37 protein-coding genes and 1 tRNA gene are annotated in these 50,549 nt (G+C 68.8%); 16 read left to right on the top strand and 22 right to left on the bottom strand.

All coding sequences use genetic code 11. The annotated features are described in order from the left end of the window. The coding region (locus A5705_RS26400) for a PirG (RefSeq protein ID WP_197521335.1) at positions 1-690 on the bottom strand (690 nt) is incomplete at its 3' end. Positions 691-956: 266 nt separating this feature from the next. Between A5705_RS26400 and glf the strand changes: the two genes are divergently transcribed. The 11 genes from glf to A5705_RS26345 all read left to right on the top strand — a co-directional run bounded on the left by glf (position 957) and on the right by A5705_RS26345 (position 20,002). Beyond that, positions 957-2,153 carry a UDP-galactopyranose mutase gene (gene glf / locus A5705_RS26395; RefSeq protein ID WP_068281100.1) on the top strand — a complete coding sequence of 399 codons (1,197 nt, stop codon included), beginning with the start codon at positions 957-959 and terminating at the stop codon, positions 2,151-2,153. Beyond that, positions 2,150-4,042 (top strand): glycosyltransferase, encoded by a 1,893-nt coding sequence (locus A5705_RS26390; RefSeq protein WP_067879517.1) that lies wholly within the window; start codon positions 2,150-2,152, stop codon positions 4,040-4,042. The genes glf and A5705_RS26390 overlap by 4 nt, the downstream gene beginning before the upstream one ends. Further along, positions 4,035-4,568 (top strand): phosphatase PAP2 family protein, encoded by a 534-nt coding sequence (locus A5705_RS26385; protein ID WP_067879520.1) that lies wholly within the window; start codon positions 4,035-4,037, stop codon positions 4,566-4,568. Before A5705_RS26390 ends, A5705_RS26385 begins: the two co-directional genes overlap by 8 nt. Continuing rightward, on the top strand, positions 4,565-5,473 hold the full coding sequence (locus A5705_RS26380) for a decaprenyl-phosphate phosphoribosyltransferase (protein WP_068281098.1): 909 nt from the start codon (positions 4,565-4,567) through the stop codon (positions 5,471-5,473). Before A5705_RS26385 ends, A5705_RS26380 begins: the two co-directional genes overlap by 4 nt. Beyond that, entirely contained in the window at positions 5,448-7,409 is a 1,962-nt protein-coding gene (gene aftB, locus A5705_RS26375) for a terminal beta-(1->2)-arabinofuranosyltransferase (protein ID WP_067879527.1), read from the top strand. Before A5705_RS26380 ends, aftB begins: the two co-directional genes overlap by 26 nt. 344 nt (positions 7,410-7,753) lie before the next feature. Beyond that, positions 7,754-8,800, top strand: coding sequence for an esterase family protein (locus A5705_RS26370; protein ID WP_068281096.1), 1,047 nt, complete (start codon positions 7,754-7,756; stop codon positions 8,798-8,800). Positions 8,801-8,961: 161 nt separating this feature from the next. After that, on the top strand, positions 8,962-9,840 hold the full coding sequence (locus A5705_RS26365) for an alpha/beta hydrolase-fold protein (RefSeq protein WP_156738384.1): 879 nt from the start codon (positions 8,962-8,964) through the stop codon (positions 9,838-9,840). A 108-nt stretch (positions 9,841-9,948) separates the two neighbouring features. Beyond that, positions 9,949-10,959 (top strand): cutinase family protein, encoded by a 1,011-nt coding sequence (locus tag A5705_RS26360; RefSeq protein ID WP_068281094.1) that lies wholly within the window; start codon positions 9,949-9,951, stop codon positions 10,957-10,959. A 248-nt stretch (positions 10,960-11,207) separates the two neighbouring features. Then, positions 11,208-13,106 carry a long-chain-fatty-acid--AMP ligase FadD32 gene (gene fadD32, locus A5705_RS26355; protein ID WP_067879541.1) on the top strand — a complete coding sequence of 633 codons (1,899 nt, stop codon included), beginning with the start codon at positions 11,208-11,210 and terminating at the stop codon, positions 13,104-13,106. A 10-nt stretch (positions 13,107-13,116) separates the two neighbouring features. Beyond that, positions 13,117-18,420, top strand: a complete 5,304-nt coding sequence (gene pks13, locus A5705_RS26350) for a polyketide synthase Pks13 (RefSeq protein ID WP_068281093.1) — start codon at positions 13,117-13,119, stop codon at positions 18,418-18,420. Between the two features lie 7 nt (positions 18,421-18,427). Beyond that, a complete protein-coding gene (locus A5705_RS26345) occupies positions 18,428-20,002 on the top strand; it encodes an acyl-CoA carboxylase subunit beta (protein ID WP_067879548.1) in 1,575 nt (524 codons plus the stop codon). 58 nt (positions 20,003-20,060) lie between these two features. Here the strand turns inward: A5705_RS26345 and A5705_RS26340 are convergent, their stop codons facing one another. The 4 genes from A5705_RS26340 to A5705_RS26325 are packed head-to-tail and all read right to left on the bottom strand — an operon-like array spanning position 20,061 to position 23,583. Further along, the gene (locus tag A5705_RS26340) at positions 20,061-21,851 is read right to left on the bottom strand and encodes an acyl-CoA dehydrogenase family protein (protein WP_068281092.1); all 1,791 of its coding nucleotides are present in this window, start codon (positions 21,849-21,851) and stop codon (positions 20,061-20,063) included. Between the two features lie 54 nt (positions 21,852-21,905). Next, a complete protein-coding gene (locus A5705_RS26335; protein ID WP_068281104.1) occupies positions 21,906-22,631 on the bottom strand; it encodes a Crp/Fnr family transcriptional regulator in 726 nt (241 codons plus the stop codon). A gap of 41 nt (positions 22,632-22,672) precedes the next feature. Next, the gene (locus tag A5705_RS26330; RefSeq protein WP_369803340.1) at positions 22,673-23,107 is read right to left on the bottom strand and encodes an FHA domain-containing protein; all 435 of its coding nucleotides are present in this window, start codon (positions 23,105-23,107) and stop codon (positions 22,673-22,675) included. An 8-nt stretch (positions 23,108-23,115) separates the two neighbouring features. Continuing rightward, complete coding sequence (locus A5705_RS26325) at positions 23,116-23,583, bottom strand: hypothetical protein (RefSeq protein ID WP_068281090.1); 468 nt, start codon at positions 23,581-23,583, stop codon at positions 23,116-23,118. A gap of 195 nt (positions 23,584-23,778) precedes the next feature. Between A5705_RS26325 and A5705_RS26320 the strand changes: the two genes are divergently transcribed. Continuing rightward, positions 23,779-24,012, top strand: coding sequence for a DUF1918 domain-containing protein (locus tag A5705_RS26320; protein WP_067879628.1), 234 nt, complete (start codon positions 23,779-23,781; stop codon positions 24,010-24,012). A 16-nt stretch (positions 24,013-24,028) separates the two neighbouring features. Here the strand turns inward: A5705_RS26320 and A5705_RS26315 are convergent, their stop codons facing one another. The 3 genes from A5705_RS26315 to A5705_RS26305 all read right to left on the bottom strand — a co-directional run bounded on the left by A5705_RS26315 (position 24,029) and on the right by A5705_RS26305 (position 31,249). Beyond that, positions 24,029-24,535: a hypothetical protein gene (locus A5705_RS26315; protein ID WP_067879557.1), complete on the bottom strand. Its 507-nt coding sequence runs from the start codon at positions 24,533-24,535 to the stop codon at positions 24,029-24,031. A 184-nt stretch (positions 24,536-24,719) separates the two neighbouring features. Further along, on the bottom strand, positions 24,720-27,947 hold the full coding sequence (locus A5705_RS26310) for an arabinosyltransferase domain-containing protein (protein WP_068281088.1): 3,228 nt from the start codon (positions 27,945-27,947) through the stop codon (positions 24,720-24,722). Next, positions 27,944-31,249 (bottom strand): arabinosyltransferase domain-containing protein, encoded by a 3,306-nt coding sequence (locus A5705_RS26305; RefSeq protein ID WP_068281086.1) that lies wholly within the window; start codon positions 31,247-31,249, stop codon positions 27,944-27,946. Before A5705_RS26305 ends, A5705_RS26310 begins: the two co-directional genes overlap by 4 nt. A 141-nt stretch (positions 31,250-31,390) precedes the next feature. Between A5705_RS26305 and A5705_RS26300 the strand changes: the two genes are divergently transcribed. Continuing rightward, complete coding sequence (locus A5705_RS26300; protein ID WP_067879565.1) at positions 31,391-32,530, top strand: BTAD domain-containing putative transcriptional regulator; 1,140 nt, start codon at positions 31,391-31,393, stop codon at positions 32,528-32,530. Between the two features lie 2 nt (positions 32,531-32,532). Here the strand turns inward: A5705_RS26300 and A5705_RS26295 are convergent, their stop codons facing one another. From A5705_RS26295 to A5705_RS26260, 8 genes are all read right to left on the bottom strand, one after another. Then, complete coding sequence (locus A5705_RS26295) at positions 32,533-33,150, bottom strand: maleylpyruvate isomerase family mycothiol-dependent enzyme (protein ID WP_067879568.1); 618 nt, start codon at positions 33,148-33,150, stop codon at positions 32,533-32,535. Between the two features lie 41 nt (positions 33,151-33,191). Continuing rightward, positions 33,192-36,458 (bottom strand): arabinosyltransferase domain-containing protein, encoded by a 3,267-nt coding sequence (locus A5705_RS26290; RefSeq protein ID WP_067879571.1) that lies wholly within the window; start codon positions 36,456-36,458, stop codon positions 33,192-33,194. A 6-nt stretch (positions 36,459-36,464) separates the two neighbouring features. Next, on the bottom strand, positions 36,465-38,300 hold the full coding sequence (locus tag A5705_RS26285) for a galactan 5-O-arabinofuranosyltransferase (RefSeq protein ID WP_156738386.1): 1,836 nt from the start codon (positions 38,298-38,300) through the stop codon (positions 36,465-36,467). A gap of 32 nt (positions 38,301-38,332) precedes the next feature. Then, complete coding sequence (locus tag A5705_RS26280) at positions 38,333-39,097, bottom strand: decaprenylphospho-beta-D-erythro-pentofuranosid-2-ulose 2-reductase (RefSeq protein WP_068281084.1); 765 nt, start codon at positions 39,095-39,097, stop codon at positions 38,333-38,335. Further along, positions 39,098-40,462 (bottom strand): FAD-binding oxidoreductase, encoded by a 1,365-nt coding sequence (locus A5705_RS26275; RefSeq protein ID WP_068281082.1) that lies wholly within the window; start codon positions 40,460-40,462, stop codon positions 39,098-39,100. A 32-nt stretch (positions 40,463-40,494) separates the two neighbouring features. Then, positions 40,495-40,860 (bottom strand): GtrA family protein, encoded by a 366-nt coding sequence (locus A5705_RS26270; RefSeq protein ID WP_156738382.1) that lies wholly within the window; start codon positions 40,858-40,860, stop codon positions 40,495-40,497. 104 nt (positions 40,861-40,964) lie between these two features. Then, positions 40,965-41,444: a GreA/GreB family elongation factor gene (locus A5705_RS26265; RefSeq protein ID WP_067879586.1), complete on the bottom strand. Its 480-nt coding sequence runs from the start codon at positions 41,442-41,444 to the stop codon at positions 40,965-40,967. A gap of 153 nt (positions 41,445-41,597) precedes the next feature. Next, a complete protein-coding gene (locus A5705_RS26260; protein ID WP_082956707.1) occupies positions 41,598-42,137 on the bottom strand; it encodes a 6-carboxytetrahydropterin synthase in 540 nt (179 codons plus the stop codon). Between the two features lie 135 nt (positions 42,138-42,272). On the opposite strand from A5705_RS26260, the gene A5705_RS26255 reads away from it, so the two are divergent. Beyond that, complete coding sequence (locus tag A5705_RS26255; RefSeq protein WP_067879589.1) at positions 42,273-42,710, top strand: ester cyclase; 438 nt, start codon at positions 42,273-42,275, stop codon at positions 42,708-42,710. A 103-nt stretch (positions 42,711-42,813) separates the two neighbouring features. On the opposite strand, the gene A5705_RS26250 is transcribed toward A5705_RS26255, so the two are convergent. Genes A5705_RS26250 through A5705_RS26230 form a run of 5 tightly spaced genes read right to left on the bottom strand, consistent with a single transcriptional unit; the run spans position 42,814 to position 47,936 of the window. After that, a complete protein-coding gene (locus A5705_RS26250; protein ID WP_067879591.1) occupies positions 42,814-43,644 on the bottom strand; it encodes an ABC transporter permease in 831 nt (276 codons plus the stop codon). Next, positions 43,641-44,549: a glycosyltransferase gene (locus A5705_RS26245; RefSeq protein ID WP_067879594.1), complete on the bottom strand. Its 909-nt coding sequence runs from the start codon at positions 44,547-44,549 to the stop codon at positions 43,641-43,643. Before A5705_RS26245 ends, A5705_RS26250 begins: the two co-directional genes overlap by 4 nt. After that, positions 44,546-45,343, bottom strand: coding sequence for an ABC transporter ATP-binding protein (locus A5705_RS26240; protein ID WP_067879597.1), 798 nt, complete (start codon positions 45,341-45,343; stop codon positions 44,546-44,548). The genes A5705_RS26245 and A5705_RS26240 overlap by 4 nt, the downstream gene beginning before the upstream one ends. Positions 45,344-45,363: 20 nt before the next feature. Next, entirely contained in the window at positions 45,364-45,903 is a 540-nt protein-coding gene (locus tag A5705_RS26235; RefSeq protein WP_156738383.1) for a bacterial proteasome activator family protein, read from the bottom strand. A 14-nt stretch (positions 45,904-45,917) separates the two neighbouring features. Further along, positions 45,918-47,936: a DUF6541 family protein gene (locus A5705_RS26230; protein ID WP_068281080.1), complete on the bottom strand. Its 2,019-nt coding sequence runs from the start codon at positions 47,934-47,936 to the stop codon at positions 45,918-45,920. Positions 47,937-48,038: 102 nt separating this feature from the next. Between A5705_RS26230 and A5705_RS26225 the strand changes: the two genes are divergently transcribed. Beyond that, complete coding sequence (locus A5705_RS26225; RefSeq protein WP_067879604.1) at positions 48,039-49,235, top strand: cysteine desulfurase-like protein; 1,197 nt, start codon at positions 48,039-48,041, stop codon at positions 49,233-49,235. A 138-nt stretch (positions 49,236-49,373) separates the two neighbouring features. Here the strand turns inward: A5705_RS26225 and A5705_RS26220 are convergent, their stop codons facing one another. Continuing rightward, the gene (locus A5705_RS26220; protein WP_068281078.1) at positions 49,374-50,345 is read right to left on the bottom strand and encodes an NAD(P)H-quinone oxidoreductase; all 972 of its coding nucleotides are present in this window, start codon (positions 50,343-50,345) and stop codon (positions 49,374-49,376) included. Positions 50,346-50,382: 37 nt separating this feature from the next. On the opposite strand from A5705_RS26220, the gene A5705_RS26215 reads away from it, so the two are divergent. Beyond that, a tRNA-Ser gene (locus A5705_RS26215) sits at positions 50,383-50,472 on the top strand. Positions 50,473-50,549 lie beyond the last annotated feature (77 nt).

Raw genomic sequence — 50,549 nt, 5'->3', positions numbered from 1 at the left:
GGTGCCGCCGCCGCCCGACGCGATCGGCGAGGCACCGCCCAGCGTCGACGGGTCGCCGAGGATCGGGTAGGTGCCGCCGGCGCCCGGGTCCAATCCGGTCGTCGAGTCGATCGGCACCTCACTGGGCGACAGGGTAGGACTGCCGATGCCGGGCGCGACGCCGGCCGGGCTGGTCAGCCCCGGGTTCGACAGCGCCGGGTTGAGTCCGGCGGCCGGCGTCGTCGGCACCGCACCGGGCGTGGTGACCCCGGGCGTCGTGGGCGGCAGTCCCGGGTTCGACAGGGCCGGGCTCGTCAGGCCCGGGCTGGTCAGCGCCGGGCTGGTCAACCCCGGGCTGGTGAGACCGGGGCTGGTGAGACCCGGGCTCGTGAGACCCGGGCTGGTGAGACCCGAGGTGCCCAGGCCCGGAGTGGCCAGGCCCGGGGTGGCGGCCCCGGTGGCCCCGGTCCCGCCCAGGGCGGGCACGGGCGGCAGGTTGATCCCGAACTGCGACAGGCCCTGCGACAGCGCACCCATCAGTTCGCCGGGCAGGTCGGACATCACCGCGGCCTTCTTGAACTCGTGGTGCTCGGCCGGCTTGCTGTCGGCGGTCGATTCGTAGACAAGGAAGTATGCGCAAGGACTCGCCACTGCCACGGCGGCGACCGCGCTCATGGCTGTCGAAAGCTTGCGTCGGCGTCGGTTCGGCACGGAAGTCTCCTCAAATCTGGACAACTATTGCAACTGCGTTGTGTCGGCGTGCCCGGCCTGTCCTATCCGGCATGAAGCACACAGAGTCGATGGTACGAGTGGGATTGCTGTGACTAGAGTGCTGATATTGAATCGTGAGGTAATTGCGACTCCGACTGTGACCGGGGATTCGGGTCGTCCCAAAGCCGTTGTCATTTGCCTTAACCCGGACTTCCTGGCCTCGCCAAATGGGTTAGGCCGACGCCGTCGGATACCCTAAGCAACCGATGACCGCTCGCTTCGATCTTTTTGTCGTCGGCTCTGGATTCTTCGGCCTGACCATTGCCGAGCGCGTGGCTACCCAACTCGGGAAGCGCGTGCTCGTCGTGGAACGCCGCCCGCACATCGGGGGCAACGCCTATTCGGAGGCCGAGCCGCAGACGGGCATCGAGGTCCACAAATACGGCGCCCACTTGTTCCACACCTCCAACAAGCGGGTCTGGGACTACGTGCGGCAGTTCACCGACTTCACCGACTACCGGCACCGGGTGTTCGCCATGCACGACGGGCAGGCCTACCAGTTCCCGATGGGCCTGGGCCTGGTGTCGCAGTTCTTCGGCAGATACTTCACCCCCGACGAAGCGCGCCGGCTGATCGCCGAGCAGGCCGCCGAGATCAAGACCGAGGACGCGCAGAACTTCGAGGAAAAGGCGATCTCACTGGTCGGCCGGCCGCTCTACGAGGCGTTCCTCAAGAACTACACCGCCAAGCAGTGGCAGACCGACCCCAAGGAACTGCCCGCGTCCAACATCACCCGGCTGCCGGTGCGCTACACCTTCGACAACCGATACTTTTCCGACACCTACGAGGGCCTGCCGGTGCACGGCTACACCGCGTGGCTGCAGAACATGGCCGCCGACGACCGCATCGAGGTCCGGCTGGGCACCGACTGGTTCGACGTCCGCGACCAGTTGCGGGCCGAAAGCCCGGACGCGCCCGTCGTATACACCGGCCCGCTGGACCGCTACTTCGACTACGCCGAAGGCCGGCTCGGCTGGCGCACACTGGATTTCGAGGTCGACGTGCTGCCGATCGGTGATTTTCAGGGCACCCCGGTGATGAACTACAACGACCCCGATCCGCCCTACACACGCATCCACGAGTTCCGCCACTTCCACCCCGAGCGCGACTACCCGACCGACAAGACGGTGATCATGCGCGAGTACTCGCGGTTCGCCGACGAGGACGACGAGCCCTACTACCCGATCAACACCGAGGCCGACCGCGCGGTACTGGCCGCGTACCGGGCCAGGGCGAAGGCCGAGACCGCGTCGTCGAAGGTGCTGTTCGGCGGCCGCCTGGGCACCTACCAGTATCTGGACATGCACATGGCCATCGCCAGCGCACTGAACATGTACGACAACAGCCTGGCGCCGCATTTACGCGACGGCAAAGTTCTAGTGGAGGAAGGCGCGGGGGGATGACTGCTGTAAGCCTGCTTTCCAGGATCATCCTGCCGCGGCCGGGTGAGCCCCTGGACGTGCGCAAGCTCTACCTCGAGGAGTCGACGACCAACGCCCGGCGTGCGCACGCGACATCGCGGACCTCGCTGCAGATCGGCGCGGAGTCCGAGGTGTCGTTCGCCACGTACTTCAACGCGTTCCCCGCCAGCTACTGGCGCCGCTGGAGCATCTGCCAGTCGGTGGTGCTGCGCGTCGAGGTGACGGGCGCCGGCCGCGTCGACGTCTACCGGACCAAGGCCACCGGGGCGCGCATCTTCGTCGAGGGCCGCCAGTTCGCCGGCGCCGAGGACGAACCCGCCGTCGTCGAGATCGAGGTGGCGCTGAAGCCGTTCGAGGATGGCGGCTGGATCTGGTTCGACATCACCACCGACACCAAGGTCACCCTGCTCAACGGGGGCTGGTATGCGACCGAACCCGCCCCGGGCACGGCCAACATCGCCGTCGGGATTCCCACTTTCAACCGCCCGGCCGACTGCGCCAACGCGCTGAGCACGCTCACCTCGGATCCGTTGGTGGACGAGGTGATCGGGGCGGTGATCGTGCCCGACCAGGGCGTCCGCAAGGTGCGCGATCACCCCGACTTCCCCGCCGCGGCGGCGCGGCTGGGCAATCGGCTGTCCATCCACGACCAGCCCAACCTCGGCGGTTCCGGCGGCTACAGCCGGGTGATGTACGAGGCGCTGAAAAACACCGATTGCCAACAGATCCTGTTCATGGACGACGACATCCGCATCGAGCCGGACTCGATTCTGCGGGTGTTGGCGATGCACCGCTTCGCCAAGAGCCCCATGCTCGTCGGCGGCCAGATGCTGAACCTGCAGGAGCCGTCACACCTGCACATCATGGGCGAGATCGTGGACCGGACGAACTTCATGTGGACCTCCGCACCGCACGCCGAGTACGACCACGACTTCGCCGAATATCCGTTGAACGACAACAACGATCGCAGCAAGCTGCTGCACCGCCGCATCGACGTCGACTACAACGGCTGGTGGACGTGCATGATCCCGCGGCAGGTCGCCGAGGAACTGGGGCAGCCGCTGCCGCTGTTCATCAAATGGGACGACGCCGACTACGGGCTGCGGGCCGCCGAGCGCGGGTACCCGACCGTCACCCTGCCCGGCGCGGCGATCTGGCACATGGCCTGGAGCGACAAGGACGACGCCATCGACTGGCAGGCCTACTTCCATCTGCGCAACCGGCTGGTGGTCGCCGCGATGCACTGGGACGGTGACGTGACCGGGTTGGTCCGCAGCCACCTCAAGGCGACGCTGAAACACCTTGCCTGCCTTGAGTATTCGACGGTGGCGATCCAGAACAAGGCGATCGACGACTTCCTGGCCGGCCCCGAGCACATCTTTTCCATCCTTGAGAGCGCGCTGCCGGAAGTGCACCGGATGCGCAAGGAGTACCCGGATGCGGTCGTGCTCCCGGCGGCCAGCGAACTGCCGCAGCCGGTGCACCGCAGCAAGGCGATGAAGCCGCCGGTGAACCCCGTTTCCATCGGTTACCGCCTGTCGCGCGGGATATTGCACAACATGACCAAGGCCGATCCGGCGGCCCACCGGCGGCCGGAGTACAACGTGGCGACGCAGGACGCGCGCTGGTTCCGGCTGTGCACCGTCGACGGCGTGACCGTGACGACCGCCGATGGCTGCGGGGTGGTCTACCGGCAGCGTGACCGCGCCAAGATGATCTCGCTGCTGCTCAAGTCGCTGCGGCGCCAGCGCCTCCTGCTGAGCCGGTTCGACGAGATGCGCCGGGTGTACCGGGGGGCGCTGCCCGTGCTGTCCAGCAAGCAGAAATGGGAGACGGCGTTGTTGCCGGCCGCAGAGTCGCGACATGGCTGAATCGGCCGCTCCGCGCGGCGAAGTCGCCGCGCTGGTGGCCGTTCAGTCGGCGCTGGCGGACCGCCCCGGCGTCCTGGCCGTCGCGCGGGGACTTTCGCACTTCGGGGAGCACAGCATCGGCTGGCTGGCCGTGGCGTTGCTCGGTGCGCTGCTGATGCCGAGCCGCCGCCGCGATTGGCTGGTGGTCGGGGCCGGCGCGTTCGCCGCGCACGCCGCCGCCGTGTTGATCAAGCGGCTGGTGCGGCGCCAACGGCCGCACCACCCGTCCGTCGCCGTCAACGTCGGCACGCCCAGCCGGTTGAGCTTTCCGTCCGCGCACGCCACCTCAACCACGGCCGCGGCCATCCTGATGGGCCGGGCAACCGGGCTGCCGGGGGGACTGGTTGCCGCCGTCCTGGTCCCGCCGATGGCGCTGTCGCGGGTTCTGCTGGGGGTGCACTACCCGAGCGACGTGGCCTGCGGCATCGCCCTCGGCGCAGCCGTGGCGGGGATCGCCGGCCGAGCGCGAGAGGTGTGTGCCGAATGAGCGAGGACGTGGTGATCGGACCCCCGTCGAACCTGATCGTCGGGGTGATCAAGGCGATCCGCCCACGGCAATGGGTGAAGAACGTGCTGGTCCTGGCCGCGCCGCTGAGCGCGGCCGGTCGCGGTCACCGCTACGAGTACGGCCAACTGGGCATGCAGGTGGGGGTCGCCTTCGTCGTGTTCAGCCTGGCCGCCTCCGCGGTGTACCTGGTCAACGACGTCCGCGACGTCGAGGCCGACCGCGAACACCCGACCAAACGCTTCCGCCCGATCGCCGCAGGTGTGGTGCCCGAATGGCTGGCCTACACCCTGGCCGTCCTGCTCGGGGTGGTGTCACTGGGCCTGGCCTGGTGGCTGACGCCGAACCTGGCGCTGGTGATGGCGGTCTACATCGCCATGCAGCTGGGGTATTGCTTCGGCCTCAAGCACCAGGCGGTGATGGACATCTGCATCGTGTCGTCGGCGTATCTGCTGCGGGCCATCGCCGGGGGTGCGGCCACCGATACCCGGCTGTCGCAGTGGTTTTTGCTGATGGCCGCCTTCGCGTCGCTGTTCATGGTCGCCGGCAAGCGCTACGCCGAGCTGCAGCTGGCCGAGCGCACCGGCGCGGCGATCCGCAAGGCGCTGGAGAGCTACACCAGCACCTATCTGCGGTTCGTCTGGACGATGTCGGCCACCGCGGTGGTGCTGTGCTACGGGCTGTGGGCGTTCGAGCGCGAACACGGCGAGGCGGGCTGGTTCGTGGTGTCGATGGTCCCCTTCACCATCGCGATCCTGCGCTATGCGGTCGACGTCGACGGCGGGCTGGCCGGTGAGCCCGAGGACATTGCGCTGCGTGACCGGGTGCTGCAGCTGTTGGCGCTGGCCTGGATCGCGACAGTTGGGGCCGCCGTTGCCTTCGGCTAGCCGGCCGGTGCTCAGGCGGGCCGGGCGGCCGTTGCAGTGGTTCCCGTTCCCCTACGTCACCATGGTGCGGGTCAGCCTGTGGATCAGCGTGGCCGTGGTCGCCGCCCTGTTCGCGTGGGGCGCCTGGCAGCGCCGCTGGATCGCCGACGACGGGCTCATCGTGCTGCGCACCGTGCGCAATTTGCTGGCAGGCAACGGGCCGGTGTTCAACCAGGGCGAGCGGGTCGAGGCGAACACCTCCACGGCCTGGACCTACCTGATGTACGCGGGCAGCTGGGTCGGCGGGCCGATGCGCATGGAATACGTGGCGTTGGCGCTGGCCCTGACCCTTTCGGTGCTGGGCGTGGCGCTGTTGATGCTGGGCGCAGGCCGGCTGTACGCGCCCAGCCTGCGGGGCCGCAGGGCGATCATGCTGCCGGCCGGGGCGCTGGTATACATCGCGTTGCCGCCGGCGCGTGACTTTGCCACCTCCGGGTTGGAGAGCGGCCTGACGCTGGCCTACCTCGGGCTGCTGTGGTGGATGATGGTGTGCTGGGCGCAGCCCGTGCGCGGGCGCCCGGACGGCCCGGTTTTCCTCGGGGCGCTGGCCTTCGTCGCCGGGTTCAGCGTTCTGGTCCGGCCCGATCTGGCGTTGATGGGCGGGCTGGCGCTGATCATGATGCTGATCGCGGCGCGCACCTGGCGACGGCGGGTGCTGGTCGTGGTGGCCGGCGGATTCCTGCCGGTGACCTACGAAATCTTCCGGATGGGCTACTACGGCCTGTTGGTGCCGGGGACGGCCCTGGCGAAGGACGCGGCCGGCGACAAGTGGTCGCAGGGGATGATCTACCTCGCGAACTTCAACGCGCCATACGCGGTGTGGGTGCCGGTGGTGCTGCTGGTGGCGCTCGGCGCGCTTCTGGTGGTTGCGCGTCGCCGCCCGTCGTTCCTGCGCCCGGTGCTCGCGCCCGACTACGGGCGCGTGGCGCGGGCGGTGCAGAGCCCGCCGGCGGTGGTCGCCTTCGTCGTCGTCAGCGGCCTGCTGCAGGGCTTTTACTGGATTCGCCAGGGCGGCGATTTCATGCACGCGCGGGTGCTGCTGGCGCCCCTATTTTGTTTGCTGGCACCGGTGGCCGTCATTCCGGTGGCGATTCCCGACGGCGCGGATTATTCGCGGGAGACGGGCAATTGGGTGGCCGGTGCGCTCGCGGCGCTGTGGCTCGGAATCGCCGGCTGGTCACTGTGGGCAGCAAACTCGCCGGGGATGGGCGACGACGCCACCCACGTCACCTACTCGGGAATCGTCGACGAGCGCCGGTTCTACGCGCAGGCCACCGGGCACGCGCATCCGCTGACGGCCGCGGACTACCTGGACTACCCGCGGATGGCTGCCGTCCTGACGGCCCTCGACAACACCCCCGACGGGGCGTTGCTGCTACCGTCCGGCAACTACACCCAGTGGGACCTGGTGCCCCAGGCGCAGGCGGCGCCCGGCGACGACAAGGGGCCGCAGAAGGCGCAGCACGCGGTGTTTTTCACCAATCTCGGCATGGTCGGCATGAACGTCGGACTCGACGTCAGGGTGATCGACCAGATCGGCCTGGCAAACCCGCTGGCCCAGCACACCGAACGGTTGAAGCACGGCCGGATCGGGCACGACAAGAACCTCTTCCCGGACTGGGTGATCGCCGACGGCCCGTGGGTGAAGATATATCCCGGCGTTCCGGGCTACCTGGACGTCAACTGGGTCGCCCAGGCGGTGGCGGCGCTGAAATGTCCGGAGACCCAGGCGGTGCTCAGCTCGGTGCGAGCCCCAATGAGCTTGCACCGCTTCGTCTCCAACGTCCTGCACTCGTTCGCGTTCACCGCATACCGCATTGATCGCGTTCCGCTCTACGAGCTCGCCAGGTGCGGGCTGCCGGTTCCGGAGCCGATCCCGCCGCCTCCGCACGAATAAGGCGCCCAAACCGAAATTTTTTTCCGGGAGTACCGAAATCGGCTCCCGCCGGAGCTTTCGCGGACATTGCCAGCAATCTCACATCTGCGCTCTCACCAGTGCGCACTGAGGGCTAGGCACATGCGGAAACGCGATTCTCCATGTCGATGTTCGGCCCGAAAATCATTGAGTAGGAAGCCGAAATCGCCGTTTGCCCGACCCGCTCGATGAGAGGGGATGCCCGATGGTGTGGTTGACTACACGAGCACTGCTGCGCCGGACGCGCATGCAGTCGGACCCAATTCGGGGATGCGTCCAATCGGAGAAATGCGCCGAAAGGCCGAAAGAAGGATGAGGAAGCAAGGATGACGCTTGTCGACAGGTTGCGCGGCGCCGTGGCTCGGATGCCACGACGGCTCGTGGTGGGGGCCGTTGGCGTGGCCCTGCTCTCGGGTCTGATTGGCGCCGTGGGGGGCTCGGCGACCGCCGGGGCGTTCTCGCGCCCGGGTCTGCCGGTGGAGTACCTGCAGGTTCCCTCGGCCGCAATGGGCCGCGACATCAAGGTCCAGTTCCAGGGCGGTGGCGCCAACGCGCCCGCGCTCTACCTGCTCGACGGCATGCGCGCGCAGGACGACTACAACGGCTGGGACATCAACACCCCGGCGTTCGAGTGGTACAACCAGTCCGGCATCGCCACGGTCATGCCCGTCGGCGGTCAGTCCAGCTTCTACTCCGACTGGTACAAGCCCGCCTGCGGTAAGGCCGGCTGCACCACCTACAAGTGGGAGACCTTCCTGACCAGCGAGCTGCCGGCTTACCTGCAGGCCAACAAGCAGGTCAAGCCGACCGGCAGCGCCGCCGTCGGTCTGTCGATGGCCGGCTCGTCGGCGCTGATCCTGGCCGCCTACCACCCCAACCAGTTCATCTACGCCGGCTCGCTGTCGGCGCTGCTGGACCCGTCGCAGGGCATGGGGCCGTCGCTGATCGGCCTGGCCATGGGCGACGCGGGCGGCTACAAGAAGGACGACATGTGGGGGCCGTCGAGCGACCCGGCGTGGCAGCGCAACGACCCGTCGCTGCAGGTCGGCAAGCTGGTCGCCAACAACACCCGCATCTGGATCTACTGCGGTAACGGCAAGCCGTCCGACCTCGGTGGCGACAACCTTCCCGCCAAGTTCCTCGAGGGCTTCGTGCGGACTTCCAACCTGAAGTTCCAGGACGCCTACAACCAGGCCGGCGGCCACAACGCGGTGTTCAACTTCGACGCCAACGGCACGCACGACTGGCCGTACTGGGGCGCGCAGCTGCAGGCCATGAAGCCTGACCTGCAGTCCACGCTGGGCGCCACGCCGGGCGCCGGCCCGGCCACCGCCTCCGCGGCGGGGAACCAGGGCACCGGCACCGGTACCTAAACACAACAGCAACGCGACGAGCGGCGGGCACCTTCCGGGGTTCCCGCCGCTCGTCGTTGCGCGGCCTGTGTGATCTGTTTCACTACCCGGCGCTCGGGGGAACGACGGCGCTGGCTAATCTGCACACAGCGACTAGACGATGGAGGGTGGACATGAGGGTCGTGCGGGGTCTGTCAGCGTTGCTGTTGGGTGTGGTCCTGGCCGTGGGGACGACGGGCCCCATCGGGAAAGCCCGCGCGGCGGGCTATGAGAGCCTGATGGTCCCGTCGGCGGCCATGGGGCGCGACATCCCGGTGGCCTTCCTGGCCGGTGGTCCGCACATGGTCGTGCTGCTGGACGCGTTCGACGCCGCGCCGGACGTCAGCAACTGGGTCACCGCGGGCAACGCGATGAACACGCTGGCCGGCAAGGGCATTTCGGTCGCGGCGCCCGCGGGCGGCGCCTACAGCATGTACACCAACTGGGAGAACGACGGCAGCAAGCAGTGGGACACCTTCCTGTCCACCGAGCTGCCCAACTGGCTGGCCGCCAACAAGGGCCTGGCACCCGGCGGCCACGCCGCCGTCGGCGCCTCCCAGGGCGGCTACGCCGCGATGGCGCTGGCCGCCTTCCACCCCGACCGCTACGGCATGGCCGGCTCGCTGTCGGGTTTCCTGTACCCGTCGAACACCACCACCAACGGCTCGATCCTGGCCGGCCTGCAGCAATTCGGCGGCGTCGACGGCAACGGCATGTGGGGAGCCCCGCAGCTGGGCCGGTGGAAGTGGCACGACCCGTGGGTGCACGCCGCCCTGCTGGCGCAGAACAACACCCGCGTGTGGGTGTGGAGCCCGACCACCGACGCGGCCAGCGATCCCGCCGCGATGATCGGCCAGGCCGGCGAGGCGATGGGCAACAGCCGGATGTTCTACCAGCAGTACCGCAGCGTCGGCGGGCACAACGGCCACTTCGACTTCCCCGGCGGCGGCGACAACGGCTGGGGCTCGTGGTCGGGGCAGCTGGGAGCCATGTCCGGCGACATCGTGGGGGCGATCCGCTAGGTCAGTCGCCGCGCCGAACGCCGGTACCGTGTAGGGAGCGCAGCAGAGGCGGGACGGCCGCTTGCCCGGAACCGAGCTGCGATCGACCGACTCTGCCGGCAGGAGAACATGACCACGAGCGCGCGGCGTAAACGCCACCGAACCCTCGCCTGGATCGCCGCCCTGGCGGTCGCGGGCGTCGTGTTGCTGGTCATCGTGGCCGTGGTGATGCTGCTGCGCGGCCCCAAGACACCGCCCAGCGCGGTGCCGCCCGGCGTCCTGCCGCCGCCGTCGACCACCACCCACCCGCACAAGCCGCGCCCGGCCGCCCAGGACGCGTCGTGCCCCGACGTGCAGCTGGTCAACGTCCCGGGCACCTGGGAATCCGCCCCGCAGGACGATCCGCTCAACCCGTCCCAGTTCCCGAATGCGTTGCTGCACAAGGTGACCGCGGACATCTCCCAGCAGTTCCCGTCGTCGCGGGTGCAGACGTACACCACGCCCTATACGGCGCAGTTCCACAATCCGCTGAGCGGCGACACGCAGATGTCCTACAACGAAAGCCGGGCCGAGGGGACCCGCGCGACCGTCCAGGCGATGACCGACATGAACACCAAGTGCCCGCTGACCAGTTACGTGCTGATGGGGTTCTCGCAGGGCGCGGTGATCGTCGGTGACATCGCCAGCGACATCGGCAACGGCCGGGGACCCGTGGACGACGACCTGGTGCTCGGTGTGACGTTGATCGCCGACGGGCGCCGCCAGGACGGGGTCGGCAACGACATCGGCCCCAACCCGCCCGGCGAGGGCGCCGAGATCACCCTGCACGAGGTGCCCGTGTTGTCCGGGCTCGGGCTGACCATGACCGGCGCGCGCCCGGGCGGCTTCGGCGCGCTGAGCAGCAAGACGAACGAGATCTGCGCGCCCGGTGACCTCATCTGCGCCGCGCCGAACGAGGCGTTCAGCGTGGCCAAGCTGCCCGACACCCTGAACACGCTCGCCGGGGGCGCCGGCCAACCGGTCCACGCGCTGTACGCCACGACCCAGTTCTGGAACCTCGACGGCGCGCCGGCGACCGACTGGACGCTGAATTGGGCCCGCGGGCTGATCGAGAACGCCCCGCACCCCAGACACGGGTGACATGCCGCGACGTAGGCCGATGCGTGACGTGATCGGCGGTACCTTGTGATTTGGTCTGCCGCGAGGCGCCCCTTAACATTAAGAGAAAATTAAGAGCAATCAGAACTTCGTTGCGGCCGCGGCACGGACCGGCGCTCCCTGGCGCGGGCCGTTCAAAGCCGGCTCGTGTATAGAGGACCCGTCGGCGCAGCCGGCACCGGAGTGGTCGGCGTAGCCGACCGCCATAGGTTGTGACAGGAGAGGGCGGCATGGCGTACCACAACCCGTTCATCGTGAATGGAAAAATCAGGTTCCCGGACAACACGAACCTGGTTCGTCACGTTGAGAAGTGGGCGAAGGTGCGCGGCGACAAGCTGGCCTACCGCTTCGTCGACTTCTCCACCGAGCGGGACGGTGAATACCGCGACATCTCGTGGGCCGAGTTCAGCGCCCGCAACCGCGCCGTCGGCGCCCGCCTGCAGCAGGTCACCCAGCCCGGCGACCGCATCGCCATCCTGTGCCCGCAGAACCTCAACTACCTGATCGCCTTCTTCGGGGCGCTGTACTCCGGCAGGATCGCCGTGCCGCTGTTCGACCCCAGCGAGCCGGGCCACGTCGGCCGCCTGCACGCCGTGCTCGACGACTGCACCCCGTCGACGATCCTGACCACCACCGAGGCCGCCGAGGGTGTCCGCAAGTTCATCCGGGCCCGCGCGGCCAAGGAGCGGCCCCGGGTCATCGCCGTCGACGCGGTGCCCAACGAGGTCGCCTCCACCTGGCAGGAGCCCGAGGCCGACGAGAACACCATCGCCTACCTGCAGTACACCTCCGGCTCCACCCGCACCCCGACCGGCGTCGAGATCACCCACCTGAACCTGCCCACCAACGTGCTGCAGGTGCTCAACGGGCTCGAGGGCAAGGAGGGCGACCGCGGTCTGAGCTGGCTGCCGTTCTTCCACGACATGGGCCTGATCACCGCGCTGCTGTCGCCGGTGCTGGGCCACAACTTCACCTTCATGACCCCGGCCGCGTTCGTGCGCCGCCCCGGCCGCTGGATCCGGGAGATGGCCCGCAAGCCCGACGACGCCCCGGACTGCGAGGTCTTCACCGTCGCGCCGAACTTCGCCTTCGAGCACGCCGCGGTGCGCGGCGTGCCCAAGGAGGGCGAGCCACCGCTGGACCTGAGCAACGTGAAGGGCATCCTCAACGGCAGCGAGCCGGTGTCGCCGGCGTCGATGCGCAAGTTCTACGAGGCGTTCAAGCCCTACGGCCTGCGCGAGACGGCGATCAAGCCGTCCTACGGCCTGGCGGAGGCGACGCTGTTCGTCTCCACCACGCCGATGGACGAGGCCCCCCGCGTCATCTACGTCGACCGCGACGAGATGAACAACCAGCGCTTCGTCGAGGTGCCCCAGGACTCCCCCAAGGCCGTCGCGCAGGTGTCCGCGGGCGTCATCGGCGTCGACGAATGGGCGGTCATCGTCGACCCCGAGACGGCCAGCGAGCTGCCCGACGGCCAGGTCGGCGAGATCTGGCTGCACGGCAACAACCTCGGCATCGGCTACTGGGGCAAGGAGGAAGAGACCAACCAGACCTTCCGCAACATCCTGAAGTCCCGCATCAGCGAGTCACACGCCGAGGGAGCCCCCGACGCCGGGCTGTGGGTGCGCACCGGCGACTACGGCACCTATCACGACGGCCACCTCTATATCGTCGGCCGCATCAAGGACCTGGTCATCATCGACGGCCGCAACCACTACCCGCAGGACCTCGAGTACTCGGCGCAGGAAGCCAGCCGGGCGCTGCGGACGGGCTACGTGGCCGCCTTCTCGGTCCCGGCCAACCAGCTGCCCCAGGTCGTGTTCGACAACCCGCACGCCGGCCTCAAGTACGACCCGGAGGACAGCTCCGAGCAGCTGGTGATCGTCGCCGAGCGCGCCGCCGGCACGCACAAGCTGGACTACCAGCCCATCGCCGACGACATCCGGGCGGCGATCGCCGTGCGGCACGGTGTCACCGTGCGCGACCTGTTGCTGGTGCAGGCCGGCACCATTCCACGTACCTCCAGCGGCAAGATCGGGCGCCGCGCATGCCGCGCCGCCTACCTCGACGGAAGCCTGCGCAGCGGCATCGGTTCCCCGACTGCCTTCGCCGGCGCTAACGACTGAACCAGGAACCATGACTGATATAGACGAGCCCCAGGACCAGCAGGAGAATCTGCCCGCCGAGAAGACCAAAATGTCGGTCCCCGAGATGCGCGAGTGGCTGCGCAACTATGTAGGCAAGGCGACCGGGCAATCGCCCGATTCGATCGACGAGTCGGTGCCGATGGTCGAGCTGGGCCTGTCGTCGCGCGACGCCGTGGCGATGGCCGCCGACATCGAGGACATGACCGGCGTGACCCTGTCGGTCGCGGTGGCCTTCCAGCACCCGACCATCGAATCGCTGGCGACCCGGATCATCGAGGGCGAACCCGAACGGCCCGACGACGACGTCGACATCGTCGACTGGACGCGCAACGGGCCCGCGGAGCGCGTCGACATCGCGATCGTGGGCCTGGCCACCCGGCTGCCCGGCGACATGAACACCCCCGACGAAACCTGGCAGGCGCTGATCGAGGGGCGCGACGCCATCACCGACCTGCCCGAGGGGCGGTGGTCGGAATTCCTGGAAGAGCCGCGGCTGGCCGAACGGATCGCCAAGGCCCGCACCAAGGGTGGCTACCTGAAGGACATCAAGGGCTTCGACTCCGAGTTCTTCGCGATCGCCAAGACCGAGGCCGACAACATCGACCCGCAGCAGCGGATGGCGCTCGAGCTGACCTGGGAGGCGCTCGAGCACGCCCGCATCCCGGCGTCGAGCCTGCGCGGCGAGGCTGTCGGCGTGTACGTCGGCGTCTCCAACCATGACTACGGCTTCTTGGCCATCTCCGACCCGACCGCCGCGCACCCCTACGCGATCACCGGTAACTCGCCGTCGATCATCGCGAACCGGGTGTCGTACTTCTACGACTTCCGCGGGCCTTCCGTCGCCGTCGACACCGCGTGCTCGAGCTCGCTGGTGGCGATCCACCAGGCGGTGCAGGCATTGCGCAACGGCGAGGCCGACGTCGCCGTCGCCGGCGGCGTCAACGCGCTGATCACGCCCGCGGTGACGCTCGGTTTCGACGAGATCGGCGCGGTGCTGGCCCCCGACGGCCGGATCAAGTCGTTCTCGTCGGATGCCGACGGCTACACCCGCTCGGAGGGCGCCGGCATGCTGGTGCTCAAGCGGGTCGACGACGCCCGCCGCGACGGCGACCAGATCCTGGCCGTGATCGCCGGCACCGCAGTCAACCACGACGGCCGATCCAACGGCCTGATCGCGCCCAACCAGGACGCGCAGGCCGACGTGCTGCGCCGTGCCTACAAGGACGCCGGCATCGATCCGCGCAACGTCGACTACATCGAGGCGCACGGCACCGGCACCGTCCTGGGTGACCCGATCGAGGCCGAGGCGCTGGGACGCGTCGTCGGCCGGGGCCGCCCGGCCGACCGCCCGGCGCTGCTCGGCGCGGTGAAAACCAATGTGGGGCACATGGAGTCGGCCGCCGGCGCGGCCAGCATGGCCAAGGTGGTGCTGGCGCTGCAGCACGACAAGCTGCCGCCGTCGCTCAACTTCGCCGGGCCCAGCCCCTACATCGACTTCGACGCGATGCACCTGAAAGTGATTGACAAGGCGACCGATTGGCCCCGCTACGGCGGCTACGCGCTGGCCGGGGTGTCCAGCTTCGGCTTCGGTGGAGCCAACGCGCACGTGGTGGTGCGCGAGGTCCTGCCGCGCGACGTCGTCGAGAAAGAGCCCGAGCCCACGCCCGAGGCCAACGCGGTCACCGAGGCGGCCGTGGGGGCACCTCCCGCTGGCGGGGGAGCGCCCACGTTCGAGGCGCACTCGCTGCGGTTCGACGACTTCGGCAACATCATCCCCGACGGGCCGGCGGCCGAGGACGAAGAGCCCGACCTGCCGGACGTCACCGAAGAGGCGCTGGAGCTCAAAGCGGCCGCCCTGGAAGAGCTTGCGGCGCAAGAGGTTCCGACACCCCTTATCCCGCTGGTGGTGTCGGCCTTCCTGACATCCCGCAAGAAGACGGCGGCGGCGGAGCTCGCGGACTGGATGGAAAGCCCCGAGGGCCAGGCGTCGTCGCTGGAGTCGATCGGCCGGTCGCTCTCGCGTCGCAACCACGGCCGCTCGCGCGCGGTGGTGCTGGCGCACGACCACGAGGAGGCCATCAAGGGCCTGCGCGCGATCGCCGAGGGCAAGCAGCGGCCAAACGTGTTCAGCGTCGACGGCCCGGTGAGCAACGGACCGGTGTGGGTGCTGGCCGGTTTCGGCGCCCAGCACCGCAAGATGGGCAAGAACCTGTATTTGCGCAACGAGGTCTTCGCCGAGTGGATCGAGAAGGTCGACGCGCTGGTCCAGGACGAGCTGGGCTACTCGGTGCTCGAGCTGATCCTGGATGACTCGCAGGACTACGGCATCGAGACCACCCAGGTCACCATCTTCGCGATCCAGATCGCGCTGGGCGAACTGCTCAAGCATCACGGTGCCAAGCCCGCCGCGGTCGTCGGCCAGTCGCTGGGCGAGGCGGCGTCGGCGTACTTCGCCGGCGGACTGTCGCTGCGCGACGCCACCCGGGCCATCTGCTCCCGCTCGCACCTCATGGGCGAGGGCGAGGCGATGCTGTTCGGCGAGTACATCCGGCTGATGGCGCTGGTGGAATACTCCGCCGACGAGATCAAGACGGTGTTCTCCGATTTCCCCGACCTGGAGGTGTGCGTCTACGCCGCACCCACCCAGACCGTCATCGGCGGGCCGCCCGAGCAGGTGGACGCGATCATCGCCCGCGCGGAGGCCGAGGGTAAGTTCGCGCGCAAGTTCCAGACCAAGGGCGCCAGCCATACCTCCCAGATGGATCCGTTGCTCGGCGAGCTGGCCGCGGAGCTGCAGGGCATCAAGCCGATGAGCCCGACGTGCGGCATCTACTCGACCGTGCACGAGGGCAGCTACATCAAACCGGGCGGCGAGCCCATCCACGACGTGGACTACTGGAAGAAGGGGTTGCGCCATTCCGTCTACTTCACGCACGGAATCCGCAACGCCGTCGACAGCGGGCACACCACCTTCGTCGAACTGGCACCCAACCCCGTCGCGCTGATGCAGGTCGGCCTGACCACGGCGGACGCCGGACTGCACGACGCCCAGCTGATCCCGACGCTGGCCCGCAAGCAGGACGAGGTCGAATCGATCACCTCGACCCTGGCGCAGCTCTATGTCTACGGCCACGACCTGGACCCCCGGACCCTGTTCACCCGCGCTGCGGGACCGCAGGGTTACGCGAACATTCCGCCGACCCGGTTCAAGCGCAAGGAGCACTGGCTGGACGTGCAGGTCGCCTCGGGCAGCGGCGCGATCATCATGCCGGGCAACCACGTGGCACTGCCGGACGGCCGCCACGTGTGGGAGTACGCGCCCAAGGGTCTGACGGATCTCGCGGCGCTGGTGAAAGCCGCTGCGGCCGAGGTACTTCCGGACGCGCAGCTGACGGCCGCGGAGGAGCGCGCAAAGCCGGGCGAGGGCTCCCGGCTGGTGACGACGCTGACCCGGCACCCGGGCGGCGCGTCGGTCCAGGTGCACGCGCGCATCGACGAGTCCTTCACGCTGGTGTACGACGCGCTGGTCACCCGGGGCGGCTCAGAGTCGGTGCTGCCCGTTGCGGTCGGTGCGGGCACGGCGATCGCGGCTGCGGCCAACGGCGCGGCGGCGGCGGAGGCCCCCGGCGAGGGCCCGGAGGAGGAGGCGCTCGGCGACAGCCTGACCAACCGGTACATGCCGGCCGGCTTCACCAAGTGGACACCGGATTCGGGCGAGACCATCGCCGACCGGCTCGGCGCGATCGTCGGCGCGGCGATGGGCTACGAGCCCGAGGACCTGCCGTGGGAGGTGCCGCTGATCGAGCTGGGACTGGACTCGCTGATGGCGGTGCGGATCAAGAACCGCGTCGAGTACGACTTCGACCTGCCGCCCATCCAGTTGACGGCCGTGCGCGACGCCAACCTCTACGCCGTCGAGAAGCTGATCGAGTACGCGGTCGAGCACCGCGACGAGGTGCAGCAGCTGGCCGAGCACCAGAAGACGCAGACGGCCGAGGAAATCGCCCGGGAACAGGCCGAGCTGCTCAGTGGCGCGACACCCGCCTCGGTGGTGGCACCGGCTCCCGACCCGCAAGCCGAGCCGCAGACGCAGCCGCCGGCTTCCGACGTCCCGATCCCGCCGCCGCCGACCAACCCGTTGGGGGCCAACGCGTCGCAGACAAACGGGGCCGGCCAGCCGAACCCGGCGGCCGCCCTCGACGTGCCGCCGCGCGACGCCGCCGAGCGGGTCACCTTCGCCACCTGGGCGATCGTGACGGGCAAGTCGCCGGGCGGCATCTTCAACAAGCTGCCGAAGCTCGATGACGCCGCCGCCGCCAAGATGGCGGAGCGGCTGTCGGAGCGCGCCGAAGGTTCGATCACCGCCGAGGACGTGCTGGCGTCGGAGAACATCGAGGCGCTGGCCGAGAAGGTGCGCGAGTACCTGGAGGCCGGGGTGGTCGACGGGTTCGTCCGCACGCTGCGGGCGCGCCCGGAGGGCAGCACCAAGCCGCCGGTGTTCGTGTTCCACCCGGCCGGCGGCTCGACGGTGGTGTACGAGCCGCTGCTCAACCGGTTGCCGGCCGATATCCCGATGTACGGCCTGGAACGGGTCGAGGGCAGCATCGAAGAGCGTGCGGCGCAATACGTTCCGAAGCTGATCGAGATGCAGGGCGACGGGCCGTACATTCTCGCCGGCTGGTCGTTGGGCGGCGCGTTGGCCTACGCCTGCGCGATCGGGCTGAAGCGGATGGGCAAGGACGTCGCGTGGGTCGGCCTCATCGACGCGGTGCGCCCCGGCGAGGAGATCCCGCAGACCAAGGAGGAGATCCGCAAGCGCTGGGATCGCTACGCCCGGTTCGCCGAGAAGACCTTCAACGTCACCATCGACGAGATCCCCTACGAACAGCTCGAGGAGCTCGACGACGCGGGCCAGGTCCAGCTCGTGCTCGAGGCGGTCAAGGCGAGCGGTGTGCAGATCCCGGCCGGGATCGTCGAGCACCAGCGCACGTCGTACCTGGACCAGCGCGCCATCGACACCGCCGAGATCGAGCCCTACGACGGCCACGTGACGCTCTACATGGCCGATCGCTACCATGACGACGCGATCATGTTCGAGCCGCGCTACGCCACCCGCAAGCCGGACGGCGGCTGGGGCGAGTACGTGACCGACCTCGAGGTCGTGCCGGTCGGTGGCGAGCACATCCAGGTCATCGACGAGCCGATCATCGCCAAGGTGGGCGCGCACATGACCCAGGCGCTGAACGGGATCGCGGCAAACCACCAGGCGGAGACGTCGGAAAAAGTGAGGTAGGCGAGTAGTGACCGAAACCGTGCCGGCGCCCGTTCAGCACACCACCGCGGAAAAGCTGGCCGAGCTGCACGCTCGCCTCGAACTGGCCCAGGAGCCGGGCGGGGAGAAGGCCGCCGCCAAGCGCGACAAGAAGGGCATCCCGAGCGCCCGCGCCCGCGTGCACGCGCTGGTCGATCCGGGCACCTTCTTCGAGATCGGAGCGCTGGCCAAGACGCCGAACGACCCGAACGCGCTCTACGGGGACGGCTGCGTCACGGGGCACGCAATGATCGACGGCCGGCCGGTCGGGGTGTTCTCGCACGACCAGACGGTGTTCCAGGGCACCGTCGGTGAGATGTTCGGCCGCAAGGTCGCGCGGCTGATGGAGTGGTGCGCGATGGTCGGGTGCCCGATCATCGGCATCCAGGACTCGGGCGGTGCCCGGATTCAGGACGCGGTCACCTCGCTGGCGTGGTACGCCGAGCTGGGCCGCCGCCACGAGGCGCTGTCCGGGCTGGTGCCGCAGATCTCGCTCATCTTCGGCAAATGCGCTGGGGGAGCGGTGTATTCGCCGATCCAGGACGATCTGCTCGTCTCGGTGCGCGACCAGGGCTACTTCTTTGTCACCGGGCCCGACGTGATCCGTGAGGTCACCGGCGAGGAGGTCACCCTCGACGAGCTCGGCGGCTCCGACGCCCAGGCCCGCTACGGCAACATCCACCAGGTGGTCGACTCCGAGGCGGAGGCGTTCCAGTACGTGCGCGACTACCTGTCGTTCCTGCCGTCCAACTGCTTCGACAAGCCGCCGATCGTCAACCCCGGGCTGGAGCCGGAGATCACCCCGACCGACCTGGAGCTCGACGCGATCGTGCCGGACTCCGACAACGCGGCCTACGACATGCACGAGATCCTGCTGCGCATCTTCGACGACGGCGATTTCCTCGACGTCGCCGCGCAGCACGGGCCGGCCATCATCACCGGGTACGCGCGCGTCGACGGCCACCCGGTCGGGGTGATCGCCAACCAGCCCATGCACATGTCGGGGGCGATCGACAACGAGGCGTCCGACAAGGCGGCGCGGTTCATCCGATTCTGCGACGCATTCAACATCCCGCTGGTGTTCGTCGTGGACACGCCCGGGTTCCTGCCGGGTGCCGAGGAGGAGAAGCGGGGCATCATCAAGCGCGGCGGCCGGTTCCTGTACTCCGTCGTCGAGGCCGACGTGCCGAAGGTGACGATCACGGTACGCAAGTCCTACGGCGGCGCCTACGCCGTGATGGGGTCCCGGCAGCTGACGGCCGACTTCAACTTCGCCTGGCCCACCGCGCGGATCGCCGTGATCGGCGCCGAGGGCGCCGCGCAGCTGCTGATGAAGAGGTTCCCGGACCCGACCACGCCCGAGGCGCAGCAGATCAAGAAGGACTTCATCGAGGGCTACAACCTCAACATGGCGATCCCGTGGACGGCGGCCGAGCGCGGCTTCATCGACGCGGTCATCGACCCGCACGAGACCCGGCTGCTGCTGCGCAAGTCGATGCGCCTGCTGCGGGACAAGCAGCTGTGGTTCCGCGTCGCCCGCAAGCACGGCCTGATCCCGGTCTAGCCGCTCTCTTCGCCGAGCAGACGCAAAAGCCCCTGTTTTCAACCGAAATTGGGGGCTTTTACGTCTGCTCGCCGGCGAACGCGCCCTCGACCAACTCGTCAAACCGCTCCAGCGCCTCGTCGGATTCCGCGTCGATCCCGCGCAGCGGGCCCCGATCGGCGAGGTAGCGCTGCGCGTACAGCCGCGCGACGAGCGCCTTGCGCTGCCCGGCGCCGGTCTCCCGCTCCCACGCGGCCTGCTCGGTGAGCAGCGCACCCGCGTACACGTCGCCCATGAACTGGGCCAGCGGGAACAGCCGGGCCTCGGCCACAGCGGCGTCGAGCTTGCCCCACGCGGTGATCGCCGCGTCGAGGTCCTCGACGCGGCTCGCAACCAGGCGGGTGGTCTCGTCGTCGTGGGAAACCGAGACGGCGTCGCGCAGCCGGGCCAGCAGCGCCTCGTGCGCGGCGGCCCGCTCGATGCCGCGGCGCACGTCGAGGCACAGGATGTTGTCCGGGCCCTCCCAGATGGTGTTCACCTGCGCGTCGCGCAGCAGCCGGGCGACCGGCCACGTCTCGATATAGCCGTTGCCGCCGTGGATTTCGATCGCGTCCGACGCCGCGGTGATCCCCAGCCGGCACACCTTGAGCTTGGTGACGGGCACCGCGATGCGCTGCCGCACGCCGCGGGGCTGGCGGTGGTTGACGGCTCCGGTGCCGTCGAAGACCAGCGCCAGCGCCGCCTCGACATCGACGATCATCTCGGCCAGCTTTCGGCGCATCAGCGGCTTGTCGATGAGCGCCCCGCCGAACGCGTGGCGCTGCCGGGCGTAGCACAGCGACTCGACAAGGGCACGCCGCGCGTTGCCCAGCGCGAACTGGGCGATGCCGAGTCGCGCCCCGTTGGTCAGCTCCATCATGCGGCCCAGCCCCTTACCGTCGGACGGGCCCGCTTGCGCTTCTGCGGCGCCGGGCTGCTCGGCCAGCAGGAACGCCTCGGCGTCGACGAACTCGACCTCGCCGGAGGCCACCGAGCGGGTACCGAGCTTGTCCTTGAGCCGGCGCACCCGCACCCCGTTGCGCGAACCGTCACGCCGGTTGCGCAGCACGAGGAAGTTGGCGACGCCGCGGCTGGAGTCCGGCGCGCCTTCGGGTTTCGCGAGCACCACGAACGCCTCGCCCGCGCAGTTGGAGGCGAACCACTTGAAGCCGTTCAGCTGCCAGGCGTCACCCGCGCGGGTGGCGGTCGTCTCCAGCGCGCCCAGGTCGGACCCGCCGGTGCGTTCCGTCAGGAGTTGCGCCGTCTCGCCCGCCCATTCACCGGAGGCGAACTTGGCCAGCACGTGCTCGGCCACGTCGGGTGGGGCGTAGGCGGCCACCAGGGACTGGACCATCCCGCCGCCGGTGCCCAGCGCGCAGCCCATCCCGATGTCGGCCTGATTGAGCAGATAGTTGGACGCGAACAACGCCAGGCCCGAGCTCACCTGGGCGGCCCGCGCCGCGTCCCGCAGGGCCTGCTGCGCATCCAGCACCGCGCGCTTGGACTGGGTGAACGACTCCGGCATGACGACCCGGCTGATGTCGTGTCCCCACCGGTCGTAGCGCTCCAGCCGGGGCGGGTTGCGGTCGGTCTCCTCGGCCCAGCGCGCCACCGGGCCGCCCATCAGGTCACCGATGCGGGTGAGATGCGGCTCCACCACGGCCAATTCGTCGGGCCGCAGGTAGTAGGCCATGGTGGACCGCAGGGTGGGATCGGTGCGGTACCAGTTGAGGCCCACGGCCCCCCGGTAGCTGTCCGTCCGATAGCGCTGCGACTTTTCTTCGGTGGAGAACGGCAGCCGGTCCACCGCCTCCGGGGCGTAGTCGCTCATGCCCGCGACGGTATTACAGGGGCGACGTCGAGTGAAGGACACTCGGGCCAATTCTCATGCGGTGGCGCGCAGGGGGCGCCGCCGGTACACGCCCGCGGCCGCGCCCGCCGCGGCGCGGCCGGCGAGCCCGTCGGCGTCGGTGATCAGAACGCCCTTGCCCTGCAACGTGATCCAGCCGCGAGATGCGAAATCGCCGAGCGCCTTGTTGACCGATACCCGGTCGGCGCCGACGAGCTGCGCCATCTCGTCCTGGCTGAGCTCGTGCGCGACGCGCAGCCCGTCGCGGTCCCGGGTACCAAAGCGCTCGGCCAACAGCAACAATTGGCGCGCCACGCGGGTGGCCACATCGCTGGAGATCAGTTCGATGAGTTGATCCTCGGTTTGTCGCAGCCGCTGGTTCAGTGCCCGCAGCAGCTGCTCGGCGATCACCGGCCGGCGGGCTATCCACGCGTGCAAGGTGGCGCGGTTCAGCCACACCGCGCGAACGTCAGTGATTGCCGTCGCGGTGCAGGACCGGGGACCGGGGTCGAACACCGCCAGCTCGCCGAAGACGTCCGCCGGGCCCATGATCGCCCGGAGATTCTCACGCTCACCGGGACCCCTCAGGCTGATCTTGACCTTGCCCGTGACGATGATGTAAACCCGATCGCCGGGGTCGCCTTGGGCGAAAATGACCTGCCCCGGTTTGAATTCGGACGCCTGCAGCTGCCTGATCATCGCGGACGCCGTCTCCGGTTCGATGTGACCCAATATGCCGGCCTCGCTGAGGAGCTGAATCAGGATCCGGTCTGCAGCGCTCACGAAGGCCCTCCTCGCCGGTGTCAGCCGGTCGTCGGCCCGGTGAGGAAAACCAGGCGGAAGTTGCCGATCTGGATCTCGTCGCCGTCGGCGAGCACCGCCGAGTCGACGGGTTGGCGGTTGAGGTAGGTGCTGTTCAGGCTGCCGAGGTCGACGACGCGGAATTTGCCGTTCTCCCTTCGGAATTCGGCGTGCCTGCGGCTGACCGTGATGTCGTCGAGGAAGATGTCGCTGGCCGGATGCCGCCCCGCCGACATGATGGGCTGTTGCAAGAGAAACTGCGACCCGGCGTTGGGGCCCCGCTTCACGACGAGCACGCCCGAGCCCCGACCCATCGTGGCCATGTCCTCGACGGCCGCGTCGGCGACGGCCGTCGACGTGTCGAACTCGTCGCTCAGGTTGGCGTGCAGAGCCGCGCCGATGTCGGCGGTGCTCTCGTCGGGCGCTGACGTTGTCACCGGCGTGATCACGCTGCCCGGGGAAGGTCCGGCGTTGCGGTCGTCGCGTGCGAGGCCGGCCGGCCCGGTGCAGTGGCCCAGCCGAAGTAGGTCAGGTAGACGCCGATCAGGGCGAAGACGATGCACAGCGAAATCCACCAGCCCTGCGCGCCGATCATGCTGTCGGCCACGGCAACGAATGCCTTCGGAAATGCCACCAAGAGCAGCCCGCGCAGCACGATCAGCCAGCCCAGCGAGGAAACGAGGATAGCCGCGGCGCCATTCCAATATTGGTGCGCGGCGACCAGGATCAGCCCGAACAGCAGAATGAAGGCGCCGGTGACGAACGCCCACATCGAATTCGCTTCGAACTGCGACAGCAGCGTCTGCATGTCCGAAGCGCGCGCCACCGCCGTGACGTCGACGATGACGAGGAAAGGACCCAGCACGCGCGCGAAAAAGCGTGTACTTGCCAGCGACTGTGATGATGCGTTCATCGGCGTGCCTTTCACCCCCCGTCGTTACCAGACACCTGCATCGGACCATTTGACCGAAGCGCGGAAATAGGGACCGAAGTCCCGTCCGTGCGGGGCGTTCGTCCTCGCACGTCGACGGTGACCTATGGCCCTCCCTCTGCAGGCCCGCCGCGTCGCATGATCGACCCTGAAGTCAACGATCTAGAGGAGTCGATGATGAAGGCGAACGTGGGCGACTGGCTCGTGATCAAGGGCACGACGACGGAGTTGGCGGATCAGCGTGGGCTGATCACGGAGGTGCACGGGGCCGACGGGGCACCGCCCTACGTGGTGCGCTGGCTCGCCAACGGCCATGTCGCCACGGTGTTTCCGGGATCGGACGCGCTCGTCGTCACCGCGGCCGAACAACAACGGGCCGACGACCGGGCGGGCCATCGGGTCACGAGGTGACCGCTGCCCACCCGAGTTATACCGGCACCAGGAATTCGGACGTGTAGAACTCGGCCGGATTTTGCGAGTTCGGGTTTGCGCGTTCGACAATTACCCAGACGCCCGTCGTGCCCGGGCGAATGGCGTCCTGAACGGTCACCGTCGCGTTGCCGGCGCCGTCGGTGTCCATTCCCGTAAAGGCGGTGCCGGGATCCCCGGGACCGCAGGTCGCCGACGACGGGCGGGGTTCCTGGATGAGGCCGACGTCGTAATGTGCCCCCGGTTCGTCGGGGATCGCCACGTGCACCTGCGCGACTGCTCTCGAACCGGAGGCGCTGATGAGCGCCGAGCCGGTGCCCTCGGGCGGCCGCGGGATCCACGCCGCCTCCGTCACCTGGCTGAAATCGCAGCGCCGCTCGTAACTGTCGAGAACGACCGTGGTGCCGCCCTGGGCGGCCGCCTCGACAATCTCATAGGTGGCCGCCGGAAAGACCGCCACCGTCATTGCCGCCGTGCAAGTGCCTAATCGAATCAGCGTACGCATTCGGGTCACCTTTTTAACGCATGTGTCAGTTAACCCACGGGGGAAATAGGTATTGACCCGCGATTGACCGAATAAACATTTGCGCGCGAATTACCGGAACGTCAATTTCGTGAGGTATTCGACGGATGACGAATTAATGGCACGGCAATTTAAACTTATTGCCACGCAATCGCTTTCGCGTTCGCTATGGCTTGATTCGGATCTCTCCGGGCGACCACAACCCGCTGCGGGTCGCGGTGCCGAGTTCGAGCTGGGCGGGCCGGGCGTCGGCGATGGTGTCGAACTTGCGCAACGAACCCCAGTCGCGTCCCCAGTCGCGGGACAGGTAGGTCGACATCACGTGCGCCCGCAGCAGGAGGTCGGTGATGCCCAGCAGGCCGCCGTTGACGCCGTCCTGCCAGGTGTCGGTGTCCTGCTTCTTGGCGTTGTAGTCCGGCGTGATCCGGTACTTCGGTATTTCGGTGACACCGTTGACGTGCAGCATCGGCTGCTGGCACGGGAAGGCCAGGCCGACCGCCCAGTCCATCAGCACCGGCTGCTTCGAACCGATGTACTCCTGCAGCGAGCGCAGCTCCGGCACCCGCGGCGGGGTCACCGCGATCCAGTCGTCCGGCGTGAGGGAGAGGTCCTCGGCCACCACCCGGACGGCGACGGCGTCTGCGGGCATCTGCGAGCGGGGGTAGCGCAGGTTGCGCCACACTTTGGGCTGCTCGCCGTACAGGTCGTAGGGCACCAGCCTTCCGGCGGGCAGCACGGAGCCGTCGGGGCCGGGCCTGCCGAACTCCAGTTCCACGGTCTGCCCGTTGGTGTGGTGATGCAGGATGCTGTTGCCGGCGATCGTGCCCGCGGCGGTCACCACCACCAGCGGGTGCCCGGCGTCGGGCTTGGGTAGCCGATACCACGCCGAGGTCAACTTGCTCTGCTGTTGCGCGCCGGTGGTGTAGCTGCCGGCCAGCGGAACCTGATCGGGGTTGAGGCCGTAGGGCAGCGGCACCGTCGACCCGTTGACGCCCGGCGCCGTCAGCTTGAGCGGTGCGTCCCAGTCGTAGTCCGTACCGGGCTGCGGCACCGACGTCTCCTTGACCGACTCGGCCAGGGTGCGGTCCGGGACGCCGTTGGGGGTGAACCCGGTCGGGTTGACACCACCCAGCGGCCCCAGCGGACCGTAATTGCCGGGCAGGGCCGCCATGAAGCCCGCGTTGCTGTCCGGCTCGACGAGCACGTCGTCGGCCAGCCCACAGCCTCCGCTGAACTCGCGCAGGTTGTCCCAGGCGTTGGAGTAGGTCGGGTACTGACGGACGATGCCCGCCACCATCGACGCCACGAACACGAGCGTCATGAAGCCGGCGGCGACGGGGATGGGCGCCGCCGTAACCGCCCGCGCCAGCCGGCCCTCGCCGTGCTCGGGGGACACGAAGTGCAGCCAGGCGGCGTACACCGCGGCGATCGCGAACAGCGCGAAAAAGATTGCGCTGACTGTGATTCCGCCGATTTTCGGCATGCTGCTGTTGAACGGAACCCCGTAGCTGGACACGTACCACCAGCCGTTGGTGGTGGCGAAGCACAATGCCAACACGAACAGCACCGCCGCCAGGAAGGCCATCCGGTTTCGCGACCAGCGCAGCACCTTCGGCGACACCAGCGCGGTGGCCAGCGCGGCCATCGCCGCGCCCACCGCCGCGAACAACCCGAAGTGGTGCACCCATTTGGTCGGGGTGAACATCAGGAAGAACATGGTGCCGAAGATGACACCCATCAGGCGCCACGCCGGGCCACGCGCCACGCCGGGAACTCGCTTGCGCCGCAACATGATGAACATCGACGTGAACAGGCACAGCGCGGTGATCAAGAAACCGAACCGCCGCGACAGCGAGCCGTCGACGGTGGGCAGGATGAGGTAGTAGTAGCGCAGATTTTCGGTGTACCACGCCTGGCTGGGGCCGATCGCGGTGCGAATCCTGGTGGCTTCCAACACCGTTGACAGCGTCTGGTCGGCGAACACCACGGTCAGGATGACGAATCCCGCGGCGAGCATCGGGGCCACCAGCGGCCAGGTTCCCACCAGGCGGTGGCGTCGCACCAGGATGCGCAGGATCGGCCGGCCGCCGGCGACCAGCGCGGCGACCGCGATCAGGCCGGTCGGCTGGATGCCGAGCGTGAACGCGGCGGCGATCACCGCCAGCGCCGCCGGCGTCAGGCGGCTGTAGCGCATCGAACGCTCGATCAGCACGTAGGTGATCAGCGAGCCGACGGCGATCTGGCCCTCCGGGCGCAGGCCGTTGTCGAACGGCATCCACGCGGCCAGCAGAACCAGGCCGGCCGCCCAGTTCGCGGCCTTGCTGCCCGCCACCGCCGGCCCCAGCCGGGGGAGCACCTCGCGCGACAGCAGCAGCCAGCACACCAGCCCGGCGACCAGGTCCGGCAACCGCATCCACAAGCTGGCGTCGCTGACCTTGGTCATCAGCGCCAGCAGGTTGTAGTACCAGCCGAACGGGTCCTCCGGGCTCCCGAACCAGCGGAAGTAGTTCGACATGTAGCCGGCGGGACCGGCGACCCGCGCCATGCCCAGGATGTAGCCGTCGTCGGAGGAGTTGGCGCCGATCACGTGCCACAGCAGGAAGCCGAAGATGACCGTGGCGTCGGCCAGGGTGAAGGTGCGCCAGTTCGTTGGGATGAGCCGGCGCATCCGGCGACCGTCCAACTGGTCGAGGCGCCACAGCGCGATCAGCGAGACGATGGTGGACACGATGGCCAGCACCATCGCGGCCAGTTTCAGCGTCGTCGGCGTGCTGGAGAACCGGGTGTCGATGGTGGCCGAGAATCGCAGGCCGGGCGGCGCGGGCCCGGTGAGGTCCGTGAACACCCCGACGATCTGCGGTCGCAGGTTGGGGTCGGGGAAACCGCCGCCCACCGGCCTGCCCGCCGGATCGGTCAACCCGACGAAGGTGGCGTAGGCGCCGGCCTTCGTGGAGGTGATCTCGATGCGCTGGCATTGTGCGGATTCCGCCTGATCGCGGGGGACGCTGGCGATCACCACGTTGCGGTCGGTGACGTCGACGCGCTTGGCGTTGGCGACGACGAACAGCCCGTTCAGCGCGGCGTCCTTGCCCTTCTTGGGTGCCGTGCTCAGCACCACCCCGCCGTCGGGCGGCAGGGCGCGCACCACCGAGCACGGCACGGTCGCCGTTACGTCGACCGGCGTCAGTGAGATCAGCGGCGCGGTGACGCTGTTCAATTGGCCGTTTTGCGGCCAGTTCAGCGTGGCGGTGGTCTGCACGACCGGAAGCAGCGGCGTCGCAACCGACAGGACGAAGCCGATCAGCCCGGCGATCGTGGCGACCCAGCGCGTCACGCGCACGTCTTGGGGGCGGGCCGCCGTGTCTTCGCGGTTCCTGACGGTAGTGACGCTCATGGGAGGGCCCGAATCGGTCCCTGCCGGCTCCAGCCGCGCACTGTGATCACACCCTGTTCGATAGCGGCAACCGGGGCCTGATCGGCCGGCACCAACGGGTAATACTGCTCGACCGAACCCCAGTCGCGATGCCAGTCACCGCGCAGGTACGTCGAAACCGTCGAGGTGCGCAGCATCGACTGGGTGATCAGGAACGGGCCGCCGGCCTCGCCGGCCTCCCACCCGTTCGACGATGCTGCGGTCTGTTTGTGATCGGGCAGGATGCGGTATTGCGGGAGTTCGGCGACACCGAGGTGTTCGGAGAACGGCCGCTGGCAGGGGAAGTTCGCCGCGGTGGCGATGTCCATCAACACCGGTGTGTGGGATCCGATCAGTTGCTGCAGGGTCTGCAGCACCGGGACCCGCGGCGGGGTGAACGCGAACCACTGCTCGGAGCTCAGGTTGGGGTCGTACGCGACGATGCGCGCCACGTTGGCCTCCGGCGGCGCCCAGGTCAACGGGAACCGCAGGTTGCGCCACGCCGGCTCCGGCCCGATGTCGATCGGATACACCTCCGCCAGCGGCTGGGTGGCGCCGTCGGGTCGGGTTGAGTCGCGGTGGCCCCACTGCAGCTTCAGCTGCTGTCCGTAGGTGAAGGTGCCGTCCTCCTTGTACGACCAGATGGCGCCGGTGGCCGAGACCACCACGATCGGCCGGTCCGGGCTGCGGGGCGGCAGCTGGTACCACGCCGAGGTCGCCGTGGCGGCAAGCGAGTTCTCGCCGTAGCTGCCCATCACCGGTGTGCGGGCGGGGTCGAGGCCGAACGGCAGCGCCGCATGCGACCCGTTCACGCCGACCGGACCCTTCCCTCCGGCGGTGCCCGCGGAGTCACTCATCGAGGCGTTGGGTTTGTTGGGGGACGCGTCGGAATTCACCACTCCCGGCTTGGTCACCACCGGATAGGACCTCAGGTCGTCGCCCACCCCGTCGGGCTTGAAGCCGACCGGGTTGATGCCGCCGAGCGGGCCGTCCGGGCCGAAGGTCTGTCCCGGCGCGGGTTGCAGCATGCCGGCGTTGGGGTCGGGCTCGGCCAGCACGTCGTCGGCCATCGCACAGCTGCCGGGCGAGAGCCCGGAACTGAGCGCGGCCAGGTTGGCCTTCGCGGTGGTGTACATCGGATAGCGGAACACGGCGGCCTTGGCCAGCGAGCCGACGTCGCCGAGCACCATGATCGTCGCGACCACCAGCAGCGGGGTCGAGGCCAGGACGCGGTTGCGCCGGTTGTCCTTGACTTCGGTGTGGCCGGCGTAGTCCATCCGGAAGTGCTGCCAGGCGGCCAGCAGGCCGGTGATGATCGACAACGTCAGGAACATCGACGTCACCGGATGGCTGGCGATGACCGGTTGGATGTCCCACCACGGCACCCCGTAGTTGCCGACGTAAAACCAGCCGTTGATGCCGGAGGTGGCCCACGCGAGCACGAACAGCAGCGCCGTCACGTACAGCGTCAGGTTGCGGCGGTTGTGCAGGCCGATCCGGGCACACGCGAACGCCGTGACCGCGCCCAGCGCGCCGGCCAGCCCGGCGAACGCGCCGAACTGCACGGCCCACTTCGTCGGGGTGAAGGTCAGCAGCAACAGGCCGAGCGCGGTGGTGCCGATCAACCGCCACGCCGGGCCGGTCGCCAACCCCGGCACGCTGCCCCGGCGCAGCAGGATCACCAGCATCCCGAACAGGCACAGCAGCAGCACCAGCACCGCGAACCGTCGCGCCATCGACCCGTCGGGGTTGGACTCGACGGTGAGGAAGTAGTAGCGCAGCCAATCCTGGTACCAGGCGATCGTCGGGCCGACCTTGTACTTGATGCGCGCCGACTCGGCGACGGTCGCCAGCGTCTGGCTGCGGAACACCACCACCAGGATCAGCGACAGCGAGGCCCCCAGCACCGCCAGCGGCGCCAACAATCCGTCGGTCGCCCGGCGCCGCCGGATGGTTCGGGCGATGGCCCGGGCGCCCGTCAGCAGCCCGGCGACCGCGATCAGTCCCTGCGGCGCCAGCGCCGCGGTCAGCATCGCGACGATGATCGCGACCGCGGCGGGGGCCAACCGCCCCAGCGCGATGGCGCGTTCGACCAGCATCCAGGTCAGCACGACGCCCAGCGCGATCAGCGGCTCGGGCCGCAGGCCGTTGTTGAACGGGAGCCAGGCGGCCAGGAACACCGCGCCCGCGGTGAGCACCGCGACCCGGTTGGCCGCCAGCCCGCCCCGCCCGGGGCCCAGCCGCCGCAGCATCCAGTGGCCGATGATCAGCCAGCAGGCGATCCCGGCGAGCGTCGCCGGCAGCCGCATCCACACCCCGGCGGTGCTGACCGCGGCCAGTTTGGACAGCAGCGCGAGGTACCAGTCGAACGGCGCGTCCGTCGTCCCGAAGTAGCGGTAGTAGTCGACCACGTACCCGGCTTTCGGGGCGACGCGGGCGATGGTCAGGTTGTAGCCGTCGTCCGAGGAGGTGGCGCCGATGACATGCCAGACCAGCAGCGTTCCGATCACCCCGATATCGGCGAGCCACGCGGCACCTCCCGCTCGCGGGCGAATCGCGGCGTTGACGCGCGGCCAGGAGGGCCAACGGAGCCGCGCGCCGCGGCTGCGCCGATCCAGCACCGCCATGGCCGCGATCGCCGCCAGGACCGCCAGGGTGCCCAGGGCCATCACGATCGCCTTCAGGGCGGTGGGCGCCGTGATGAACCGGGTGTCGACGTCGATGCGGGCCGAAAGCCCAGGCTGCGCCGGCACTTTCAGGTCGGTGAAGATCCCGCCGACCTGAGGCTTCTTCTCCGCCGGCAGGATGCCGGAGGCGCCGGGGATGCCGACGAAGTCCGCGCGCGCCCCACCGGCGTCGGCCCACAGGTGCAGGACGCTGCAGGCGCCCGCCGCGACCGCCGAGCGCTGCGCCACCGCGGCGACGGTGTCGCGGAACGCGACGACGACCACGTCTTTGTCGGCCCGCACGAACAGCCCGTTCTTGCCGGTGTCCACCCCGCCGACGGGCAGGGTCGAGACGACCAGCCCGCCGGACGGGGGCAGGGTGGCCATCGCGGGGCACGGGATGGAGATGTCCAGGGCGCGGGGCGCCCCGGACACCAGCGGGGCGGTGATCTGGGTGACGTGCCCGTCGGTGTTGCCCTGGGGCCACAGGACCGTCGCCGTCGTCTGCTTCACGGAAAGCAAGGGAACGACGAGGCACAACAGCACACCGGCGAGTCCCGCGACGACGGCGATCGACCGTGGGATGCGCGGCGATCGCTCATTTCGGTCGTGGGGCACGAGGCTCGATGGTAAGGGACGCGCCTTTGTCTTCTGAGGACGCGGGGCCGCGGTCACGGCCCGGCGATTTGCCGCGCCCCTTCCACGAAATAAACTCTCGTGTCAAGAACGGCCCCGATAACCCAGGAGGCTGGCGGCGCGATGACGAATGCAGGTCTCGGGTTCGGTGTCTTGGGACCGTTGCTGATGACCAGCCACGGGGTGCGGGTGCCGGTGGGCGCGCCGAAGCAGCGGGCGGTGCTGGCGATGCTCCTGATCAACCGCAACCGGCCGGTGTCCGTCGACTCGTTGATCAACGCGGTGTGGGACGAGGACCCGGTGCCCGCCGCGCGCACCAGCATCCAGGCCCACGTGTCGAACCTGCGCCGCCTGCTGCGCAGCGCCGGCGTCGACCCGTACCAGGTGCTGGCCAGCGCACCGCCCGGCTACCAGCTCAGCGTCGCCGACGCCGACTGCGACCTGGGGCGCTTCAGCGCCGCGAAGGTCGCCGGAAACCAGGCCGCCGCGGCGGGTCGCTTCGACGAGGCCAGCCGGCACTACTCGTTGGCGCTGGGCGAATGGCGCGGCCCGGTGCTCGACGACCTGCGCGACTTCGCCTTCGTCGACGCCTTCGCCACCGCGTTGATGGAAGAAAAGGTGGCCACCCACACCGCGCGCGCCGAGGCCGAGATCGCGTGCGGGCGGGCGGGAGAGGTCATTGCCGAACTCGAGTCGCTCACCGCCGAACACCCCTACCGCGAACCGCTGTGGGCGCAACTGATCACCGCCTATTACGTCACCGAGCGGCAGTCCGATGCGCTCGGCGCCTACCGGCGGCTCAAGACGGCCCTGGCCGAGGGGCTCGGCATCGATCCCGGCCGCACCGTCAGCGCCCTGCACGAACGGATCCTGCGTCAGGAACCGCTGGGCCTGAAGCGGGCCGACCTGACCACTCACAAGCGCGGGGCCTACCGGCAGGAGTCGACGACCGCGTCGGTACAGCTGGCGGAGTCCGCGCTCGCCCGGCTGCGCGACCAGACGGGTCGGCTTCATCCGCTCACGGGCGCGATCACCCGGATCGGGCGCTTCACCGACAACGACATCGTGCTGGACGACACCGACGTCAGCCGCCACCATGCCGTCATCACCGACACCGGAACCGGTTTCATGATGACCGACCTGCGCTCCACCAACGGGGTCGAAGTGGGGGGTCAGCGCATCCGCGGCACCGCCACCCTGGTCGACGGCGACCGCATCCGCATCGGCGGCCACGAGTTCACCTTCGAAATCCGCTCGGGCTGAGGCTATTTCGTCAGCCGTCTGGCCAACGTGTCGCGGCCGGGGCCGTCGAGGTCCGCCAGCGCCGCGGGGCGGCCGGCCATCGCCATGAGCAGGGCCTCGCCGGGGCCGCTGACCTCGGGTCCGCGGCCGTGCGCCCAGTCGATGTCGGTGGCGCGCAGGCGTAGTCCCCTGATCCGGCGTCCGGCGCCGAGCCTGGGGTTGCCGGGCACAAGGCCGAGCACCCGCCGCAGCCGATCCTCGGGAACGGTGCGGGGCCGGCCCAGCGCGCGGCGGATGTCCTGGTGGTGGATGGTGCCGTCGACGAGCGCGATCATGCCGCCGAATCCGGCGGTCAGGCCTTGTGGCGTTAGGTGGGTGCGCAGGAAGTCGAGCAGCTGTTGTGGGCTCAGCGCGGCGAACTCGTCGACGCCCACCTGGTTGGCCCGCACCACCCAGCCCTTCGCGAACCGCTTCAGCAGGCCCGCGGCGCCCAGTTCCTCGTAGCTGATGACATGCGCGACAACGTCTTTGACGGTCCACTTCGTACACAGGGTGGGCGCCGCCCAGTCCTGCGGCGTGCAGGTGGCCAGGAAGTCGGCGAGGTCGGCCCGCTCGGCGCGGGCCATGGTCATCAGCGTCATGCCGGTGCTCCCTTCATCCGGTCGACGGCTGGGTCGTGTGGCTAAGTCTTTCGCAGAGGCGCCGGACTCCACAGGCCACTGCGCGTCGCGATGCCCAACTGCAGCTTCGCGGGCTGCGCGTCGGGGTAGTAGGGCGTCAACCGTTGCAGCGAGCCCCAGTCGCGCGACCAGTCGTCCTTCAGGTAGGTCGCCATCGTCGTCGCCTTCACCAGCAACTCGGTGACGCCCAACGGGCCGCCGCCGTTGTTGTCCATCACCGGCGAGTTGGCCTCGGCGCCGAACCGGTCCGGCAGGATCCGCCATTTCGGCGTCTCGTCCACGCCGTTTTGGTGGCCGAACGGCCGCTGGCAGGGGAACGCCAGTCCGACCAGCCAGTCCAGGAACACCGGGTCGGCCGAGCCCACCACGTCCTGCAGCGTGCGTAGCTGCGGAATCCGCGGGGGCGTCAACGCGATCCAGTGCTGCGGCGCGAGGTCTTCGTCGTCGGCGACCAGCCGGATCTGGGTGGCGGCGGTCGGGATGGCCGACAACGGCAGCCGCAGGTTGCGCCACGCGGGGGACGCCCCGACGTCGGCCATCTGTAACGACCCCCCGGGGTGCCCGGCGGCCGCTTGGTCGTCGGTGGCCCACTGCACCTGGACCTCGCGCGGGTCGAAGCGGCCGGCCGCGCTGACCACCAGCAGCGGCCCGGCCTTGTCGCGGGCGGGCAGGCGATACCAGCCGGACCGCAGGTGGGCCGGTAACTGGATGCCGGAGCGCCAGCTGCCGAGCACCGGTGTGCGCGCCGGGTCGAGGTTGTAGGGCAGCTGGGCCGCCGAGCCGTTGATCCCCGGTGCGGGGGTGGTGCCCCCTTCGGTGCCGGCCTCCGCGCCGGTGGTCAGCTTGTCCTCGCCGACGAAACTGCGGTCGCCGGGACGCTCCATCACCGGGTCGGCGCGGACGTCGGCGGGAATGCCGTTGGGCGTGAACGCTTCCGAGAGGCCCGCGCCCAGGGCGTCGGCCACGGGCGCGCTCACAGGTGTCAGCATCCCGGCATTGGGGTCCTGTTCCACCAGCACGTCCTCGGCCAGTCCGCAGGACTTGCCGGTCAGCGCCTCGAGGTTGGAGCGCCCCACCGTCCATGCGGGATACTGGTCGATCATCGCCAGGGTCAGCGACGCCACCTCGAAGATGACCAGTATCCACGTCGCAATTGCCAACGGGGACTGGATAATTCCGGCAACCCGCGCACCGAGGCGGGTTTTGGGTGCGCCGTTGTCGGGGTCGACGAAGTGGAACCAGGCGGCCAGCAGCAGCACCAGCAGGGTCAGCCCGAGCAGCATCGTGGCGAAGGCGTAATGCCACGCCGGGAACGAATTCGACCAGGGCACACCGAAATTGGAGACATACCACCAGCCGTTGACGCTGGCGAACGACAACGCCACCAAGAACAGCACCACGGCGGCGAACACGGTGCGGTTGCGCCGGGACCGCATCGCCACGGCCGTCACCGCGACGGCCGCGAGCGCGCCCAGCGGCCCCGCGAGGCCGGCGAACACCCCGAAGTGGTGGGTCCACTTGGTCGGCGTGAACATCATCGCGACGAACGAGATGATGGTGATGCCGACGATGCGTCGGCTCGGCCCGGCGGCGGTGCCCGGAATCTTGCCCTTGCGCAACGACATCGCCACGGTTATCCCGAGCGCCAGCACCAACGCGAGCACGGCGAAGCGGCGGGCGACGGACCCGTCGGGGCTGGCCATGAACAGCCGCTCGTAGCGGAGGTGCTCGTCGAACCAGCTCAGGCTGGGCCCGACGGCGCGCTTGAGAGCGGTGGCCTGGATCTCGCCGGCCAGCGTCTGGTCGCGGAAGATCAGGATCGCGGTGACGGTGACGGCGGCCAGCAGGGGCGCCACCAGCGGCAGGGCGCCGAACAGTTTGGACCTGCGGTGCAGGATCGTACGCAGCGGCCCGACCGCGACCAGCAGCGCGCCGATCGAGGCGATGCCCGTCGGCCCGGAGAACAGCGTCAGCGCGCCGATGATGCAGGCGATCGCCACCGGCAGCAGCCGGCTGGTGGCCACCGCACGCTCGACCGAACACCAGGTCAGCAGGATGCCGAGCGCGATGATCGGCTCGGGGCGCAGGCCGTTGTCGAGCGGCAGCCAGACCGCCAAGAACATGCCCGCCGCGGTCCACGCCGCCGCCCGGTTCCGCTTGACGGCGTGGCCCAGACGGGGCATCACCTCGCGGCTGATCACCCACCAGCACGTCAGCGCCATCGCCAAAGTGGGCAACCGCATCCAGATGCTGGTGGTGCTGACGTGGGCCCACAACGCCAGCAGGTCGTAGTACCAGCCGAACGGGGCCTCGGGGGTGCCGAACCACCGGTAGTAGTTGGCCATGTAGCCGGCGTGCTCGGACACCCGGGCCATGGTCAGGATGTAGCCGTCGTCGGAGGTGTTGGCGCCGACGAAGTGCCACCACCCCAGCACGGCGATGACGAGGGCGTCGAGACCGCCGATGGACCACCACCGCGCGGGCAGGAAGCGGCGGTGCCGGGTCCCGTCGGCGGTGTCGAGGACGTGCAGGGCCACCAGGGCGAGGGCGGTCAGGACCACCCCGAGGATCATCGCCGCCATCTTCAGCGTGGTGGGGCTGCTGCTGTAGCGGGTGTCGACGGTCGCCGAAAAGCTCAGGCCAGGCGGAGCGGGCCCGCTCAGGTCGGTGAAGACGCCGACGATCTGCGGCCGGAAGTCGTAGCCGCTCTTCTCGCCGCGCAGTGGCGCGCCGGGATGCTCGGCGTTGGGCCCCTGCGTCAGGCCGACGAATTCGGCCGTGACCCGGTCGGCGTGCGCGGTGAAGGTCAACCGCTGGCACGCCGGGCTGAGCACCTCGCTCAGCGGGGCGGTGACCACCGCGACGTTGCGCACCACCAGCACCAGGTAGTCGTTGGCGCGCTGGATCAGCAGGCCGCGGTCGACGGCCTTGGGGGCCTGCTTGGGCACCGTGGACAGCAGCACCGTCTTGCCGGCGTTCTGCGGTCCCGCCAGCCCCGCGGCGGCCTGGCACGGCACGGTGACGTTCAGATCGGTGGCGACGTAGCCGATCAGCGGGGCGTCGACGCTGTTGAACGTGCCGTTCTGGGGCCAGTTCAGTTGAGCGGTGGTCTGGTTGACCGGCAACAGCGGTGTGGCGATCGCCAGCAGGGCGCCCAGCAGTCCGGCGACGATAGCAACCACCCGAGCGATCCGGTGGTTACCTCCCGCGTCGTCCACGGGGGTAGATGGTAGTTGTTCGGCCAAGTCAGCCTGGGTTTCGGTGGCCATCAACCGCTACACCGCCGGCTTGCGGACGGCCAGCACGAACGGGCCGACGGTCTGGACGGCGAAGCGCGGGTCGGCGAACAGGGCCGCCGGCAGATCGACGGTGTACCGGCGAACGTTGGGCTGGTTGGGGTACACGTCCTGCGCCAGCCGCAACGTGTAGTTGCTGTTCGCGCCGCGGCGCATGAGGAAAACCGTCGGCGGGGGCCACGGCGACGTGTCCAGCGCGTGGATGAACTCGTCGGCGGTCTTGAGCTTGGACCACTTCTCGATCTGGGCCGCGCGCAGGTCGAACTGGGCCAGCGGGTTGGCGTAGTGCGACGTCAGCCCCTGGAACCCCCAGTAGGGGTAGTAGGACAGGAAGCTGTAGTCGGCGGTCATCACGACGATCTGGTCGCGGGGCTTGCCGGTCGCCTTGAGGATGGCGGCGTCGATGACCGGGTAGAACTTCTCCGAGCTCGGCGGCCGCCGGTCGCCGCGCTGGCCGTGGCCGTCGGTGTCGGTGTAGGCGATGGTCAGGTCGGGCCGCAGCACGTCGGGGATGTCCTGGCTGAACGCGATCGCCGCGGCCAGGCCGATCGCCCCGGCCACCGGGACCACCGCGCGGTGGCGTGCGGCCAATGCCTGGGTGAGCTCCACGAACCCGAAGGCCCCCGCGGCGACCAGCAGCACCGACAGCGTCGGTTGCAGCCGAAACGACAGCAGCGTGGTGCGCGCCAGCGTGGTCAGCATCGACAACAGCGACCACAGGTACACGGCGACCACGCCGACCGCGAGGGCACCCGCCCGCACCGAGGTGGTCGCGCGCACGACCAGCCACAGCGTGCCCAGCATGCAGACCGCCCCCAGCAGCGAGAACTGCAGCATCGGGAAGGTCAGCTCGGCCCCGTCGGCGGGGAGGTAGTGGAAGGCGCTGCCGCTGTTGCTCACCGGACTGTGCGCGGCGCGCAGCAGGAACGGCAGCCACGTCGTGCTCGCGATGGCGGCCGCGACGACGGCGATGACGGCCAGCCGGCGCAGCGGGTCGAGCGCCGCTCCCAAGCCGTGTTGTCGCCAGCGGGTCGCCGCCAGCAGCAGCGCCATCAGCGACACCGTGAACGCGCTGAAGGCCAGCAGCAGCGAGTACCACGTGGCCGCCCAGCCGAGGAACAGCCCGGCGCCGATCACCGCGGCCCAACCGCCGCGTTCGCCGGCGCGCAGGCCCGACCACGCCAGCACCAGGACCGGCGGCAACAACACGGTGATCATCGCGGCGTACGGCTCCGGCGAGCTGTAGGCCAGCGTCACCGCGGCGGTCGCGGTGGTGACGATCAGCGCGTAGTCGAAGCGAATCATTCGCCACCACAGCACCAGCGCGACGGCGACCGCGATGGTGATCGAGGTGATCGCCCACGGCTTGTACATCTCCCACGCCGGCATGCCCGTCAGCGCGGCGACGCGACCGCCGATCCAGAACCAGCCCGGCGGGTAGAACGTCGGCAGCCCGAGGTAGGTCATGTCGTGCAGGGCCGGGCTGTCCGCGAGCCGGGTCAGGTATTCGGTGCGGAACTGCTGGTCGACGGAGATGCCGAACAGGTACAGCTTGGTGGCGCCCAGCGGCATGCCCAGCGTCACCACGGTGAAGGCCGAGGCGAACACCAGCCCGCCCAGCCGGGCCAGGATCCGATGACGGCCCAGGCGGCCGAGCCGGCCGACGGCCACGAGCCCGGCCAGGCAGCCGACCTGACCGACGGTGGTCAACGCGTGCAACTGGTTCGACGACGGGAAGGCGGGCCATTGCACGCCGGCGATCGCGATCAGCGATGGCACCGCCACGATCACCGCCACCGCCACCGCCGCGGCCATCTGGCCCAGCGTGACGAGCGCGTTGCGCACGTTCAGATGGGCAGCTTGCGGAAGATGCTCCGCGGGATGTGTCGTAACACCATCATCACGTAACGGAATGCTGCTGGTGCCCAAACCAATTCCTTACCTTTGGCCGCCGCGGTCACCGCGAGGTTGGCGACGTACTCCTTGTCGACGGTGAGCGGGGCTTCCTTGACGTGGGCGCTCATCCGGGTACGCACCTGGCCCGGCCGGATGACCAGGACGTGAACCCCGTACTCGCGCAGGGCCTCTCCCAAGCCCAGGTAGAAACCGTCCAGGCCGGCCTTGGTGGAGCCGTAGACGAAGTTGGACCGCCGCACCCGTTCGCCGGCCGCCGAGCTCATCGCGATGATCTGGCCGAAGCCTTGGGCGCGCATCTTCTCACCCAGCAGCACGCCTACGGAAACCGCCGCCGTGTAATTGATTTCGGCGGCCAGTACCGCCTTGTGCTGGTTCTGCCACAGTTCCTCGGCGTCCCCCAGTATGCCGAACGCGACGATGGCCACGTCGACGTCTCCGTTGGCGAAGGCCTCGTCCATCATCTTGGGGTGGCTGTCGGGGTCGGTGGCCTCGAAGTCGATCAGCTCCACCGAGCGCGCGCCCGCGGCCTTCATCTGGGCCACCGCGTCGTCGCGTTCCGGGTCATTCGGCATGGCGGCCAGGATGATTCGGGCGTGCGCGTTCTGCAGGTAGCGCTCGCAGATGGCCAGCCCGATCTCGGAGGTGCCCCCGAGCAGCAGGATGGTCTGCGGATTTCCCACGGCGTCAAGCACCATCTAGAGCAGCTCCAAACGTCGGGCCATGTCGGAGGCGAACACCCGCAGGGGATCGACCTTGCGGCGCAAGGCGATCCATTCGTCGATGCGCGGGTACATGGCGTGGAAGGTTTCGGCATTCACTCGCGAATCCTTGGCGGTGTAGACGCGGCCACCGAATTCCAGCACGCGGCGGTCGAGTTCGTTCAGGAACTCGTTGAGCCCCGGCTTGATGGGGAAGTCGACGCACACGTTCCAGCCCGGGATGGGGAAGCTCAGCGGGGCCTGGTTGCCCGGGCCGAACAGCTTGAAAACGTTGAGAAACGAGTAGTGCCCGGACTTTTGGATGTCGCGGATGATGCCTTTGAATTCCTCGACGGCGGTGGTGGGCACGACGAACTGGTACTGGCCGAAACCGGCCGGCCCGTAGGCGCGGTTCCATTCGCCCAGCATGTCGAGCGGGTGGTAGAACTGCGTCAGGTTCTGGACCTTGCCGCGGTAGGTGCCGGACTTGCGGTACCACAGTTCGCCGATCGGCCCGAAGGTGTACTTGTTGGCAAGGCCGTTGGGGAAGATGTCGGGAACCGTAAGCAATTGGGGCGCATCGAATTTCAGCGGATCCCTCTGCAGCTTCTTCGGCAACTGATCGAGCTTGGCGAGCGAGCCGCGCGAGATCGCCGCGCGGCCGAGCTTCGGTGGCGCGCTGATCGCGTCGAACCACGCGCTGGAATAGGTGTAGTTCGCCTCGCTGCCGTCGCTGTGAAAAGCGATGGTTTCGTCCAGGCCGGCCGTGACGTCGCCGTCGGCGATGAAATAGGCCGTCTCCGTCGGCGTCATCTCTACGGTGGCCCGCAGGATGATCCCGGTCAGCCCGTTCCCGCCGACCGTGGCCCAGAACAGTTCGGCGTCGTCCCCGGTGGGAGTGAGGTGGCGGACCTGGCCGTCGGCGGTCAGCAGGTCCATGGTGCGCACGTGGTTGCCGAAGCTGCCCGCGCTGTGATGGTTCTTGCCGTGGATGTCGCAGGCGATCGCGCCGCCGATGGTCACCTGGCGGGTGCCCGGCAGCACCGGCACCCACAGGCCGAACGGCAGCGCCGCCTTCATCAGCTGGTCGAGGTTCACTCCGGCGTCGAGGTCGGCCAGCCCGGTGTCGGCGCTGATGGAGTGGATGGTGTTCAGCTCGGTCATGTCGATCACCAGGCCGCCGCCGTTTTGCGCGTTGTCGCCGTAGGACCGGCCCAGCCCGCGGGCGATCACGCCGCGGCCCCCCGAGTCGGCCGTGTTGGCCACGGCTTTGGCGATCTCCTCGGGGTCTGGCGTCGAAAGCACCGTCGCCAAGGACGGCGCGGTACGCCCCCAGCCCGCGAGCCGCTTGGTGGTGAACATCGTCAAAGAGGGTACCGCCTGGGCCCTACGGCTCAGCGGATGCGGAAGATAACGGCTCGCTGCACGACGAAGTTGATCACCGTCGCGGTGCCCTGCGCGATCACGAACGCGACAACGGGCGCCCACCCCCGGTAGTGCAAAAGTGCCAGGCACAGATGATTGAGCCCGACCTGCACCGCGAAGGTGATGCCGTACAGGACCATGACCGCGACGAACCGGGCGGTGCTCGGCGTCGCCTGGAAGGTCCACCGGCGGTTGATCAGGTAGGCGGTGATGGTGCCAACGATGAAGCTGGTGGCCTTGGACAGGTCGACCTGTAAGCCCACGACCTTCCACAGCACCAAGTAGAGGCTGAAGTCGACGATCCCGGCCAGGCCGCCGGTGACGACGAAACGCATTACCTGCGTCGTCAGACCCAAGTGTGGGCGCGTTGGCACCGCGCCAGGCTCTGGGGGGATCATTGCGGCGAGTCTATCGGGGCCGGCGCCGATGGCCGGGCGGGTCAGCGGGGCAGCTTCACCGATATCAGCTCGACCTGGTTCTCCCCTTGCGGCGTCGTGTAGGTCACGGTGTCGCCCGCCTTGTGCCCGGCCAGCGCCTGCGCCAGCGGGCTGCGGGAGGTCAACGTCTCGGCCTCGCGGCCGATGGGAGTCTCTTCGACGATGGAAATCACGTGCATGGTGACGACCTCCCCGTCGGGGAACCGCACCGTCACCTCGGTGCCGCCGGGCAGCGCTTCGGAGTCGTCCGCCGGCAACGGCCCGCTCCGCAATCGCCGATCCAGCTCGTTGATCCGGTCGCCGAGCACGACGAGTTCGTCCGCGCGTTGGATCGCCTCGGCCGCGTCCCCGTGATCACCGATCATGCCGCGGTCGTTTTTGACCTCGACCTCGAGGCGATCGCGCCGCTGCTTTAGCCGGTCCAGCTCCGCGGCCAGGTTTTCCCGCGCCACGTCCACCGCCGACTTGGCTTTTTTGCTCACGTCAGTCGACCCGATTCCTGTCTGCCGTCACTTGCTGACCTGTAGCGCTACAGTGTTGCACCACGACCAGGCTGCCGCCACCCTACGCGCCAGCGAATTGGCTGTTGTACACATACCCAGTAGCGCGGGGAATCCACCCCGTTTGCCAGCGCGTTAACCCCAGCCCTCGGCCGTCACCGGTCCCGCGGTGAGCGTGACCACGTTGTTGCGGCTTTCCCGCGCCTCGATTCGGGACACCCACACCCGGCCGCCGGTGGCCAGCCCGACGATGCGCTCGGCCGTCTCGAACACCCAGGCCGCCGAGCCTTCCATGCCGGTGTTCGCCATGATCCGCAGGTCGACCACGCCCCGCTCGGCCAGCAGTTCGAACAGGTCGCGCTGCGGATCGTCCTCCGCGATCAGCGTGGTGTGGTCGAACTGGTAGCGCAGTGCCGACCGAACTTCGGCGACGGTGCCGACGTCGACCACCAGACCAGTGCCGCGTTCGGTTTGAGCGCAGGCGAACTCGACTTCAAAGCTGCGTTCGTAGCCGTGCAGGAAGAAGCGCTTGCCCCCATTGGCCCACGAGCGATGGCAGCACGGGAGCTCGCCGAACAGCTTGCGCGTGTGGAACCGCGCCGCCCGGCCGATTGGTGTGTCGGCGCGGTGCATGGTGGCGACGCACACGTCGCCGTCGAGACCCGCGTCATTCATGAGTGCAGCGTCGGGTCCGTGGCTTGCAGGATCCTTGCAGGATCCTTGGAGAGCTGGAAGGCCCCACGAATCTCGCCGGTGTTCTAGAGTGACGCCCCATCGGGGGATTCATCGAGACATCGAGGAGGCCCCGTTATGACGGCGATCGAGGACATCACCAGCCTTCGCCAACGCCGCGAGGCAATCGTCAATAAGCACGCCGAGGCGGAAAACCGGCACGATATCGAGGCGACAATCGCGACCTTCGCCCATCCACGTTACGAGGTGAACGGCGTCCCGAGCGATGGCGAGGAGGCCGTTCGAGAGCTGCTGCAAGGCCTCATGGTTGCGCTTCCCGACCTGCACGCCGAGCTCGGCAAGATGCGCCATGCCGACGACGCCATATTCGGCGAAGGGCGGATCACGGGAACCCATGACGGTGAATGGGCGGGTATTCCCCCAACGGGACGCCGCGTCGAGATTCCGATAGTCGGGATCTTCGAATTCGAGGGCGATCGACTCCTGTGTGAGAAGGTCTACTTTGATATGGCCGGCGTGCTGACTCAAATGGGAGTTCTTCCCCCGATCAGCTGAGCCGCGCCTGGCGAAGACGCCTAACAGGATCTGGACGCGGCAACCGCCCGCGGGCGCGACCGCGGCTGAGCAACAACGCCGCGCCCGCCGACACCGCGAGGGGCTAAACCCAGTACGGCACGCGGGCCCGATACTGGCGCATCGCGAACGCTGCGAGCGCCCAACCGACGGCCGTGAGCACCAAGACCACCACCCAGTGCCGTAGTTCCTGGTGGGCGCCCAGCAAGGGGGCCCGAACGATGTCGAGGTAGTGCAGCAGCGGGTTGAGCTCGACGATGCTCGACCACCGTCCCGCGCCCTGCTGCCGCAGCGTGTCGTCGTTCCAGATGATCGGCGTCATGAAAAACAGCAGCTGCACCACCGAGAACAGCAGCGGGCCGATGTCGCGATAACGGGTCGCCAGGATGCCGAAACACAGCGACACCCAGATGGAATTCAGCACGATCAACCCCAGCGCCGGGATGACCGACAGGTCGGCCCACGACCACGGCTTGGGAAAGATGATCGCGACGACGACGTAGATCACGATGTTGTGTGCGAACAGGATCATCTGCCGCCACACCAGCCGGTACACGTGCACGCTCAGCGGTGTCGGCAGCTGCTTGATCAGCCCCTCGTTGGCGACGAACACGTCGGCGCCCTCCAGGATGGCGGCGTTGATCATGTTCCAGATGATCAGCCCGAGCGTGACGTAGGGCAGGTGCACCGCCAGGTCCAGGTGAAACAGCTTGGAATACAACCCGCCCATCGCGACGGCGGTGGTGCCGGTCGCGATGGTGATCCAGAACGGTCCCAGCACCGAGCGGCGGTAGCGCTGCTTGATGTCCTGCCAACCCAGGTGCAGCCACAGCTCGTGGCGGCGGAAACCATCGAGGAGGTCGCTGCGGGCGCGGGCGAAGGTCCGCGACTGCGCCGCCGCATCATAGAACGTCACGTGGCTCCTCCCGGCTTGCCGAAGCGCTCGCGACGGCCCAAGCGGCGCAACCGGATCCATTCGGCCAGGCCCTTGGGGTCCCGGCGGCTCACCAGGAAGAACCAGCCGAACCGCACCCACTCCTGGAACAGCAGCTTGCGCAGTCCCGGCTGCGCGAGCACATAGCCGCGGTTGCGGTAGGTGAAGAATCGCTTGGTGGCGTCGTCGGGATATTGGGTGTGCATCCGGCCGCCCAGGATGGGCTTGAACTCGTCGGATCCGCACGGATGCAGGTAGACAGCGTCCAGGCAGGTACCGAACGGCAGGCCGGATCGAACCAGCCGCCGATGCATCTCCACCTCGTCGCCGCGAATGAACAACCGCAGGTCCGGGACACCGATCGATTCCAGCGTCGACGCCCGGAACAGCGCGCCGTTGAACAACGACGCGATGCCACGCAGCAGATCCTGGCCGGCTTCGGTGCGCAATTCGCTTGTGCGCCTGCGCCATACCAGGCCGCGCCGCAGCGGAAACGCCAGCAGCTGCGGGTCGTCCATATTGCACACCATCGGCGACACCTCGGCCAGGCCGTACTTCTCGGCACAGGCCAGCAGCGTCGCCAGCACATGCGAGTCCTGAGGCCGCCCGTCGTCGTCGGCGAGCCACACCCAGTCGGCCCCCTGCGCCAGCGCGTGCAGCATGCCGAGCGCGAAACCCCCAGCGCCGCCGAGGTTTCGGCGCGAACCCAGGTAGGTCGTCGGAATGGGTTGGCCGGCAACCAGATCCCGCACCCGGTCGTCACCGTCGTTGTCGACCACGATCAGGTGGTCGGGCAACCGGGTCTGCGTGCTGAGCGCGTCCAACGACTTGGCCAGCTCGTCGGGACGCCGGTGGGTGACCACGACGGCGAAGATGGTCTCACTCATGGCTGTCCGGCGGTTTCGGCCAGCACCTCGCGCACGTGCCGGGCCGCGTCCTCGCCCTCGTAGGCGCGCACGACCTCCTCGATGCCGCCGGACATGCGGATGACGCCGTGGTCGATCCACATCGCGGTCTTGCACAGCCGCGCCAGGAATTCGTTGGAATGGCTGGCGAACACCAGGATTCCGGACCGCTCCACCAGCCTCTGCAGCCGGGACTGGGCCTTCTTCAGGAAGTCGGCGTCCACCGCGCCGATGCCCTCGTCGAGCAGCAGGATCTCGGGGTCGATGCTGGTGACCACCCCCATCGCCAGCCGGACCCGCATCCCGGTGGAGTAGGTGCGCAGCGGCATCGACAGGTAGTCACCGAGCTCGGTGAACTCGGCGATCTCGTCCACCTTGGACATCATCTGCTTGCGGGTCTGACCCAGGAACAGCCCGCGGATGATGATGTTCTCGTAGCCGGAGATCTCGGGGTCCATGCCGACGCCGAGGTCGAAGACGGGCGCGACCCGGCCGGTGACCCTGGCCCAGCCGCGGGTCGGCTCGTAGATGCCCGAAAGCAGCCGCAGCAGGGTCGATTTCCCGGCGCCATTGTGGCCGACGAGCCCGACGCGGTCGCCGAGCTCGAGCGTCATCGTGATGTCGCGCAGCGCCTCGATGACGACGACGTTGGAGTTGTTGCGACCGATGGTTCCGCCCGCCTTGCCCAGGAAGGCCTTCTTCAAAGACCGCGACTTGGCGTCGAAGATCGGAAATTCCACCCACGCGTCGCGCGTCTCGATGTGGGGACCCGGCACCGTCGGCTACCTACGCTCGCTCAGAGGTATTGACCGTGCCCGGACCCGCTGCCCGGCTTGCCGATGCCCGGCGGCAGCGCGCCCTGGCGCATCTGCTCCAGCTGCGCGCGGGCGGCCATCTGCTGTGCGAACAGCGCGGTCTGAATACCGTGGAACAGCCCTTCCAACCAGCCGACCAGCTGCGCCTGCGCGATCCGCAGTTCGGCGTCCGACGGCGCGGTGTCCTCATTGAACGGCAGGGTGAGCCGGTCGAGCTCCTCACGGAGTTCCGGCGCGAGGCCCTCCTCGAGTTCGCGGATGCTCGTCGCGTGGATCTCGCGCAGCCGGTTGCGGCTGGCCTCGTCCAGCGGTGCCGCTCGCACCTCCTCGAGCAGTTGCTTGATCATGGTGCCGATCCGCATCACCTTGGCCGGTTGCTCGACCAGGTCCGTCAGGGAGCGCTCGTCGTCGGAGTCGTCGTCCGCGTCGCGAATCGCCATGATCCGCGGATCGACGCCGCCTATGACCTCGATGCCGTCGGCGTCTTGGCCGTCGTTGCCGTTAGTCAATCCACTCACCATCCTCTTCGGGGACCTCAGGGTTGCGGCGCCGCGGCGTCGTCGCGCCACTCGTAGATTCGAGCCCCGCCGTTGTCGTAAATCATCGTCCACGACGGCGATTTATCCAGAGACACTAGCCCGTCGGGTGTGGCAAACCCGCGGACGTTCGGTGTGCTCGTCATGATGTACCTGATATTGAGCGCTTTAATCGCCTCGACCACCTTCGGATCGGATTCGCCTTTGCGCGCCGAGGTCCAGAAGATGTAGCGGTAGTAGCCGGGCCCGGTCTGCTGCGGGAAGTCGTAATGGGTCCACAGCGGGTGCAGGTCGGCCACGGCGTACATCCATGTGGTGCCGTCGACGTTCGAGTCGCCGATCACCGTGTCGCGGGCGCCGGGGAGGCCGGCCAGGTAGGCCATCGCCATGAGGTCGCGCTGGTCGATGATCACCGAGTCGTACTTGTCGCCGAACAGGACCAGGTGCCGGTAGAGGTAGTGGCGGGCGGTGAGCACGGTGGCCACCAGAAGAAGGACCGCCGTGGTGGCGGTCCAGACCGGGGAGGGCAACTGTTTGAAGCGTTCGGTCATACGTCTGGCCACCAGTACGGCGACCGAGACGATCGCGAACAGCGCGACGGCCGCCATCGGCGTCACGAGCATCGTCACCACCCCCGACAGGCGCCGGGGATCGTTGTAGAAGAACTGGCTGAACGCCTCGATGGCGCGGCCGACGGGGTTGCGAAACGGCGCCCCGGAGTAGATGGTCGCCACCGTCAGCACCAGCCAGACCGCGGGTGGCCACCAGATCCGCTTGTACAGCAGGATCGCCATCCCGAGGTAGATCAGCACGAGCAACCCGTATTGGGTCGGAAAGTCGTTGAGGTGGCGGGTGTGCAGGAGCAGCGCGTCGATGACGCCCTGCTTGACGCTCTTGAAGCTGGGGAACGCGTGCCCGGCGATGATGTCGGCCTGCCGGAGCACGCCGAGGAACTGCGGGGCCAGAATCAGGCACGTCGGCACCGCGACGGCGGCGAGGGTCAGCGCGTCGGGTAGGCGGCCGCTGACCGGATGCCACAGGGCGTCCAGCAGCCACCACGCCAACAGGAACAGAATGACGATGAACCCGCCGGTCAGGTGCATCGACAGGACGCCCACCAGCGCCAGCACGGCCGCTGGGACGCGGTCGCGGTGCCGCAACGTCGACGCGATCAGGACAAACGTCGGGATCGCGACCCCGTAGGCCGCCAGGTTGGGCATCGCCGCGACGCCGAACTCGACGTAGGGCACCGACGTGAACGACGCCGACAGCGCCGCCGCGGTGGCCGAGACGCCCGCGGCGCGCCATTGGGAGGCCGACGATGCCGGTGAGGCTGAGGAGGCCGACACATCGGACTGGGTGCTGATCGGGCGCAGCAGGAACCAGGTGAGCGTGGCGGCGCTGGACGGGAACAGCCACACCGAGGCGGCCAGCGAAGTGAGGGTGTAGCCGGTGGTGGGTGCCGCCCCGGCGAGCTGACAGTAGACCGCGGTCAGTGCGTGGAAGACCGACGGGTAGTACAGCGGCTGATGGGTCTCGACGTTGCGCAGTTCGCCCATGTGGGTCGACGACGCCTGGCCGGTGTCGAGGATGAAGCGCACCTCGTTGGCGTGCCAGGCCGCGTCCCAGGTGCTGGGGATGGACTGCCAATGCGTGAGCCCGCGATAGCCCGCCCACATGATGAGCGCCGCACCCAGCAGCACGCCGAAGGCCACCAGCGCCGCCGGCCCGCGGCCGATCCCGCGCGTTTCGGCCTCGGCGTCGCGGTAGCGCGCGAGTGCCAGCTGCAAACCCGTGGCCACCACGCACACCGCCGCCAGCGCGGCCAGCGCGGTCCAACCGTTCCACGGGATTCCGAGCGCGCCGAAGGGGATAATCGCCAGGGCCACAACGCCATACGTCAGTGCCGGGCCAACCGCGACGGCGACCGGCCAGGTCAGCTGAGTGATGCGCGCGACTATCACACCCGGCGCGATCAGCAAGAACAGTGCGATCAGCGTTCCGGTCCACAGGCCCACTCGACTAGTATGGCTGGCCGGGTGCCCCGGCTTGCCAACGCCTCAGCGGCACCCGCTACCGTCACAATTTTCGCGGAATTGCGAAGCTCTAAGGTGGCTGGCATGGCTTACGACGTCGCCCGGGTGCGCGGACTGCATCCCTCACTGGGTGACGGGTGGGTGCACTTCGACGCGCCGGCCGGCATGCTCATCCCGGATTCGGTTGCGACGACGGTGTCCACGGCGTTCCGGCGATCGAGCGCCACCACCGTCGGAGCGCACCCCTCGGCCCGGCGTAGCGCCGCCGTGCTGGACGCGGCGCGCGCGGCGGTAGCCGACCTGTTCAACGCCGACCCCGCGGGTGTGGTGCTGGGCGCCGATCGCGCCATCCTGTTGTCGTCGCTGGCCGAGGCGTCCTCCTCGCGGGCCGGCCTCGGCTACGAGGTGGTCGTCAGCCGCCTCGACGACGAGGCCAACATCGCCCCCTGGCTGCGGGCGGCGCATCGCTACGGCGCCAAGGTGAAGTGGGCCGAGATCGACATCGAGACGGGTGAGCTGCCGACGTGGCAGTGGGAAAGCCTGATCGGGAAGTCGACACGGCTGGTGGCCGCCTCGTCGGCGTCGGCGACGCTGGGCACGGTCACCGATCTGCGGGCGATGACCAAGCTCGTGCACGACGTCGGCGGGCTCGTCGTCGTCGACCACTCCGCGGCCGCGCCGTACCGCCTGCTCGACGTCAAGGAGACCGACGCCGACGTCGTCGCGGTGAACGCCCTCGCCTGGGGTGGCCCGCCGATCGGGGCGCTGGTGTTCCGCGACCCTGGGCTGATCAGCACGTTCGGCACCGTCTCGACCGATCCCAACGCCGCCGGGCCGGCGCGCCTCGAGGTGGGGGCGCACCAGTTCGGCCTGCTGGCAGGCGTCGTCGCCAGCATCGAGTACCTCGCGGCGCTCGACGAATCGGCCCGCGGCACCCGCCGCGAACGCCTGTCGGTCTCGACGCAGTCCGCCGCCACGTACCTGAACCGGGTGTTCGACTACCTGATGGTGTCACTGCGGTCCTTGCCGCTGGTCATGGTCATCGGCCGCCCCGAGGCGCGGATACCGGTGGTCAGCTTCGCCCTGCAGGACGTGCCGGCCGAACGCGTCGTGCAGCGCTTGGCGGACAACGGGATTCTGGCCATCTCCAACGGGAGCTCCCGCGCGCTCGACGTGCTGGGCGTCAACGACGTGGGCGGCGCCGTCACCGTCGGGCTGGCGCACTACTCGACGACGGCCGAGGTGGACCAGCTGGTGCGCGCGCTGGCGTCGTTGGGCTGAGCGGTTGGCCGCACGCGTAGCGCCGGGGCAGCTGTGTGTGCGCACAGGGCTTCGCGTGTGCACACCGGGAGGCCCCTGTGGGCGTGTCGCCGCCGTGGGCGCACACGCAACGCCCCGGACTTACACGCAATGCCCTGACTAGACGGTCAGCACGATCTTCCCGGTCACATCGCTGGCCACCAGCCGCCGGTGCGCGTCACCGGCCTGCTGGATGGGCATGCTCGCGCCGATGATCGGACGCACCCGGCCGTCGGCGATCATCGGCCACACCGACGCCCTCACCGCCTGCACGATCTCGGTCTTGCTGTTCGGGCCCGTCACGGGGCGGGCCCGCAGCGTGGTGCCGATGACCCGCGCTCGCTTGGCCAGCAGCTTGCCGATGTTGAGCTCGCCCGTGATGCCGCCTTGCATGCCGATGATGACCAACTGCCCGTCGGTCGCCAGGGCGTCGATGTTGCGGTCCAGGTAGGCCGCGCCCATGATGTCGAGGATCAAGTCGGCGCCGTGAGTTTCCTCACGCAGCCGCGCGACGAAGTCCTCGTCGCGGTAATTGATGGTGATCTCGGCGCCCAGCTCGCGGCAGAATTCCAGCTTCTCCGCCGACCCGGCGGTGACGGCCACCCGCGCGCCCAGCGCCCGCGCGACCTGGATCGCGTGGCTGCCGATGCCGCTGCCCCCGCCGTGCACCAGCAACACCTGGCCCTTGCCCAGGTGCGCGACCATCACCAGGTTCGACCACACCGTGCACGCCACCTCCGGCAACCCGGCGGCGTCGACGAGCTCCACCCCGTCGGGAACGGGCAGCACTTGGCCGGCGGGCACGGCGACGTACTCGGCGTAGCCGCCGCCGGCCAGCAACGCGCAAACCTCTTGTCCCGCAGACCAATCCGCGACGCCCCCGCCGGTGTCGGCGACCACCCCCGACACCTCCATGCCGATGATGTCGCTGGCTCCCGGCGGCGGCGGGTACTTGCCGGCGGCCTGTAACACGTCGGCGCGGTTGACGCCGGCCGCGGCGACCTTGATCAGCACCTCGCCGGGTCCGGCCGCGGCGTCGGGCACCTCTTGCCAGGACAGTTGATCGGGGGATTCGGCGACGATCGCGCGCATGACGGCCACGCTACCGGCCACCGTTACCCTTATCAGCGGTGGCGTGGCAGAGCGGCCTAATGCACTCGCCTTGAAAGCGAGAGACGGCTAACACCGTCCGGGGGTTCAAATCCCTCCGCCACCGCCATGTGATGTCGCGAGACATCGAGGACAGATGTCTCGCGACATAGTGAACACCCTCAGTTGTTGGCTGGGGGTGTTTTG

This window comes from Mycobacterium sp. E787, assembly GCF_001668725.1.
Lineage (GTDB): Bacteria > Actinomycetota > Actinomycetes > Mycobacteriales > Mycobacteriaceae > Mycobacterium.
Note: the sequence above shows the minus strand (reverse complement) of the source record. Positions and strands in the feature narration are given on the sequence as shown.

Excerpts from the sequence above, each read along its gene's own strand:
- glf (WP_068281100.1), top strand. The coding sequence starts at position 957 with ATGACCGCTCGCTTCGATCTTTTTGTCGTCGGCTCTGGATTCTTCGGC.
- A5705_RS26390 (WP_067879517.1), top strand. The coding sequence starts at position 2,150 with ATGACTGCTGTAAGCCTGCTTTCCAGGATCATCCTGCCGCGGCCGGGT.
- A5705_RS26385 (WP_067879520.1), top strand. The coding sequence starts at position 4,035 with ATGGCTGAATCGGCCGCTCCGCGCGGCGAAGTCGCCGCGCTGGTGGCC.
- A5705_RS26380 (WP_068281098.1), top strand. The coding sequence starts at position 4,565 with ATGAGCGAGGACGTGGTGATCGGACCCCCGTCGAACCTGATCGTCGGG.
- A5705_RS26370 (WP_068281096.1), top strand. The coding sequence starts at position 7,754 with ATGACGCTTGTCGACAGGTTGCGCGGCGCCGTGGCTCGGATGCCACGA.
- A5705_RS26360 (WP_068281094.1), top strand. The coding sequence starts at position 9,949 with ATGACCACGAGCGCGCGGCGTAAACGCCACCGAACCCTCGCCTGGATC.
- fadD32 (WP_067879541.1), top strand. The coding sequence starts at position 11,208 with ATGGCGTACCACAACCCGTTCATCGTGAATGGAAAAATCAGGTTCCCG.
- pks13 (WP_068281093.1), top strand. The coding sequence starts at position 13,117 with ATGACTGATATAGACGAGCCCCAGGACCAGCAGGAGAATCTGCCCGCC.
- A5705_RS26340 (WP_068281092.1), bottom strand. The coding sequence starts at position 21,851 with ATGAGCGACTACGCCCCGGAGGCGGTGGACCGGCTGCCGTTCTCCACC.
- A5705_RS26325 (WP_068281090.1), bottom strand. The coding sequence starts at position 23,583 with ATGAACGCATCATCACAGTCGCTGGCAAGTACACGCTTTTTCGCGCGC.
- A5705_RS26320 (WP_067879628.1), top strand. The coding sequence starts at position 23,779 with ATGAAGGCGAACGTGGGCGACTGGCTCGTGATCAAGGGCACGACGACG.
- A5705_RS26315 (WP_067879557.1), bottom strand. The coding sequence starts at position 24,535 with ATGCGTACGCTGATTCGATTAGGCACTTGCACGGCGGCAATGACGGTG.
- A5705_RS26310 (WP_068281088.1), bottom strand. The coding sequence starts at position 27,947 with ATGAGCGTCACTACCGTCAGGAACCGCGAAGACACGGCGGCCCGCCCC.
- A5705_RS26300 (WP_067879565.1), top strand. The coding sequence starts at position 31,391 with ATGACGAATGCAGGTCTCGGGTTCGGTGTCTTGGGACCGTTGCTGATG.
- A5705_RS26295 (WP_067879568.1), bottom strand. The coding sequence starts at position 33,150 with ATGACGCTGATGACCATGGCCCGCGCCGAGCGGGCCGACCTCGCCGAC.
- A5705_RS26290 (WP_067879571.1), bottom strand. The coding sequence starts at position 36,458 with ATGGCCACCGAAACCCAGGCTGACTTGGCCGAACAACTACCATCTACC.
- A5705_RS26285 (WP_156738386.1), bottom strand. The coding sequence starts at position 38,300 with ATGGCCGCGGCGGTGGCGGTGGCGGTGATCGTGGCGGTGCCATCGCTG.
- A5705_RS26280 (WP_068281084.1), bottom strand. The coding sequence starts at position 39,097 with ATGGTGCTTGACGCCGTGGGAAATCCGCAGACCATCCTGCTGCTCGGG.
- A5705_RS26275 (WP_068281082.1), bottom strand. The coding sequence starts at position 40,462 with ATGTTCACCACCAAGCGGCTCGCGGGCTGGGGGCGTACCGCGCCGTCC.
- A5705_RS26270 (WP_156738382.1), bottom strand. The coding sequence starts at position 40,860 with ATGCGTTTCGTCGTCACCGGCGGCCTGGCCGGGATCGTCGACTTCAGC.
- A5705_RS26260 (WP_082956707.1), bottom strand. The coding sequence starts at position 42,137 with ATGAATGACGCGGGTCTCGACGGCGACGTGTGCGTCGCCACCATGCAC.
- A5705_RS26255 (WP_067879589.1), top strand. The coding sequence starts at position 42,273 with ATGACGGCGATCGAGGACATCACCAGCCTTCGCCAACGCCGCGAGGCA.
- A5705_RS26245 (WP_067879594.1), bottom strand. The coding sequence starts at position 44,549 with ATGAGTGAGACCATCTTCGCCGTCGTGGTCACCCACCGGCGTCCCGAC.
- A5705_RS26235 (WP_156738383.1), bottom strand. The coding sequence starts at position 45,903 with ATGGTGAGTGGATTGACTAACGGCAACGACGGCCAAGACGCCGACGGC.
- A5705_RS26225 (WP_067879604.1), top strand. The coding sequence starts at position 48,039 with ATGGCTTACGACGTCGCCCGGGTGCGCGGACTGCATCCCTCACTGGGT.
- A5705_RS26220 (WP_068281078.1), bottom strand. The coding sequence starts at position 50,345 with ATGCGCGCGATCGTCGCCGAATCCCCCGATCAACTGTCCTGGCAAGAG.